This window comes from Geomonas diazotrophica (genome assembly GCF_018919385.1).
Lineage (GTDB): Bacteria > Desulfobacterota > Desulfuromonadia > Geobacterales > Geobacteraceae > Geomonas > Geomonas diazotrophica.
In genome coordinates this window covers 114118-171788 of the sequence record NZ_JAHLMF010000011.1, presented here as the reverse complement: position 1 = coordinate 171788, position 57671 = coordinate 114118, and the positions used below count along the sequence as shown (strand labels likewise).

The window sequence follows — 57671 nt, the reverse complement described above, 5'->3', positions numbered from 1 at the left end:
GAAGCAGAGCCTCTTTTTGTCGGAAGAGTTCACCAGGACGGGGAAGGACCTCCTGACCCAGCAGAAGACGGCCCAGGAGCGCCTGGAGGAACTGCTGCGCCGGGTGCAGAGGGAGCCGCAGAATGCCCTCGCCGTCGAAGACCTGAAGAAGGAGTGGGCGCAGTTCGAGGACCTGTTAAACCGGCTCATGGACTTCGTGCGCAACGAATTCCGCAGGCGCAACCCGGTGAGCAGCGTCATGATGAAGTGGCTCAACGAAGGTCCCGCCCCCGGGGAGGCGAAGGGCCCCTCCTAGCCATCCTTCTTGTCCAGCGCTTCGGGCTTGCAGAGGTGTTCCTCTTTCTTGGCCGCGCGGCCGCATTTCTTGCAGACGTAGCGCGGTTCGGCGACGATCTTCTTAAGTTCCTTCAGGTTGTCCTTTATCTCGTCCTTGTCCCACTTGCATAGGGTCTTGCTGTCCTTTCCCATCTGTTAACTCCTGTGGCACCGACAGGTCTTACCCTGCCATGCCCGCTCTTCCTTCCGGCTCAGAGAAAGTCTGCCTTGCCTGTTAGCTCGATTTAATTCGAATTTCGGGCCGGCCGTTGTTGAAATGGAAAACATTCCAGATATAGTAAATCAGTTTTCGAAATTTCCTAGTGACTTCAATAGAAAAGGGGGAATCCATATGTCGATGTTTTGCCGCCAATGTGAGCAGGCCGCCAAGGGAACCGGGTGCGAGGTAGTAGGGGTATGCGGCAAGAATCCTGAGGTCGCCGCCTTGCTGGATCTTATGATGTACGGTCTCAAGGGGCTGGCCATTTACGCTGACAAGGCAAGGGAGCTGGACGCGCGCAACACCGTCGCGGACATGTTCCTTATCGAGGGCCTTTTCACCACCGTGACCAACGTGGACTTCGATCCGGTGCAGTTGGCGGGCAAACTGAGGAAGTGCTACGACCTCAAGGAGCAGGTGAAGGCGATGTACGAGAGCGCCTACCGCGAGAAGAACGGCGCGGAGGCCCCCGCCATCACTGACGGCCCTGCCGCCTGGGTGATCGCCGACAACCTGGAAGGGCTGGTCGCACAGGGACAGGCCCACGGGGTGAAGAGCCAGCACAGCGACCCCGACATCCTTTCCGCCATCGAGATCATCATCTACGGCCTGAAGGGGATGGCGGCCTACGCGGAACACGCCATCATCCTGGGCAAGACCGACGAGGAGGTCTTCGCCTTCTTCCACAAGGCGCTCGCCGCCACCACCGACACCACCAAGGGGCTCATGGACTTCGTGGGGATCGCCATGGAGTGCGGCAAGTTGAACATCAAGGTCATGGAGATGCTCAACACCGGGCACGTGGAGCACTACGGGCATCCGGTCCCGACCAAGGTCCAGCTCGGCACCCGCAAGAACAAGGGGATCCTGGTTTCCGGTCACGACCTGCGCATGCTCGAAGAGCTCTTGAAGCAGACCGAAGGGAAGGGGATCGACGTCTACACCCACGGCGAGATGCTCCCGGCTCACGGCTACCCGGGGCTCAAGAAGTACCCGCACCTCTACGGCAACTTCGGCGGCGCGTGGCAGGACCAGGCCAAGGAGTTCCCGAACTTCCCCGGCGCCATCATCTTCAACACCAACTGCATCCAGCGCCCGGCGGAGAGCTACAAGGACCGGTTGTTCACCTGGGGCGAAGTGGGCTGGCCCGGCGCCAAGCACCTCACCGGCTGGAAGTTCGACGAGGTGATCAACAAGGCCCTGGAGTGCCCGGACCTCCCCGACGCACCGGGGCAGGAGATCCTGACCGGCTTCGGTCACAACGCGGTGCTCGGTGTGGCGGACAAGGTGATCGAGGCGGTGAAGGCGGGTGCGGTCAAGCACTTCTTCCTGATCGGCGGCTGCGACGGCGCGAAGAGCGGGCGTAACTACTACACCGAGTTCGCCGAGAAGGTGCCCAAGGACTGCGTCATCCTGACCCTCGCCTGCGGCAAGTACCGCTTCAACAAGCTGGAGTTCGGCGACATCGGCGGCATCCCGCGTCTTCTGGACGTGGGGCAGTGCAACGACGCCTATTCCGCGGTGCAGATCGCCTCGGCCTTGGCCGGTGCCTTCAACTGCGGGCTGAACGACCTGCCGCTTTCCTTCATCCTCTCCTGGTACGAGCAGAAGGCCCACGTCATCCTGCTGTCCCTGCTCTTCCTCGGCGTCAAGAACATCAAGCTGGGACCCGCGCTTCCCGCCTACCTGTCGCCCAACGTGTTGCAGTTCCTGGTCGACAACTTCAACATCGGCCAGATCGGCAGCGTTGACGCGGACCTCAAGGCGAGCCTCGGGCAGTAATAGCGGGCCTCGGACAATAATCTAAGGGGACCGGCCTTAGCCGGTCCCTGCAGTAGCAGCACGCAGCACCAGAGCAGATGTAGCTCCTTTAGCGCCAGGTCCGGGCAGACCTGGCGCCTTTTTTTCATCCTGTAATTCGGGTCCATCGAGTAAATTCCCGCGATGCGTAGCACTCACTCCCAAGCTACACCACACCTGTTTAATAATAATCAACGCGTTCAACCTCCGGCCCCGGCGATAAATTGTCCGCGCTGCCGATTCAATCTTCGGCGTCGGCGATAAATCGCCCGCGCTGCCGATTCAATTTTCGGCGTCGACGATAAATTGCCCGCGCTGGTGATTCAATCTTTGGCGTCGGCGATAAATCGCCAACGCTACCGATTCAATCCGTGCGCTCGAAGAGAAATTGATGCTGGACTTGCAATGCGAGGTCCATCATTTCGGCGGGCTTTTCTATTATTTGGGTGGGAGAGGTTGCCTTCGAGGGGGGGACGTGATCAGGGTGATCAAATGACGCCAGCCTAAGCAGCAGTTCAGGCTGGTGCCATAGGGCAGACGGATGTCAGGGAAGGGACCATACAAAGGTGTATGGTCCCTTCTTTATTTCGCCTGGGGTCAGATGTTTGCGGCCGGCGTTACCACCGGTTCGGGCGCGGGGAGGTTGGACTGCTTGATGGTGAAGAGATGGTACACGGTGATGATGACGCCGGCGAGGAAGACGAGACCCACGCCGAAGGCGACCCGGAACCAGAACATCATGGTGAGGTGCGCGGTGCTGTAACCGATGTCCAGGAACCGCTCCAGGTAGGTCTGCAGGATCCCCGCGATTCCGAAGACGAGCCCCAGGAGGAACATGGCGATGGTCATGATCCAGAAGCCCCACCTGCCCAGCCGGTCATTGTACTTGTTGATCCCCTTCAGCCGCGGCATGGCGAAGTAGAAGATGGTGAGGTTCAGCAGGGCGTAGGCGCCGAAGAAGGCTAAGTGACCGTGAGAGACGGTGATCTGGCTGCCGTGGGTGTAGTAGTTGATCGGCGGCAGCGTGTGCATGAAGCCCCAAAGCCCGGCGCCGACCAGGTGATAGATGGCGAGCCCGACGATGTAGTACCAGGTGAGCGGGTTCACGATGGGGTTTTTGCGCTCGCGCACGTGCATCCAGGTGTCCACCACCATGAGCACGATGGGGAGCGGTTCGAGTGCGCTGAACACGCCCCCCCACCAGAGCCAGTAGTCGGGGGCGCCGATCCAGTAGTAGTGATGGCCGGTGCCGACGATGCCGGTGAAGAGGAAGAGCCCGGTCTCCACGTAGAGCCATTTCTCCACCACCTTGCGGTCCACCCCGGTCACCCTCATGATGATGTAGGCGACGATGGACGCCGTCACCACCTCCCAGGCCCCCTCCACCCAGAGATGAATCACCCACCACCAATAGTAGTAATCCGTGTTCAGGTTCTTGTAGAAGGGCATCCCGAAGAGATACATGACCGCAAGGAAGGTGACGCCCCCCAGCAGCATCCACTGCAGGGCCGATTTCTCCTTGGACTGGATGATGGTCATGGCGACGTTGGCGATGAAGAGAAGCGCTGCAACCACGATCAGGGCGTTGAGTGGAAAGGGGATCTCCAAAAGCGGCTTGCCGCGGGTCCAGCCGAACAGGAAGCCGACGACCGCGGTGACCGCGGCGGCGACGAAGATGATGAGCTGGGCGTAGGCGATCTTCGGGCTGTAGAGCTCACGGCCGCACTCCGGGGGGAGGATATAATAGGTTCCTCCCATGAACCCCAAGAGCATCCAGGCCACCAGCGTGTTGGTGTGGATCTCGCGGGCGGTGGAGAAGGGGAAGACGTTGACCAGTTCCTGCGGCAGAGTGAAGGCGTAGTTGATGGAGAGCCACAGCCCTATGATCACCTGCAGTATGAAAAGAACCAGGGCGAGACGGAAGTACCACAGCGACACCCGCTGGCTTTGGTATTCGATCAGCATCATTTGCTCACCTCCTTGTTCGACTTAAGGCTCAGCACGAAATCGGCGATGATCCCGGCGGTCTGCGGGCTGACATCCTGCGGCGGCATGGTCACACCGGGGCGCACCGACTGCGGGTTGATCATGTAGTTGATGAGGGTTTGCCGGTCGTAGGTGATGCGGTTGGCGATGGCGGTGAGGTCTCCGCCCACATTGCGTCCCTGGTTCTCGAAGGTGTGGCAGCCGCCGCAGGCCTGCAGGACCAAATGCACCTTGTCGAGCTTTTGCGGCTGGGACTCGCGCAGCTTGTATGCCTCCACGAACTTCTCGTCCTGCGGGGGCCAGTGCCGGTTCTCGATCTCGCCGACCCAGCGCAGGAAGGTGACCAACTGCGTGGTTTCCGTCTCGCTGACGCCAAGGTGGGGCATCTTCCGGAAGGAGTTTTTGTACATCACTTCCGGGTGCTGCACGATTGAGGCGATGTTGTTTTCCCCCAGCCGGTAGAAGGCCTTGGTCATGTCCGGCGCGTAGTAGCCGCCGAAGCCGAGGATGGTGTGGCAGTCGTTGCAGTTGTACTTGTGCCAGACCTTCTTGCCGGCAACTACCTGTTCGGTGAGCTTGTCCGTGTGGGTGAACTTGGGGGTCTGCATGTGGAAGTCATAGGTTTGCCAGAGGAAAATCGCTGCCGAGGTGAGGGTTCCCACCCAGAAGATCAGCCGGGCTGTTTTTCCGGTCATACCGCCCTCCTTTTGCCGTGGTTGATGATATGGTTAGATTGTTCTAATTATTGACAGCAGGAAGGATACCGTGAGGAGGACGGATGTCAACCCGGCGGTACAAATAAGGCCCCGAAAGGATTGTAGGGATCCTTTTTCGGGGCCTTGCGATACGGTGGCGGTTTGGGCGGAGGGGCTAATGTGGGGGTGGCGGCGGCCTGCTAATCTTTGCGCTGCCTCAGGGGGCAAAGAGAAAGGGCTGCCAGCGCCAGCCACGATAAAGCGAACATTGCTACTATGAGGGTCATCGCTGCTCCTTGTTATTTGTTTTGGGTTTCCCCTCCCGCAAGGGGAGAGGGGGCCGGTAGGGGGGCTTACAGCTTGCCTGCTTTGGGGAACAGTATGTTGTTCTCCAAATGGACGTGCTTGTGCAGGTCGTCCTCGAACTCCTCCAGCTTCTGGTAGGTGACCGTGAAGGTATTGCAGGCGTCGCCGGGGACCGAGTAGTTCTTGGACAGCCGGCGGATCTCGTGCACCGCGGCCCCTACCTCGTCATGCTCGTGTCCCAGTTCCGCCAGGACCGCCTTCAGCCTCTTGATCTCTTCCGGGTCCGGTGCGGCCCCCTCCTTCTTCAGTTCGGTCAGCTTCCTGATGGCCGGAAAGAGTTGTTCCTCTTCGCTTTTCAAGTGTTGCGCCATGTCGGCTGCGACCTTGGCGAAGATCCCCGCGATCTGCACCACCTCGGGGTGGTTGGGTCCGTGTACCTGCGCGATCTTGTTGGCGTAGGCCTCGATGGTGGGGATGTTTTCCTTCAAGTAGCTGTGGTGTGCGTTGACGATGTAGTCGGCCAGGAAGGGAAGCTCCCAGGCGTCGTAGTTCTGGCTGCGCTCCAGCGGGCGGGCCGCTACCTGCTCCAGGTCGCGCAGCAGCGCCGCGAGGTCGATCCCTTTTTCCCGGCAGGCCTGTGCCAGCGGCATGTTGCCACCGCAGCAGAAGTCGATGCCGTATTTTTCAAAGACTTCGGCGGCGCGAAAATCCCTGGCGACCACCGAGCCTACGGTTTCAGTGTTGGTTGCTGCAGCCGGTTCCTGATTTGTTTTTTCCATGGTGTCGCTCCCTTGGCGCTCTTGATGGAAGAGCGGCCGGTTCAGACAGACGTTGCGGGGCGTTTGCGTGCCCCCTTGAGACCCATGGTAACACTATATGCAATTCAGAGTATGATCCAGATCAAAAAGTGAGAGGTCGTGCGGGGAGGGGGCGACGATCAGGGCAGGGGGGTGAGGGGGGAATTGTTGACGAAGCGGCCGATGGCGCGGTCCATGGTGGAGATGTGCTCGATGAGCCAACTGGTGATGAAGCCGGTCATGGTGCTGACCATGTTTTGCGTGATCCCCTCCACCTTCAGGCGCTCTTTCAGCCGGTTGATCTGGTCGATGAAGGCGAGGTGCTTTTCACGGTGCCCCACGAAGTCCGGGTACCGGACCTGCTGCATCAGCTTTTCCTCTTCCTTGAAGTGGGTGACGGCGTAGGCTTCGAGGAACCAGAACATGCGCATGATCTCGTCCTGGTCCTGGTTGGACTGGTAGGCGCTGACGAACGCGTTGAACTTGTCGAAAAGAAGCTTGTGCTGGATATCGATTTCCAGCATCCCGATGTTCAGGTCGTCTCGCCACTCCACCAACATAGATTCCTCCGTAACTGTCTTCGGTGTTTATACCTTAGTCGCCTCCGTTTTATCAATATCTTTAATGTTTGCCTTTTCCTTTCTCGAGTCTCCCTTTGCAAATCATTTGCAATGGCACCGTGCCTCATGCTATCTCACATTAAAATGATGTCCCGGGGCGGGCTCCGCAACTCCTTGTTGCTGTGCACGTCCCAGCGGAGGTGTGTGTGGCAAAGAAGGGTAAGGCGGTAAACAGACGTAAACCTGCACCGGGCGGCGGGCGCAAGCCGCTCATGGCGCTTTTGATAGTCGCGATACTCATAGCCGCGGCTTTTTTCCTGCTGGAGCACTTTAAAAAGCCCTCTCCGCCGCCTCAACCTCCCGCAAAGCCCGCGGTCAGCGCGTCGAAGCATCAGCCGATCCCGGAGCGGCCGGCCCCGGTGCAGCAGAAACTTTCCACCGCCCAGGCGCCGGCAGCCAAACCGCATCCGGCCGCACTCCCCAAGGCCGCTGGTCCCGGGCGTCTCGCCATCATCATCGATGACATGGGAACCAGCATGCAGGAGCTGAAGACGCTGCAGTCGATCGGGCAGCCGCTTACCTACTCGGTCATCCCGAGCCTCGCCCACGCCAGGCAGGTGGCCGAGGGCGCGCATGCCGCGGGCGCCGAGGTGATGGTGCACATGCCGATGGAGCCCGAGGGGTATCCCAAGCAGAAGATGGAGTCGGTAGGCGTTTTGGTCGCCATGGACGATGCGGAGATTGCCGGGCGGATCAAGAGCTATTTCGCCACGGTGCCCCACGCCGTGGGTGCCAACAACCACATGGGATCGCGCTTCACCCAGGATCCGGCAAAGATGAAGGTCGTGCTGCAGATACTGAAGGAGAAAGGGTTGTTCTTCGTGGACAGCAAGACCTCGCCGGCCTCGGTCGGGTACCGGGAGGCGAAGGCGCTGGGGATGAGGTGTGCGGCGCGCCAGGTGTTTTTGGACAACGTGCAGGACGAGAGTGCGATCGGCAAGCAGTTGGCGCAGGCTGCCGCCATAGCAAGAAAAAAGGGTGCGGCGATAGCAATCTGTCATCCGCACCCTGCAACCATGCGAGCCCTGAAGCTCTATATGCCCGAACTGGCCAAAAGCGGCATCACCTTTGTCCATGCGTCGGAGCTGACCAACTAGAAGCCGTTCTATGTTCTAAGTTCTATGTTAAAACCCACCAGCCTTGGGAGTGTTACAGCTTCGGGATGTTAAAGTAAAATTCACCCAACCTTTGAGTTACAGGTTGGGGCTGTTAACGTAGAACATAGAACGTAGAACGTAGAACTTGTTTTGGCTGAACGTGTTTAGAGCTGTGCCGCGATCCTCTTCTTGAGCTTCGACACTTCGCGGTACTTGTCGTCCACCAGGATGGAGGCGGGGTTGTCGCCGTTCACCGGGTGAACTATCAGGAAGGCGTCCCGCAATTCCCCCTCGTACCCGGCCAGCGTTTCCGACATGATCCCGGAGAAGCCATCGCGCTCCGGCGCGCGGGCCAAGGGGTACTTCTTCTTCAACAGCTCGCTGCCGCTCAAATCGAAACGGTGGAAGTCGATGCTCCCCGCCTCGTCACCAACCCCGGGATTCAGCACGAACACCGATTCCAGCGCGGTCTGGTGGATCATCTGCCTGGTCGGATCGTCATGCGGCAACTGGCGCTCGATCTTGAAGATGGTCGAGACCAGGAAGCCGGTGAAGCAGTCGGCTTCCATGTAGCCGCTGGCGGCGCCGTCGGAACTCTCGCAGTAGTAGGAAACCTGCGATTCCTGGCTCAACTCCTTGCCGCAGACCAGGCACTGGCTCTTCAGCCCGGACAGCCTGCCGAAGTACTCCTCTTTCTTTCTCTTGTTCTCCTCGTGCTGCCACTTGTCGTAGAGCATGGCGCGCGGCTCTTCGGTCTCGTAGAACTCGTTGAGACAGGTCTGCCCCAGCGCCGCGAACTGGCCATAGACGTCGGTGCCGCGCCCGTGGGTGAGGATCGGGTAGATCTTCCCTTCGGGGTTGGTGTTGAGGCTCTCGACCTTGGGGCTCTTGGATATGAATATGTCGGAGCAGCGGAAGCCGCGGTTGATGGCGAAGGCCTTCAGGAGCGTCTTCTGGTCCTTGAACATCCCTTCGAACTTGATCCTCTCGTCGATGAGACAGGGGATAAGCGACAGGCTCTTTCTGTCCAGCCCCCTCTTGTCGAAGAGCTCGAAGATGTTGCGGCAGTTGTCCATGCTGGCCATGTCCTTGATCGGGACCAGCACCCGGTCCGCTGCGTAGAGCGCGTTCTGGGTCAACACGTCGAGGTCCGGGCGGGTGTCGACGATCAGGATGCCGGGGATCTCGGACATCGCCAGGAGCCGCGCCAGCACCATCGGTCCCTTGAGCGAGCCGCGCAGCTCGGGAAGGGTGGTGGAGGAGGGGATGTAATTCACCCCGTACTGGCCGGTGTGCAATAGGTCGCGCCCGCGGGTCTCCAGCAGGAGATCGGCCACGCTCCCGTTCTGCTTCTGCCCCTTGATCGAAAACATCTTGTCGATGGTGAAGTGGTTGTCGAAGGAGAAGATCGACACCGGGAGGTTTTCGTCCAGGGCCTTCAGGAAGATCGCGAGGTTGGTCGCCAAGGTCGTCTTGCCGACGCCCCCCTTTTCCGAGGAAACGGTTATTACATAAGGGTAATTTTTCATGGCGCGCATACTAACATCGACACGCCCGGACGGTCAACCCGTTTGACAGTGGCGCTGGGTGCGTGCTAGAAAACGGCTGCAGATGTCGTTTGGATGGACCGCTTCTTCCCCGCCCCGGAGGGGGAGGAGGCGCGCAGCGTCGTGCACCGGCTTCCCCCCTCCGGGCGGAGGGGCGTTACTGCAGGCGCGCTATCCTTTTTCACTTTGTCGTCTCACCCTGTCTCAGCAGAGTTTTTCCCCTCGCCCTCCGGGAGAGGGTGGCCGAAGGCCGGGTGAGGGCGATGGCGGCGGCACGATTTTGCCATCAGGCAGCGCCCTCACCCCTGCCCCTCTCCCGGAGGGCGAGGGGTATGAGATGGGCAGCGCCCTCACCCCTGCCCCTCTCCCGGAGGGCGAGGGGGGATGCGATGGGCAGCGCCCTCACCCCGACCCTCTCCCACGGGGAGAGGGGGATCAGCAAGCAAGGAGGGTACGTGCAACTTTTCAAGGAACGGCGGGTCCTCACGGTAAGCGCTTTGACTGCGCTGGTGCGCGGCCTGTTGGAGGAGAACTTCGACCAGGTATGGGTCGAGGGGGAGATCTCCAACCTCGCCTGCCCGCAGTCGGGGCACTGCTACTTCACCCTCAAGGACCCCGGCGCACAGATCCGCTGCGTCATGTTCCGCGGCGCCTTCCGCACCCTCAAATTCACACCGCGCGACGGGATGCGGGTGCTCGTGCGCGCCCGGATGACCCTGTTCGAGCCGCGCGGGGAGTACCAGCTCTCGGTCGACACCATGGAACCGCAGGGGATCGGCGGACTCCAGCTCGCCTTCATCCAGCTGAAGGAGCGTCTCGCCAAGGAGGGGCTCTTCTCGGAGCTCCACAAGCGCGAGATCCCGAAACTCCCCCGCAGGATCGGCGTGGTCACCTCTCCCACCGGCGCCGCCATCCGCGACATCCTCACCGTGCTCTCCCGCCGCTTCGCCAACGTGGAACTCCTGATCGCGCCGGTCCGGGTCCAGGGGGAGGGGGCGGCCCAGGAGATCGCGGCGGCCATCGCCGACCTGAACCGGGCGGGCAACGTGGATGTCATGATCGTAGGGCGCGGGGGAGGATCGCTTGAGGATCTCTGGGCCTTCAACGAGGAGGTGGTGGCGCGCGCCATTCATAAGTCCGCCGTTCCCGTCATCTCGGCGGTGGGGCACGAGATCGACTTCACCATCGCCGACTTCGTGGCGGACCTGCGGGCCGCCACGCCTTCGGCCGCGGCGGAGCTCGTGGTGCAGAGCAAGCAGGAGCTGACCGCGGCGGTGGAGGCGCTCAACCACCGGCTCCAGGTCGCGCAACTGCGCCGGCTTGAGCGCTCGCGCGCGCTGGTGACGGCCTTGAGCCGCGCCGTCACCGACCCGAGCCGCATCCTCGGTCACCTGGCGCAGCGGGTCGACTCGCTGGACGCCCGCCTGGTGCGGGAGGCGGGGCTGATCCTCGACGACGCCTCGGAGCGGATTGTCACCCTGTCGGCGCGCCTGGCACGCCAGAGCCCCGCGCTGGTGCTGAGGCAGAACGCGGAGCGGCTCTCGACGCTCACGCTGCGCCTGGACCACGCCGTCACCCGGCGCCTGGCCTGCGCCGCCGAGAGCGTCGGCCGTGCCACGGGAACCTTGAACGCGGTCTCTCCCCTGGCCACCCTGTCGCGCGGCTATAGCATCGCCCGCAAGCTCCCCGGCCGCTCCGTCATCACCTCCTTTAGGCAACTGGCCCCCGGGGACCGGCTAGAACTCTCCTTCGCCGCCGGTTCCGCCCTTTGCACCGTGGATGAGACCCGCGGGCAGAGTGAATCCTTGACGGCTCCAGAGCGATCGGTATAATAGGCGATCACTTTTTAATAATTAAACGCGACGGCGCTCCTAATCTGCCGCCGCGGCAGTAACCGGACACGAGGTTGGCATGGCCGTTGAAAAGTTCGAGACCGCACTGAAGAAGCTCGAGGACGTCGTGAAGAAGCTGGAGGGGGGGGAGCTTTCCCTGGAGGATTCCCTGAAGGCGTTCGAGGAGGGGGTGAAGCATTCCGCCTTCTGCTCCAAGAAGCTCAACGAGGCCGAGCGGCGGGTCGAACTCCTCATCAAGCAGCGCGACGGAAGTCTCTCCACCAGGCCTTTCGAAGAGGAGGAGTAACACCCGCGTCCGCGTTCGTCACGGCTGCCACGCATCTCAAAGCAGGACGCCTCCCCCCCTCCCGCAAGGGGAGGGGGATCTCGATTACAAGGGAATCTCGCATGGATCTTAAGGAATACCTGAAGCAGAAGTGCCAGCTGGTCGACCAGGCGCTGGAGCGCTACCTTCCCGATGCCAAGGAGCTCCCGGCATCCCTGCACGGCGCCATGCGCTACTCGGTTTTCGCCGGCGGCAAGCGCGTTCGCCCTGTGCTCATGCTGGCGGCCTGCGAGGCCGTGGGCGGCTCCGCGGATGCGGTCATGCCGGCGGCCTGCGCCATGGAGATGATCCACACCTACTCGCTGATCCATGACGACCTTCCCGCCATGGACAACGACGACTTCCGCAGGGGAAACCCCACCAACCATAAAGTATATGGCGAGGCGACCGCCATCCTGGCCGGCGACGCCCTGTTGACCGAGGCCTTCATCCTGCTCTCCAACGGCGCCGGGGGAGACCCCGCTGCGCGGCTCAGGGTGATCCAGGAGATCGCCGTCGCCTCCGGCTCGCGCGGCATGGTAGGCGGGCAGGTGGTCGACATGGAAAGCGAGGGGCGCCACGACGTCGACCTCGCCACGCTCTCCTACATCCACACCCACAAGACCGGCGCCCTGATCCGGGCCTCGGTCCGCTGCGGCACCATCCTGGGCGGGGCGAGCGAGGAGCAGTTCAAGTCCCTCACCCGTTACGCTGACGCCATCGGCCTCGCCTTCCAGATCGCCGACGACATCCTCGACGTCGAGGGGACCACCGAGGAGCTGGGAAAGGACGCCGGCAGCGACCAGGCCCGCGGCAAGGCGACCTACCCCGCTCTGATGGGTCTGGAGGCGTCCAAGGCGCGCGCCCAGGAGCTGGTGCAGATCGCCCTCGACGCGCTCGCCTCCTTCGACGAACGGGCGGAGCCGCTGCGCGCCATCGCCTCCTACATCGTGAAAAGGAAATCTTAAATGCCCAGTATCCTTGACGGCATCACCGACCCGAGTCAATTGAAGGCGCTCTCGCTGCGCGAGCTCGAGACGCTCGCCGAAGAGCTGCGCGCGCGCATCATCGAGACCTGTGCCGCCAACGGCGGACACGTGGCCCCGAGCCTGGGTGTCGTCGAGCTCACCATCGCGCTGCACCGGGTCTTTGATTCCCCCAAGGACAAGATCGTCTGGGACGTCGGGCACCAGGCCTACGCCCACAAGCTTTTGACCGGCAGGAAGGAGCGCTTCGGCACCCTGCGCACCCGCGGGGGGATCAGCGGCTTCCCCAAGCGGGCCGAGTCGGCCCACGACTGCTTCGACGTCGGGCACTCCTCCACCTCCATCTCCGCCGGGGTCGGCTTCGCCGTGGCGCGCGACCTGAAAAAGGGGCGCAACAAGGTGCTGGCGGTGATCGGCGACGGCGCCATGACCGGCGGCCTCGCCTTCGAGGGGCTGAACCATGCGGGTGAGCTTAACAAGGACCTGGTGGTGATCCTGAACGACAACGAGATGTCCATCTCGGAGAACGTCGGCGCCCTCTCCAACCTCCTCTCGCGCACCATCACCAGCGAGTACGTGCACCGCGCCAAGAAGGACCTGGAGGCCTTCCTGGAGGGGGTCCCCATGTTCGGGAAGTCGGTGCTGAAGATCGCCAAGCGGGCGGAGGAGTCGCTCAAAACCCTGTTCACGCCCGGGATGCTCTTCGAGGCGTTCGGCTTCGAGTACATCGGCCCCATCGACGGTCACGACATACCGAAACTTCTGGAGACGCTGGAGAACGTGAAGCGCTTCGACGACGCGGTGCTGATCCACGTGCTGACCAGGAAGGGGAAGGGGTATCCCCCCGCCGAGGCGAACCCGTCGCTGTTCCACGGCGTCGGTCCGTTCGACATCAAGACCGGGAAGGTGCACAAGGGAAAGGGGGGCGCCGCCTCCTACACCGGCGTCTTCGGCGAGACCGTGAAACGACTGGCCCAGGAGGACGAGCGCATCGTCGCCATCACCGCCGCCATGCCCGACGGCACCGGCCTCACCCCGTTCGCCAAGGAATTCCCCGAGCGCTTCTTCGACGTGGGGATCGCGGAGCAGCACGCGATCACCTTCGCCGCCGGGCTTGCCGCCGAAGGATTCAAGCCGGTGGTCGCCCTCTACTCCTCCTTCCTGCAGCGCGGTTTCGACCAGCTCTGCCATGACGTCTGCCTGCAAGAACTCCCGGTGGTGTTCGCCATCGACCGCGCCGGCGTGGTCGGCAGCGACGGCCCCACCCACCACGGCGTCTTCGACCTCTCCTACCTGCGCGCGCTCCCCGGCCTCACGGTGATGGCCCCCAAGGACGAGAACGAGCTGCAGCACATGCTGATGACGGCCCTCTCCCTGGAAGGTCCGGCGGCGCTGCGCTACCCGCGCGGCAACGGCCTGGGGGTCCCGATGGACCAACTCCTCGCACCGCTTCCCATCGGGAAAGGGGAGCGGTTGAAGGACGGCAGGGACGGCGCCATCATCGCGGTCGGCACCATGGTCGAGCCGGCACGCGAGGCAGCGGCGGCCCTCTCCGGCGAGGGGATCGAGGTCGCCGTGATGAACGCCCGCTTCGTGAAGCCGCTCGACGCCGAGCTCATCCTGGAGCTGGCCCGGACCGGCCTCTTGATCACGGTGGAAGACAACGTGGTGCAGGGCGGCTTCGGCACCGCCATCCTGGAACTCCTCGAACAGTACGAGATGACCGGGGTACGGGTGGTGCGCCTTGGCTATCCGGACTCTTTCGTGGAACAGGGGGAGCAGGCCGACCTGAAGGCCGCCTACGGCCTCGACGCCGCCGGTATCGCCCGTTCCGTCCGCGAGGTCTGCCAAGGGCTCCGGGCTCCCGCGCCGGCCAAGCGGTCGGAACAGCCGGCCGTCCCGGAACAGCCGCATGCCTGATCCCCGCGCGCTGCTTCTCGCCCTGCTTCTTTGCGCCGGCACCGCTCTCGCCGCCGATCCTCTCACCTATGGCACCAAAGCGCAGCAACTGATCACCAAGGGGGACTTCGTCCAGGCGCTCGAAGAGCTGAAGGCGGCGACCTCGCGATTCCCCTACGACGAGGGGTTGCGGCGCCAGCTCGCCTTCACCTACACGGAGCTCGCCAAGCGCGACCTGCAGTCGGGCCGTTTCGCACAGGCGGCGGAAAACTTCGGGCAGGCCAGCGAGCTCTTGCCCGACAGCAAGGAGCTCGTTCTCATGCGCGGCATCGCCTTGTACCTCAACAAGGATTACGCGGCGGCGCGGGACGAGCTGCTCCAGGCGGGTGAGGGGAGCGAGCCGCTCGTCTATCTCGGCAAGATCAGCTACGACACCGGCGACCTCCCCGGCGCCTTGGACCTCTGGCGCCGCGCGAAGGAGCAGGATCCCGCCAACAAGGCGCTGGCGGGCTTGATAGAGAAGGCCGAGCGCGAGCTGCCCGTGGAGTCCAGGATGGACAAGGGGTACAGCTCCATGTTCGACCTGAGCTTCGACGCCGAGCTTCCCCCGGGGCTCTCCGCGGAGGTGCTGGACGCCCTGGAGAGCGCCTACAACACGGTCGGCTCCGATCTCGGGCTGTTTCCGACCAGCCGCATCCCGGTGCTCCTCTACACCAAGAAGGATTACAGCAGCGTGACCGCCGGGCCGGACTGGTCCGGCGGGCTCTACGACGGCAAGATCCGCCTCCCGGTCGGGGGGATCACCAAGCTGACCCCGCAACTGCGCGCCATCGTCTTCCACGAGTTCACCCACGTCCTGGTGGTGGAGCTCACCCGCGGCAACGTCCCCACCTGGCTCAACGAGGGGCTGGCCGAGATCGAGGGACGCCGGGAGTACACCCCGCGCGTCCCCGAACTGCGCGGCAACCACCTGCTCTCCGTGGCCACGCTCTCCAAGGGGTTCACGGGGATGGCGGGGAGCGAGGCGGGGCTTGCCTACCAGCAGAGCTACCTGATGACCCGTTTCATGGTCGACCGCTACGGCTGGTACGCGATGCAGCAGGTCCTTAAGTATCTCGGTGAGCGTAACAGCATGGAGTCTGCGGTCGCCAAGGCTTTATCCGATTACTCGCTGGACCTGAACGCCGTGGTGCGCGAGTGGCGCGAGTCGCTGCCGGGTGCCGGCACGGGCGACTCCGTCCAGTGAGTGGTATAGTATCAGTGGGGGCGGCCTGATCTGACTGATCCGGCCGAGCTCCAGCAACAAAAGGGGAGTCTTTCTTGATTTACGGAACCGGCGTTGACATCGTGGAGATCGCTCGCTTCGAGAAGTTCCTGAAACAGGGGAACGACGCCCTGTTTCAGCGTATCTTCACCCGCGGCGAGATAGATTACTGCTCCACGAAGAAGTTTTCGGCCCAGCATTATGCCTTGCGCTTTGCCGCCAAGGAGGCCTTTTTGAAGGCGCTGGGGACTGGGCTGCGTGACGGCCTTTCCTGGCAAGACATGGAAGTGGTCAACGACTCCCTGGGGAAACCGGCGTTGAGGCTTGGCGGGCGGGCGGAAGTACTGTTCCGGGAAGCGGAGCTGTGCGCCTGTTTTCTGTCGCTGTCGCACGACGCCGGTTGCGCCGTGGCGATGGTGGTACTGGAGCGTTAGATGAAGGTCGTGAGCGGGCAGGTCATGCAGCTTATGGATCGCCGGGCCATCGGCGAGTTTGCTGTGCCGGGGGTGGAGCTCATGGAGCGCGCCGGGCGCGGCTGCGCCGACGCGATCCTGGAGGCCTTCGGGGAAGGAACCGGGCGCCGCGCGGTCATCGTGGCGGGCAAGGGGAACAACGGCGGCGACGGCTTCGTGATCGCGAGGCTTCTGTCGGAGCGTGGCTGGGAGGCGCCGGTGCTGCTTCTGGCTGCGCCGGAGGCGGTGGCGGGGGATGCGGCTGCCAACCTTGCGCGCCTGGACCCCGCGACGGTGAAGAGCGTGCCGCAGGGGCTTTCCGGGGAAGAGGTGCTGCTTGAAGGCGCCACGGTCATCGTGGACGCGCTGCTCGGCACCGGCATGAACAGCGAGGTCACCGGGGTCTACGGCGAGGCCATCGATCTCATCAACGCGGCCGGGGCACCGGTCGTTTCCGTCGACATCCCTTCCGGCGTCGACGCCGCCACCGGGAAGGTGCTGGGGCGGGCGGTGCGCGCCGACATCACGGTCACCTTCGCACTGGCCAAGCTGGGAAACGTCCTCTACCCGGGCGCCGGGCTCTGCGGGCGGCTGGTCGTGGCCGATATCGGCATGCCCGACGCGGTGGTTGCCGAGGCCGAGGGGGTGGAATTCGTCGACCTCGCCTGCGCTGCCGGGCTGTTCCGTCCCCGCTGCGCCACCGCCCACAAGGGAAGTGGCGGCCACTGCCTCATCGTCGCCGGGAGCACCGGGAAGACCGGCGCCGCGGCCATGGCGGCCAACAGCGCGCAGCGCAGCGGCGCGGGGCTCGTCACCCTCGCCGTGCCCGCCGCTCTGAACCCGATACTGGAACAGAAGACGACCGAGGCCATGACCATCCCGATGGGGCCGGACCAGGCCGGGCATCTGAAGGCCGGAGCCCTCGCCGCCCTCGTTGCCGCCGCGGCGGCCCGCGATGTGGTCGCCCTGGGACCGGGCATCGGCACCGCCCCCTCCACGGTCTACCTGGTGCATTCGCTGCTTGCCGTGCTCGCCAGGCCGCTGGTGCTGGATGCAGACGGCCTGAACGCCGTGGCGCTTAAGCCCGAACTCCTGCTGGCCAGGAAGGACCACGTCACCGTGCTCACCCCGCACCCGGGGGAGATGGCGCGCCTGGCGGGGTGCTCGGTACCGGAGGTGGAGGCCGACCGCATCGGCTGCGCCCGCGCCTTCGCCATGCAGTACGGGGTGCACCTGATCCTCAAAGGGGCACGCAGCGTCATCGCCGCGCCAGACGGAACCATCGCCATCAACGGCAGCGGCAATCCGGGTATGGCCAGCGGCGGTATGGGCGATGTCCTGACCGGGGTGGTCGCCGCCTTCCTGGGGCAGGGGTACCATCCCTTCACCGCCTGCCGGCTGGGCGCCTTCGTGCATGGCCACGCCGCCGACCTGCTGGCGGAAAGGCTCGGCACCCAGGGGATGAGCGCCACCGACGTGCAGGAGAAGCTCCCCGCGGCACTTGCCAGCCTGGCCGCGTCCCGAACCACCGCAACGAACAACCAACAGGGAGAATGACCATGATGAAAGCAAAAGAGATCATGACCACAGACGTCATCACCGTGCGCCGCGACACCACCGTCAGGGATCTCGCCAAGCTCTTCGCCGAACGCCGCATCTCCAGCGTCCCCGTCGTGGACGACGAGGGGCTCCTGATCGGCATCGTCTCGGAAAGCGACCTGATCGAGCGGGACAAGCCGCTGCACATCCCGACCGTCATCTCCATCTTCGACTGGGTCATCTACCTCGAGAGCGACAAGCGCTTCGAGAAGGAACTGCAGAAGATGACCGGCCAGACCGTCCGCGACATCTACTCAGAGGAGGTTGCCAGCGTGGGGCCGGATGCGCCGGTCTCCGAGGTGGCCGAGATCATGACCGAGAGGAAGGTCCAGGCCGTTCCCGTGGTGGAAGGGCGCCGCGTGGTCGGCATCATCGGGCGCATCGACATGGTGCGCACCATGATAGCCTAGGCGGCCCGATGTCCTGCGTGCGGACCAATAGCCAGGAAGAGACGGTGCAACTAGGAGCGAGGCTTGGGCGCCTTTTGCGGCCGGGGGACTTCGTCGCCCTGGTGGGGGAGCTTGGGGCAGGCAAGACCCAGTTCGCCAAGGGAATCGCCCTCGGGCTGGAGGTGGACCCGGAGACCCCGGTCACGAGCCCGACCTACACCATCCTCAACATCTACGAGGGACGCATCCCGCTGTACCATTTCGACCTGTACCGGCTGGAGGGGGCGCAGGACGTTGAGGCGTTGGGGTTCGAGGAGTACTTCTCCGGAGACGGCGCCTGCGTCGTGGAGTGGGCCGAGCGCCTCGAGGATGAGCTTCCCGCCGACCTCCTCACTGTTACCCTCAACCACGCCGGGGTCGACGAGCGCTCCGTCTGTTTCGAGGCCGCCGGGCCGAGGGCGCGGTCCCTCGCCGATGCCCTTCTGGCACAGCGACCGGCATAGTGCCGGCGCCATATCAAACAGCGGGTTGCCGGCTCCCCCCGATGGCGACCCTGCAAGTACCAAACGCCCCTCTCACTGCATGAGAAGGGGCGTTTTTTTATACTGTAAACAGGTCGGGCCGGAAAAATGAAGGAATAGGCAGTCTTGGCCGTGATTACTTAAAAAAATGTTTTGACCGTACACGCTAATGTGCTAATAAAGTGGTTCCTACCGCCCGGATCGCGGTTCGGGTGGATCAATCAGTAGAGTACAAGGAGGACTGACATGGCTTTGGTGGTCCAAAAGTACGGCGGCACCTCGATGGGGTCCGTCGAACGAATTCGCAACGTCGCCAAGAGGGTGGCAAAAACCTATGACGCCGGCAACGACATGGTGGTGGTTGTCTCCGCCATGGCAGGCGAAACCAACAAGCTGGTCGCGCTTGCCAACGAGGTGTGCGAGTTCCCGGACAACCGTGAATATGACGTGCTTGTTGCGGCTGGGGAGCAGGTCTCCATCGCACTGCTGGCCATGTGCCTGAAAGCCATGGGGTACAAGGCCAAGTCCTACCTCGGCTTCCAGGTGCCCATCCTCACCGATACCTCCTATAGCAAGGCCAGGATCGAGAGCATCGACGACAAGAAGATGCGCGCCGACCTGAAGGAAGGGACCATCCTGATCGTGGCCGGTTTCCAGGGCGTCGACGAGTTCGGCAGCGTCACCACCTTGGGGCGCGGCGGCTCCGACACCTCGGCGGTTGCCCTCGCCGCGGCGCTTAAGGCAGACGTCTGCGAGATCTTTACCGACGTGGACGGCGTCTACACCACCGACCCCAACATCTGCAAGGACGCCAAGAAGATCGAGCGCATCTCCTACGAGGAGATGCTGGAGTTGGCCAGCCTCGGAGCCAAGGTGCTGCAGATTCGCTCCGTGGAGTTCGCCAGCAAGTACAACGTGGACGTCCACGTCCGCTCGAGTTTCAACGAAAATCTCGGAACCATGGTTACCAAGGAGGATAAAGAAATGGAAGCAGTGCTCGTCTCGGGTATCGCCTACGCCAAGGATGAAGTGAAAATCGCCGTCATGCAGGTGCCGGACAAGCCCGGGATCGCAGCCCAGATCCTGTCGCCGCTTTCCGACGCCAACATCTCCGTCGACATGATCGTCCAGAACGTGAGCGAAGCCGGTTCCACCGACTTCACCTTCACCGTGCCGCAGGCCGACTTCAAGAAGGCGCTCTCCATCACCAAGGAGACCGCCGAGGCGATCCACGCCAAGGAAGTCCTCTCCGACGAGAACGTCACCAAGGTCTCCATCGTCGGTCTCGGGATGAGGAGCCACGCCGGCGTGGCGACCACCATGTTCCAGGCCCTCGCCAAGGAGGGTATCAACATCCAGATGATCTCCACCTCCGAGATCAAGATCTCCGTCGTGGTCGATGCCAAGTACACCGAGCTCGCCGTCCGCGTGCTGCACGACGCCTTCGGGCTGGCCGGGAAATAAGGGACACGTTCTATCTACGTTCTATGTCCTACGTTGAAACCTTTGGGGGTTGCGTGGGGCGTGGAACGTGGAACGGAGCGACTGGCGGTTGACTGCAGGCAGTTCTGGTTAGCTTTTGCAGTTAACGTAGAACCTAGAACATAGAACGTAGAACAGCCTTTAAGGTGGTGATATGAGCCTGGTCAAACTTTACGATACGACGCTTAGGGACGGAACGCAGGCGGAGGACATCTCTTTCCTGGTCGAGGACAAGATCCGCATCGCGCACAAGCTGGACGAGTGCGGCATTCACTACATCGAGGGGGGATGGCCCGGCTCCAACCCCAAGGACGTCGCCTTCTTCAAGGATATCAAGAAGGAGACGCTCTCCCAGGCGAAGATCGCCGCCTTCGGCTCCACCCGCCGCGCCAAGATCACCCCGGACAAGGACCAGAACCTGCGTACCCTGGTCGACTCCAAGGCCGACGCCGCCACCATCTTCGGCAAGAGCTGGGACTTTCAGGTGCACGAGGCGCTCAGGATCCCGCTCGAAGAGAACCTCGAGATGATCTTCGACTCGCTGGAATTCCTCAAGAAGAACATGCCCGAGGTGTTCTACGACGCCGAGCACTTCTTCGACGGCTACAAGTCCAACCCCGAGTACGCTATCAAGACGCTGCAGGCCGCCCAGCAGGCCGGTGCCGACTGCATCATCCTATGCGACACCAACGGCGGGTCCATGCCCTACGAGATCGCCGCGATCGTGGACGAGGTGAAGAAATCGATCACTACCCCGCTCGGCATCCACGCCCACAACGACGGTGAGTGCGCCGTGGCCAACTCCATCATCTCGGTGCAGCAGGGGATCGTGCACGTACAGGGGACCATCAACGGCTTCGGCGAGCGCTGCGGCAACGCGAACCTCTGCTCCATCATCCCGGCCCTCAAGGCGAAGATGAAGCGCGACTGCATCTCGGACGCGCAGATGCGGACGCTGAGGGAACTCTCCCGCTACGTCTACGAGCTTGCGAACCTCGCTCCCAACAAGCACCAGCCTTACGTCGGCAACTCCGCCTTCGCCCACAAGGGGGGGGTGCACGTCTCGGCGATCCAGCGCCACCCGGAGACCTACGAGCACATGAGGCCGGAACTGGTGGGCAACACCACCCGCGTGCTGGTCTCCGACCTCTCCGGGCGGGCCAACATCCTGGCCAAGGCGACCGAGTTCAACATCAACCTGGACAGCAAGGACCCGGTCACCCTCGAGATCCTGGAAGACATCAAGTCGATGGAGAACCGCGGCTACCAGTTCGAGGGGGCGGAGGCTTCCTTCGAGCTCCTCATGAAGCGCGCCCTGGGCACGCACCGCAAGTTCTTCTCGGTGATCGGCTTCCGCGTCATCGACGAGAAGCGCACCGAGGACGATCAGCCCATCTCCGAGGCGACCATCAAGGTCAAGGTGGGGGGGAAGATCGAGCACACCGCGTCCGAGGGGCACGGCCCGGTAAACGCCCTGGACAACGCCCTCAGAAAGGCACTGGAGAAGTTCTACCCGAAGCTCAAGGACGTCAAGCTGCACGACTACAAGGTCCGCGTGCTCCCGGCAGGGCAGGGGACCGCTTCCTCCATCCGCGTTCTCATTGAAAGCGGCGACAAGGAAGCACGCTGGGGCACCGTCGGGGTCTCCAGCAACGTCATCGAGGCCTCCTACCAGGCCCTGGTCGACGCCATCGAGTTCAAGCTGCACAAGGATGAGGAGACGGCGGCACCCAAGAAATGATCCCCAGGAGCCAGCGACTCGCCCTCTGGTGTCTCGCCCTGCTCCTCACCCTCTCGCTGTACATGAAAGGCCGCACTCCCGCTGAAAAAGGCGGGGGGGCGGCCTTTTCCAATTTCACGGGGCGGGGGATCACCGTGCGGGTGACCGGAAAGGTGCGCTATCCCGGCGTTTACCGCCTGCCGGAGGGGGCCGTGGCCGGCGCCGCCATTAAAATGACGCTCCCTGGCGTGGGGGGCACGTCGAGTGTCAGGGGACCCGACACTCGACGACTGGCCAGCGGCGACGTGGTCTGCGTGACCAAGGATGCTAACGGCAACGCATTGATTTCTATCACTAAGATGACTGCCAAGGAGCGGATGCTCCTGAAGATACCGCTGCATCCCGACCTGCTCGATGAGGCCGAGTGGAGCCTCCTCCCAGGCATCGGAGCCGCACTTTCCCGACGCATCGTTGCTGACCGTCAGGAAAATGGCGCTTTTGGATCGGTGGAGGGACTGCTGCGGGTGCCGGGCATCGGCGAGGGGAAACTTGCCGTGATTCGCAAATTTTTCTAATGGTCGCTAAGGGGGCTTTTTTGCGAAGGTTGCTTCGAAAAGGAGCGTGTGTGAGATTACAACTTCCTCATGTTGTCCCCGTTGGCATGTTCGGTGAATTATACGATCCCACATGAAGTTCTTTAATCAACTTTTTGTTGGGAGGTACGGCTTATGAAATGCCCTAAATGCAAAGGCAGGATGTTTGCGGAAAAATATTACGACTTCGTGAGATCGTTCGACGCCTGGAAATGCACCTGCTGCGGCGAGGTGCTCGATCCCACCATCCTCGCCAACAGAGCAAGGAACTTCAACAGCCTCCTAGGTTGATCCAAATCACAGACCGATTCGAAGGGGGGGGCGTCTCCGGCCCCCCCTTTTATGTCCCCTGCTTACCCATTCCTTGTACTGCCCGCCCGTCCTGCGCACGCCCAGCGGTCTGCCCAAGCGGTCTGCCCAGCGGTCTGCCCAGCGGTCTGCCCAGCGGTCTGCCCAGCGGTCTGCCCAGCGGTCTGCCCAGCGGTCTGCCCAGCGGTCTGCCCAGCGGTCTGCCCAGCGGTCTGCCCAGCGGTCTGCCCAGCGGTCTGACTCGAACCTCGAACTGCCACCGCCTCTACAGAAAGTTGTGGATATCAGATTTTGTCTTGACACCATCCGGGGGGTCGGTTATAAAGGGGATCAAATTGGTCCTAAAGGTGTTTTTATGATGGAACTGACCCGCAAGGGCGAATACGCAATCCGTGGCATCATCTACCTGGCCCAGCAACCACCGGGACGTGTTTCGCTTATCAGCGAGATCGCCGCTGCTGCCGAGGTGCCGCAGACCTTCCTGGCCAAGATCTTCCAAAGCTTCGCCAAGCTGGGCCTGGTCACCTCCTCCCGCGGTACCGGCGGGGGCTTCGTCCTGGCGCGCCCTGCGTCCGCCATCACCTTGCGTGAGGTGGTCGAGGCCGTCGAGGGACCGATTCTCCCCAACCGCTGCCTGCTGGGCAGCGCCTGCGACAGGGGAGGCCCCTGCCGCGTGCACGCTGTCTGGAAACAGGTACAGACCGAGGTGGTCCATATCCTCGACGGCGTCACTATCGACACACTGGCCCGCAACCAGGATTCCTGACCCAGCAAAAAAAATTTGCCCATAATTAAGATAAAGAAGGTCCTGTTAGTCTTTTGTGATCGCTAATATCAAGTACCGTCGAGAAGGGCCCGGGAGGGCCAACTGTTCAATTCTATTCAAGGAGCGAAACAATGGATGTACTAACCCTGAGCAGGCTGCAGTTTGCCATCACCAGCATGTTCCACTTCATCTTCGTCCCGCTGACCCTGGGGCTGTCGGTCCTGGTGGCCATGATGGAGACCCGCTACGTGCTGAGCGGCAACGAGATGTACAAGAGGATGGCGAAGTTCTGGGGCAAGCTGTTCCTGATCAACTTCGCCCTCGGCGTGGTGACCGGTATCACCATGGAGTTCCAGTTCGGCATGAACTGGGCCGAGTACTCGCGCTACGTCGGCGACATCTTCGGAGCGCCTCTTGCCATCGAGGCAACCGTGGCCTTCTTCATGGAGTCCGTGTTCATCGGGGTCTGGGCCTTTGGCTGGGACAAGGTCAGCAAACGGTTCCACGCCGTCTCCATCTGGCTGGTGGCGCTGGCGACCAACCTCTCGGGGCTTTGGATTCTGTTGGCCAACGGCTGGATGCAGCACCCTGTGGGGTACGTGCTTCGCAACGGGCGCGCCGAGATGGTGGACTTCATGGCGCTGGTCACTAACCCCTTCGGGCTCCTGAAATTCGGGCACCAGATCGTCTCCGGCTACACGGTGGCCGGCTTCTTCGTGATGGGGATCTCCGCCTACCACCTGCTCAAGGCGCGTAACCGCGAATTCTTCAGGGCCTCCTTCGGCATGGCCGCCGTCTTCGCGCTGGTTGCCTCCATCATGGTCGGCGTCATCGGCGACTTCCATGCAGCCGACGTGGCGAAGACCCAGCCCGCCAAGTTCGCCGCCATGGAGGCGGTCTGGAACTCCTGCAACAACGCTCCCATGCACCTGATCGCCTTCCCCGACGAGAAAAACGAGTGCAACCTGGTTTCCGCGCTCCCGGTACCCGGCCTTTTAAGCTTCCTTGCTTTCCACGACACCAACGCCCAGATCCGCGGCATCACCTCCTTCCCGAAGGACGAGCGTCCGCCGGTGCTCCCGGTCTTTTTGAGCTTCCGCCTGATGGTCGGGCTGGGCACCCTGTTCATCATCCTCTCGGCGGCCGGCCTCTTTCTCTCCAAGAACGGCCTGCTTGAGAAGTACCCCATGTTCCTGAAGCTGCTGGTACTCTGCATTCCGCTCCCCTACATCGCCAACCAACTTGGCTGGCTGGTCTCCGAAGTGGGCCGCCAGCCCTGGATCGTCTACGGCATCATGAAGACCTCGGACGCCGTCTCCAAATCCCTGGAACTGTCCCAGGTAATCGGTTCGCTGCTCGGCTTCACGCTTCTCTACGGCCTGCTGGGCTTCGTGGACATCTACCTGTTGGCCAAATTTGCCCGCAAAGGGCCTGAAGAATCTCACGTCGGCGCTACCAACGCCTTCAGAAACTAGGGGGGGACAATGGATCTGCATATCGTATGGTTTGTACTTTGGGGTGTTCTCTGGGCGGTCTATTTCATGCTGGACGGTTTCGTCCTCGGGGCGGGGATGCTGCACCGCGTGCTGGGCAAAAACGACCTCGACCGGCGCGTTGTCATCAACAGCTTCGGCCCGGTCTGGGACGGTAACGAGGTCTGGCTGATCACCGCCGGGGGCGCCACGTTCGCCGCCTTCCCGACCACCTACGCCCTCATGTTCAGCTACCTGTACACGCCGCTTCTCCTCCTTCTCTTCGCGCTGATCGTGCGCGGGGTCTCCTTCGAGTTCCGCAGCAAGGAGGAGGGGGCCACCTGGCGCGGCTGCTGGGACTGGGCCATCGTGATCTCGAGCTTTGTGCCGGCGCTTCTCTTCGGCGTCGCCTTCGGCAACATCTTCTCCGGTCTCCCCATGGACCAGGCGGGGTACCACGGCTCACTCATCGCCCTGTTGAACCCTTACGGCATCGTGAGCGGCCTGCTCTTCGTGATGCTCTTCCTGGAGCACGGAGCCCTCTACGTGGCGGTGAAGAGTACCGGCGACCTGAGCCGGCGCGCCGAATCCCTGGCCCGCACCCTGTGGATCCCGCTCCTCGTGGTGGCTGTGGTCTTCCTGGGCTACACGAACTTCGCGACCAAGCTCTACGACAACTACCTGAAGGCTCCGGTATTCCTGGTGGTGCCGCTTCTGGCCGTGGCGGCCCTGGTCGGTGTGCGCACGCTTTTGGGCATGGGCAACACCCTCGCCGCCTTTGCCTCCTCCTGCGTCACCATCCTGGGCGTGGTGGGGACCGGCGTGATCGGGCTGTTCCCCAACCTGATCCCCTCGAATATGGACTCCCTGTACAGCCTCACCATCTACAACAGCTCCTCCTCGGAGTACACCCTGCAGATCATGACCGGGGTCGCCTTCACCTTCGTGCCGGTCGTGATCCTGTACAAGATCTGGGTGTACCGGCTCTTCAGGGGGAGGATTACCGCCGAGGCGGTGGCCGCCGACCACGAGGCGTACTAGTCTGCCCTTGCCTGCCGCCGCCCCCCACCCGGGGGGCGGCTTTTTCGTTTCCGGGCGCCGCTGCCGACCGGCCGCCGCGGCCGTAAGCGATTAAAGCGAAACCAATTCTATATTGACAAGTTCCCTTCCTCTTTGCTACTTTACCCTCTTGTCGCGCGCCCTAAGCGAACAGCGCCGGTGCCATAGCCCTTCCCGGGAGGCAGCTTTTACTAGCGGATGCCCCGACAGACCCGTCACCACAACCCCCGCCCAGACAATCATGCACGAGGCATTACGGCAGAGAGCCTGCCATATAAAGTGAACAAAGAGAGGACTTTCCATGCAGATTAGTGTTGAATCGGTCAACAGCATCAAGAAGAAGTTGAACTTCGAAATTCCGGCAGACAAAGTTTCCGCTGAAGTTGACAAGGCCTATGCCGAAATAAGGAAGCATGCCGCCATAAAAGGGTTCCGCAAGGGCAAGGTCCCGATGAGCCTGATCGAGAAGCACTACGGCGAGAAGATGGCCGAGGATGTGACCAAGAGCCTCGTTAACGATACCTACTTCAAGGCCGTCACCGAGCAGGGCCTCAACCCGGTATCCTACCCGATGATCGAAAGCGAGCTGCTCAAGAAGGGGGAGCCGTTCAAGTACTCGGCGACCATCGAAGTCTTCCCCGAAGTCGAACTGAAGGAATACCTCGGTCTCGAGGTGACCAAGGAACAGCTGGTGCTCGACCCTGCAGCGGTCGACGCCCGCCTCAAGGAGATGCAGGAGCGCATGGCGCAGCTCGCGCCGGCTCCGGAAGGGCATGCCGCGGCACTGGGCGATTTCGTCACCTTCGACTTCAAGGGCTCCATCGACGGCGTTCCGTTCGAGGGGGGTGCCGCCGAGGACTTCCAGCTCGAACTCGGCTCCGGTCGCTTCATCCCGGGCTTCGAGGACCAGATGGTCGGCATGACCGTGGGGACCAGCGGCACCATCAAGGTGACCTTCCCTGAGAACTACGGTTCCGCGGAGCTGGCCGGCAAGCCCGCCGACTTCGAGATCACCGTCAAGGAGATCAAGATCAAGGAGCTCCCCGAGCTGAACGACGAGTTCGCCAAGGAGTTCGGCGAGGAGTTCGAGACCCTCGACCTGCTGAAGGCGAAACTGGCCGAGATCAACCAGGCCCAGGAAGAGTCCCGCATCAACAACGACCTGCGCGCGAACGTCTTCAAGGCGCTGATCGAGAAGAACCCGGTCGAGGTCCCCGAGGCCCTGGTCGACCGCCAGGTCACCATGATGCTGGAGAACACCAAGCAGCGTCTCGCCTCCCAGCGGATGTCCCTTGAGATGATGGGGATGACCGACGACAGCTACAAGGCCCAGTTCCGCGACGTGGCCCGCGACCAGGTAAAAGGGTCCGTGATCGTGGACGCCGTGGCCGAGAAGGAATCCATCGAGGTGACCGAGGAGGAGTTCCAGGGGCAGATCGCCCAGATCTCCGGCCAGACCGGTCAGCCGCTGGAGAAGGTGGCGCAGCTGTACAAGACCAACGAGCGCGCCAAGGACAGCCTGATGGCCCAGATGCGGGAAGACAAGGCGGTGCAGTTCATCATCGATCGCGCCAAGGTGACCGAGGTTCCCAAGGCGGAAAGCTAAATAGGAGATTCCATGCTGGTACCGATAGTAGTGGAGCAGACTGGCAGGGGCGAGAGGTCGTACGACATCTACTCGCGCCTTCTGAAGGACAGGATCATCTTCCTGGGGGGGGGCATCGACGACAACGTCGCCAACCTGGTGATCGCGCAGCTCCTCTTCCTGGAGGCCGAGGATCCCGACAAGGATATCCATCTCTACATCAACTCTCCCGGCGGTGTGGTCACCGCCGGGATGGCGATCTACGACACCATGCGCTACATCAAGGCCCCGGTGTCGACCATCTGCATCGGGCAGGCGGCCTCCATGGGCGCCTTCCTGCTGTCGGGCGGGGAGAAGGGAAAGCGCTTTTCCCTTGCCAACTCGCGCATCATGATCCACCAGCCGCTGGGAGGGTTCCAGGGGCAGGCGACGGATATCCATATCCACGCCAAGGAGATCCTGCGCATGAAGGACCAGCTGAACGAACTTTTGGCCGAGCACACCGGTCAGAATGTCGAGAAAGTGGCTGCCGATACTGAGCGCGACTATTTTATGTCGGGCGAAGAGGCGAAGACATATGGTATTATAGATGCCATTGTGACTAGAAACGTCGTCACCGGAGGTGCCAATTGAGCAGAAGAGATGACCGTTCCGATACGCTGATCTGTTCCTTTTGCGGGAAGAGCCAGGAAGAGGTGAAGAAGCTTATTGCGGGGCCTACGGTCTACATCTGCGACGAGTGCATCGAACTTTGCAACGACATCATCGCGGAGGAGTCCAAACTCGAGGACACCTCCGGACCGGACGTCCGCAAGCTCCCCAAGCCGCAAGAGATCAAGGAGGTCCTTGACGAGTACGTCATCGGGCAGTCCCGCGCCAAGAAGGTCCTGGCCGTTGCGGTGTACAACCACTACAAGCGCGTCGAGGCGCCCGCCAAGCCCGGCGACGTCGAGATGCAGAAGAGCAACATCCTGCTACTCGGCCCCACCGGCTCGGGGAAGACGCTCCTGGCCCAGACCCTGGCCCGCATCCTCAAGGTTCCCTTCGCCATGGCGGACGCCACCAACCTCACCGAGGCGGGCTACGTCGGCGAGGACGTCGAGAACATCATCCTGACCCTGCTGCAGGCGGCCGACTACGACGTGGAGAAGGCGCAAAAGGGTATCATCTACATCGACGAGATCGACAAGATCGCCAGGAAGTCCGATTCCCCCTCCATCACCCGGGACGTTTCCGGTGAAGGGGTGCAGCAGGCCCTTCTGAAGATCATCGAGGGGACCATCGCGAGCGTTCCTCCCAAGGGGGGGCGCAAGCACCCGCAGCAGGAGTTCCTGAAGGTCGACACCACCAACATCCTCTTCATCTGCGGCGGTGCCTTCCCGGGGCTGGACAACATCATCCAGCAGAGGATCGGGGTGAAGACCCTGGGCTTCGGCGCCGACGTCAAGAAGAAGGTGGAGAAGAGGGCCGGGGAGCTCCTGGCCGGCGTCACCCCCGAAGACCTCTTGAAGTTCGGCTTCATCCCCGAGTTCGTCGGGCGTCTCCCCATGCTGGCCTCGCTTTCCGAGCTGGACGAGGAGGCCATGGTGCAGATCCTCAAGGAACCCAAGAACGCGCTGATCAAGCAGTACCAGAAGCTGTTCGAGATGGAGCACGTGAAGCTCAAGTTCACCGACGGCTCCCTGATCGCCATCGCCCGCGAGGCGCTGAAGAGAAAGACCGGCGCCCGCGGCCTGCGCTCCATCCTGGAAAACGCGATGCTCGACATCATGTACGAGATCCCGTCCCAGAGCATGGTCAAAGAAGTGGTGATCAGCGAAGAGGTGATCTACAGCAAGGAAAAACCGATCATCGTCTACGAGAACGTGGCCGAAAGCGCCTAACAGGGACATATGACTGAAGAAACCAGCAGCAGACGCAAAAAGAGAGGGAATCCGGAAAGGTTCCCTCTCTTTCCTTTACGGGACATAGTGATCTTCCCGCACATGGTGATACCTCTGTTCGTGGGGCGCGAGAAGTCGGTGCTCGCCCTGGAGGCCGCCATGGCCCAGAACGACAAGCTGATCCTGCTCGCCACCCAGAAAAACGCCAAGACCGAGGATCCCGAGCCTGCCGACATCTACACGGTCGGTACGCTCTGCCAGGTGATCCAGCTCCTCAAGCTCCCTGACGGCACGGTCAAGGTGCTGGTGGAGGGGAAAAGGCGCGGCTCCATCGTCGCCTTCAGCGACCGGACCGATTACTTCGAGGTCGAGGTGGAGACCCTCGCCGAGAAGAGCTCCAACGTGACCGAGGTAGAGGCCCTGAAGCGCGGCGTGCTCGCCTCCTTCGAGAGCTACGTCGAGCTGAACAGCTCGGTGCCGGCCGAGATCCTGCAGTCGGTGCAGGTGATCGCCGATGCCTCCCGCATGGCCGACACCATCGCTCCGCACCTGAACCTGAAGGTGGCCCAGAAGCAGGAGCTTCTGGCGGCGGTGCAGCCGGCCCGGCGCATGGAGCGCCTGCTGTCGCTGATGGGGGCCGAGATCGAGATCCTGCAGATCGAGAAGAAGATCCACGCCCGGGTCAAGAAGCAGATGGAGAAGACCCAGAAGGATTACTACCTGAACGAGCAGATCCGCGCCATACAGAAGGAACTGGGGGGCAAGGACGAGTTCAAGCAGGAGCTGAGGAACCTGGAGGCGAAGGCCGCCAAGCTGCCGCTGTCGGCCGAGGCCAAGCAGAAGGTCCAGGGCGAGATCAAGAAGCTGAAGTTTATGTCACCCATGTCCGCCGAGGCGGCTGTGGTGAGAAACTACGTGGACTGGCTCCTGGCGCTCCCCTGGGGCGCCTACGCCGAGGAAAACCGCGACATCCGGCAGGCGCGCGCCCGCCTGGACGGCGACCACTACGGCCTTGAGAAGGTGAAGCAGAGGATCCTGGAGTTCCTGGCGGTGAATGCCCTCGTGCCGGGCATGAAGGGGCCCATCCTCTGCCTGGTCGGCCCTCCCGGCGTCGGCAAGACCTCGCTGGCGCGCTCGGTGGCCAAGGCGACCGGACGCGACTTCGTGAAGATCTCGCTGGGGGGGGTGCGCGATGAGGCCGAGATTCGCGGGCACAGGCGCACCTACGTCGGTGCCATGCCGGGACGCATCATCCAGTCGCTCAAGAAGTGCGGCTCGTCCAACCCCGTATTCCTTTTGGACGAGATCGACAAGATGAGTTCCGATTTCCGTGGGGATCCCGCCTCTGCGCTCCTCGAGGTGCTCGACCCGGAGCAGAACGCCTGCTTCAACGACCATTTTCTCGACCTCGACTACGACCTCTCCAAGGTCATGTTCATCACCACGGCCAACTCCAGCCACTCCATCCCGCGGCCGCTTCTGGACCGCATGGAGGTGGTGCGGCTGGACGGCTACACCGAGCACGAGAAGCTCGCCATCGCCCGCGAGTACCTGATCCCGAAACAGGCCGAGGCCAACGGCTTGGCCGGCAAGGGGGTCACCTTCACCGACCAGTCCCTCCTGGAACTGGTGCGCCGTTACACCCGCGAGGCGGGGGTGAGGAACCTGGAGCGCGAGATCGGCTCGGTCTGCCGCAAGATCGCCTTCGCACTGGCCGAAGGGGGGAAGCTGCGCCGTACCGTGCAGCCCAAGCAGATCGCCGGCTACCTCGGGCCTCCCCGCTACAAGTACGGGGAGATCGCGCAGGAGGACGCCATCGGCCTCGTGACCGGCCTGGCCTGGACCGAGGTGGGGGGGGAACTCCTCAATATCGAGGTGGTCTCGCTGCCGGGCAAGGGTAAGCTCACCGTGACCGGCAAGCTGGGCGAGGTGATGCAAGAGTCGGCCCAGGCCGCCATGACCTATGTCCGCTCGCGCGGGGAGCTCCTGGGGTTCGCCAAGGACTTCTACCAGCACCTCGACATCCACATCCACGTCCCGGAAGGGGCGATCCCGAAGGACGGCCCCTCGGCCGGTATCGCCATGGCCTGCGCGCTCACCTCTGCGCTCACCAGGAGGCCGGTGCGGCGCGACATCGCCATGACCGGCGAGGTCACCCTGCGCGGCACCGTGCTCCCCATAGGGGGGCTGAAGGAGAAGCTCCTCGCAGCGGGGCGGGGCGGTATCCGCACCGTGCTGATACCGAAGGAGAACGAAAAGGACCTGGCCGAGGTTCCCAAGGAGATCCTGGCCGGGCTCACCGTGCACCCGGTTGCCCACATGGACGAGGTGCTCGGCCACGCACTGCTGGCCCCGGTCGGCATCCCTGCCGCCGCTCTCTACGCCGATGCGGCGCAAAAAGGAACCGAGGCGTCTGTGGTTCCGCACTAGAAAAAAAATTAGAAAAAAGGTTGACACCCCGAACGATGCTCTGGTATATAGTGTCTTCACTTTTGCGATGCATACCTAGGAGGAGCTAATGAACAAGGCAGAATTGGTAAGCGCCATTGCCGAAGAAGCACAGTTGACGAAGGTTGATGCTGACAAGGCTCTCACTGGGATTCTTGATGCACTCACCAACTGCCTCGCCGCCGGCGACAAGCTCACCCTGGTCGGCTTCGGCACCTTCAGCGTCGCCGAGCGCGCCGCCCGCACCGGTCAGAACCCGCAGACCGGTAAGAAGATCGAGATCGCGGCTTCCACCGCTCCGAAATTCAAGCCGGGCAACACCCTGAAGGAACTGATCAACGCTTAACAAGGTCCCGGTCTCCGGGATCAGTAGATGCGGGGTTGTAGCTCAGTTGGTTAGAGTGCCAGCCTGTCACGCTGGAAGTCGCGGGTTCGAGCCCCGTCAACCCCGCCATATAAAATTTAATGGGTGAATAGCTCAGCTGGGAGAGCGCCAGCCTTACAAGCTGGATGTCGGGGGTTCGATCCCCTCTTCACCCACCACAAGACAAGTTCTACGTTCTAGGTTCTAAGTTCTACGTCTTAGTGCTGGTTTAAACGTAGAACTTAGAACGTAGAACCGATTCTCAACCGGTTTATAAGTTGGGGGTTGTAGCTCAGTTGGTTAGAGTGCCAGCCTGTCACGCTGGAAGTCGCGGGTTCGAGCCCCGTCAACCCCGCCATCAAAAGGAAAGGCCGCCAAGTCAGGCGGCCTTTCCTTTTTTCATTCCGCGCCCTTGGTCGGGGGGGGCTCCCGCCGCACCTCCCGCCTTTGCCGCGATCCCTTTAGCTTGACTTGCCCGATGAAAATCATTTATCCTCTGCGAGGTCCACTTTCGGGACGTTCAACTCCCCAAGCGGCCCTGATTTTGCGGTTTTAGCCGTTCAATGTAAACGGAAAGCGAGCCCCCCTTGAAACCCATCAAGCCTATCGTGGTGATCCCCACCTACAACGAAAGAGACAACCTGGAAAAACTGGTCGGGCAGGTTCTGGCCCTGAACCCCGCGCTGGAGCTCTTGGTGGTGGACGACAACTCCCCCGACGGCACCGGCGAGCTCGCCGAGCGCCTGGCCGCGGAAACGGGGCGGGTCTCCGTTTTGCACCGCAGCGGCAAGCTCGGCCTTGGCTCCGCTTATCGCCAGGGGTTCGCCAAGGCGCTTGCCATGGGGGCCGACCTCGTGGTGCAGATGGACGCGGATTTCTCCCACGACCCGGCCATGATCCCCTACTTCTTCGAGGAAACCCGCAATGCCGACCTGGTGATCGGTTCGCGCTACCTGAACGGGGTGAGCGTGGTGAACTGGCCGCTGCGCCGGCTCATGCTGAGCTACTTCGCCAGCGTCTATACCAGGGTGATCACCGGGCTCACCATCTCCGACTGCACCAGCGGTTTCAAGTGCTTCCGCGCCGAGACGCTCAAGGCCATCGACCTCACCAACATCCGCTCGGACGGCTACTCCTTCCAGATCGAGATGAACTACCGCTGCAAGGAGAAGGGGTTCCGCATCAGCGAGGTCCCCATCATCTTCATCGACCGTCATGCCGGCACCTCGAAGATGTCCAAAAAGATCGTGCGCGAGGCGGTGCTCATGGTCTGGAAACTCAAGCTGGGGTCGCTGCTGCGCGCGGTGCTCCCCAAGGGGAGGGACTGATGGCCTCGACGCTATGGTCGATCGTCTGCGTAAGCGGGATCTGGGGCTTCGTGATCTGCACCGTTTTCTTCATCCTGCGCGCCTTTCCGGCCCGGGACCGTTTCGAGGGGAAAGCGGCCCTCAGGTGGGGGGCAGGGGTGCTTCTGTTCTTCGTCGTCTGGATCCTCGGCATGATGCAGGCCTGACGCCGTCGTAGACAGTATCTGCTCCCCTTTTAGAGTTTTAATTCTCTCATATTTGTGGTACTCATAGTGTCTTATGCCCCTTTATACCTGTAAAATAGGATCTTCCGACGGCCGAATCCTCACCAAGGAACTGGATTCTGTCAGTGAGGCTCTGCTGCGTCAGAGTCTGGAGGAACAGGGGTATGCGGTATTCGAGGTCCGCAAGAAGCCGTTCCAGTTCCTGCTGGAGTCCGGTATCGGCCGGAAGAAGATCGGCAACAAGGAACTGCTGCTCTTCAACCAGGAACTCCTGGTGCTCCTGAAGGCGGGTCTTCCCATCATCCAGGCCCTCGACACCATCCTCGAGTCCGGGACCGGGAAGCTGAACGAGATCCTTAACGCCGTCAGGGAGGACATCAAGGGAGGACTCGCGCTGTCAGCCGCCCTCGAGAAGTACCCGAGGGTCTTCCCGCAGCTCTACATCGCCTCGATCCGTGCCGGCGAGCGTACCGGCGATCTGCCGCAGACCATCAGGCGCTACATCGCCTTCCTGAAGAGGACCGAGGGGTTCCGCGGCAAGATCATCGGCGCCATGTTCTACCCGGCCATTCTCGTTTCGGTCGCCTTCGTGGCCATCACCGTGCTCCTGATCTACGTTGTGCCGACCTTCAGCACGATCTACGCCGATTCCGGCAACGCACTGCCGGTGCCGACCCAGATGCTGATCAACTTCACCGTGTTCCTGCGCCATTACCTGCTCGTTTTCGTGGCGCTCATCTTCGGTGCGGTGACCATCTTCAAACGTTGGAAGGAGAGCGAGTCCGGGCGCTACACCGTGGACGGCATGAAAATCAAAACCCCTTTGGTCGGGACTGTGGTCGTTCGCTACGCGCTGGCCGGCTTCACCCGGACCCTCGCCACGGTCCTCGGCTCCGGTATCCCGATCGTGGAGGCGATGCGGATGTCGGTTGGGACCTTGAACAACAAGGTGCTGGAGCGCGGCCTGCTCATGGCCGTGCACCGGGTCGAGGAGGGGAGCAAGCTTTCCACGGCGCTGGAGAACATGAAGCTCCTCCCCCCCCTGGCGCTGCGCATGCTCTCGGTGGGCGAGACCACCGGCGCCCTCGAGGAGATGCTCGGGGACATCTCGGACTACTTCGAGGACGAGATCGAGAGGAGTCTCCAGGTGCTGACCACCGCGATCGAACCCGCCATCATGATCGTCATGGGGGTGGTCATCGGCACCATCATCATCACCATGTACCTGCCGATCTTCAAGATCGCCAGCACCGTTACCTAGAGGGAACATGCTGAAGCCGTTCAAAAGACAAAGGCTGGGCGACATCCTCCTGGAGCAGGGTGAACTTACCAACGACCAGCTCGCCTATGCTCTGGACAAGCAGCAGAGCACCAAGGAGCGCCTGGGCGTCATCTGCCTCGCCGACGGGCTGATCACTGACGTCGCCCTGGCGCAGGCCCTGGCGCAGCAGTTCGGGCTGGAATTCGTCGACCTGAAAGGGGTGCGCCCGGACGAGTCGCTGTTCAACATCGTCCCGCCCGAGGTGATGTTCCGCTACCACTTCGTCCCCCTGGAACTGCAGGGAGACCTCCTGGTGGTGGCCATTTCCGACCCGACCGCCGTGCTGCAGCTGGACGAGATGGCCCTGCTCCTGGAGCGGCCGCTTACATACAAGGTGGCGGCGGACTCGGAGATCGCCCAGCATCTGAAGCGGGGCGAGGGGACCAGCCGGGTGCTCAAAGAGGTCTCCGAAGACTTCATGCTGCAGCTGGTGACCGAGACCGAGAAGGGGGAGGAGGTCCTCTCCGTCGAGAACGTCTCCGCCGACACCAGCCCGATCATCAAGCTGGTCAACTCCACCATCCTCGACGCCCTGACCCGGCGCGCCTCCGATATCCACATCGAGACCGCCCAGGAAGGGGTCGTCATCAAGTACCGCATCGACGGCGTGCTCTACAAGGCAACCGACCCGATCGACAACCATTTCCAGGGTCCACTCATCTCCAGGCTCAAGGTCATGAGCGAACTGGACATCTCGGAGCGGCGCATCCCGCAGGACGGCAGGTTCAAGGTCAGGATCGGCGCCAAGTCCATCGACTTCCGCGTCTCGATCATGCCCAGCGCCTTCGGCGAGGATGCCGTCATCCGTATCCTCGACAAGGAGAGCATCGCCAGCGACCTCAGGGGGCTCACCCTGGAGACGCTCGGCATGGCGTCCCACGAGATCAAGCGCTTCCGCAAGATGATCAAGGAACCCTACGGCATGGTGCTGGTGACCGGCCCCACCGGTTCCGGCAAGACCACCACGCTCTACGGCGCGCTCACCGAGATCCACACCGGCCTCGAGAAGATCATCACCATCGAGGACCCGGTCGAGTACGTCCTCTCCGGCATCACGCAGATCCCGGTCAACGAGAAGAAGGGGCTCACCTTCGCCCGCGGCCTGCGCTCGATCCTGCGCCACGACCCGGACAAGATCATGGTCGGCGAGATCCGCGACTCGGAAACCGCCCAGATCGCCGTGCAGTCTGCTCTCACCGGTCACCTGGTGTTCACGACCGTGCACGCCAACAACGTCTTCGACGTGATCGGGCGCTTCACGCACATGGGGATCGACCCGTACAACTTCGTCGCCTGCCTCAACTGCGTCATGGCGCAGCGCCTGGTCCGCAAGATCTGCCCCTCCTGCAAGAAGGCGGTTGCCGTCTCCGACGACGAGCTGCGCGAGTGCGCCATCGACCCGGAGCGCGCCCGCGGCCTGACCCTGTACGAGGCCCGCGGCTGCGACGACTGCAACGGTACCGGCTACCGGGGGCGTTCCGCCATCGTGGAACTCCTCGATCTCAACGACGAGATACGGGAGCTGATCATCTCCAAGGCCCCGATCGCCGCCCTCAAGAAGGCCGCCAAGGCGGCGGGGACCATGTTCCTCAGGGAATCGGCCGTGGCCAAGGTGCTGGCCGGCGAGACGACGCTTAAGGAAATCAACCGTGTCACCTTTGTGGAGTAGGTGCCAGATATGCTAATGTCCAGGAAAAGTCTCGGGCTGGAACTCTCCGCCGCCGGGTTCAGTTTCGCCCTGGTCGGCGGCGGCAAGACCCCCCTGGTCGAGGCGGGGCTGTCGCTGCCGTTTGCGCCGGGGCTTTTGGCCCTCTCGCGCCGCGACCCCAACGTCACCGATGCGAAGGCCTTCGTGGCCGCGCTCAGGGAGGCGCACCTGCGCCTATTGACCAAGGAGCGCAGCGTCTGCGTTTCCCTGCCGGACGCGGTGGGGCGCGTGGTGCTCCTCGACCTGGAGGCGCGCTTCAAGAACCGCGAAGAGGGGCTGGACGTGATCCGCTGGAAGCTCAAGAAAAGCCTCCCCTTCGAGATCGGCGCGGTTCATCTGGACTACCAGACCCTGGAGGAGAAGGAAAACGGCGCCGTGTCGCTTCTGGTGTCGCTGATCTCCCGTCCGGTGGTGCAACAGTACGAGGACCTCATCAACGAGGCGGGGCTGGAGCCCAAGCTGATCGATTTCACCTCCTTCAACCTGTACCGCCTGTTCGCCCCCAGGCTCGAACTCTCCGAGGACGGCGCCTTCGTCACCTTCTACCAGGGGGCGATGACGGTGCTGATCTTCAACGGCGGCGTGCTCGGCTTCTACCGCACCAAGGAGGGTGTGGCGGACGTGCAGAACCTGTTCCGCGAGGTGAACAGCTCCTTCCTGGTCTACCGGGACCAGAACCCCGGCCAGAACGTGGGCGAGGTCTTCTGTGCCGCCTCTCCCGGCGATGCCGAGTCCTTCCGCGCCTTGGTGGCGGAGGCGAGCGGTCTGGAGCCGGTGCTGCTCGACCCGGAGCGCCTGCTCCGGCAGGGCTCCACGCTGGGACTGGACCGGCCTGGGCTGCACGCGTTGGCCGGCGCCGTCGGCGCCGCGCTGAGGAGCCTGTGATATGAAACTGACCATCAACCTGGCCACCAAGCGCTACGTAAACCTGCGCCAGCTCAACACCGTGCTGACCGCATGTTTCGCGATCATGGCGCTGTTCCTTGTGTACCTGGTGCGCGAGGTGGCCAACAACCAGGTCGAGATCAACAAGATCAAGAGCCAGAGCGCCGCGGCGAGCCGCGGTCCCGCCGGCGCCCCTCCCGTCCCGGCGGAGCAGATGCGGGAGCTGGACGGCAAGATCGCCTTCGCCAACGCCCTGATCGACCGCAAGACCGTCAACTGGATCTCCCTGCTGGACAAGCTCGAACAGGTGGTGCCGGCAGGTGTGGCGCTGAACCAGGTCGAACCGACGGCGCAGGACCCCCAGGTGATCAAGCTTACCGGCATGGCCCTCAACTTCGACAACCTGCGCGTCCTGCTGGAGAACATGGAGAGGTCCCCCAGCTTCTCGGAGGTGTACCTCTTGAGCCAGAGCGATCGCAAGGTGGGCACCACCCAGCAGGGGTACAGCTTCACCCTCTCGTGCAAGGTGAGCTATCGATGAACTTCCAGACGCTACTCGACATGTTCGCCGCCAGGCGCAAATCGTTCACCTTCCTGGGGTTCCTGGCGCTGCTTGCCCTGGGGATCCAACTCTACCTCTCCGGGTACCAGCGGCCCCAACTGGAGCAGGTCCAGACGGAGTGGTTCGCCAAGCGCGGCGCCATGGCCAGGGGGGAGACGGAGGCCGACGCCACCAGGTACCAGCGCGGTGTGCGCGACCTGGACGAATTCAAGAAGCGCTTCATCCCCAAGAAGGACTTCGCCAGGGTGCTGAGCCGGCTGTACGATACCGCCAAGAGCAATTCCCTGGCCCTGCAGGGGATCACCTACAAGCCGGGCAAGAAGAACAAGGCAACCCAGATCATGACCTACGACGTCTCCTTCACCGTGGCGGGCAAGTACTCGGCGGTGAAGAGCTTTCTGGCCGACCTCGTGCGCTACCCGGATATGGTGACCGTCGACAGCATCTCCCTCAGTAACCAGAGCATGACCCAGGAGAGCGTGAACCTGAAGATTCAGACCACGGTCTACCTGCTTACGGAGGGGGCATGAACCGCCAGAAACTTGCACTTTTTCTGCTGCTGGTCGTGCTGACAGGGGCCATCGTCTACGCGGTGGTACGCTCCCCCAGGCAGCAGCAGGTGGTCACCCTGAAGAACCAGCCGGGTGCCAGGGCGACCGTGCTCCGGAAACAGAGCCCCGCTGCACCCAAGGCGGCCGCTCCGTCCGCCACGGGCGTGGTGCACCTCGACCAGCTGCAGCGCGAAATGCCGGCGTCCGGCGGCTTCAGGCGCAACATCTTCTCGCCGCTTTACAAAGACGAGAGCAAGCAGATGGCTCTCAAGCTGCCGCCGCCGCCACCGCCACCCAAGAAACTGCCCCCCCTCCCGCAACCGCTGCCGACGGCGCAGGTAACTCCTCCCCCTCCTCCTCCGCCGACCCAGGAGCAGTTGGATGATGCCGAACTCGGCAAGTTCGTGTTCCTGGGCTTCCTCAAGAAGGGGGCCGAGAGGACCGTGTTCCTCTCCAAGGGAGGCGAGATCTTCCTCGCCAAGAAGGGAGGCCAGGTGGGCCCGAGGTTCCAGGTCTCAAACGTGACCGATGATGCCATCACCATCAAGTCGATCCAGACCGACCGGCAGCTGGTGATTCCGCTGGTAGAAAACAGGTCGCTCAGCATGCGCCGCACCAGTACCAGTCCCAGGCCTTAAGGAGCAACTTCATGCATAGACTAAGATCGATCTCAACCCTGATGCTGCTGACCCTGGCCCTTTCCGGCTGCGCGGCCGGGCGCACCGCTTTTAGTAAGGCAGAGCAGCTCGAGCGCGAGGGGAACCTGGACGCCGCGCTGGTGAAGTATGCCGAGGTCGCGGCCAAGCACCCCGAGGTAGGGGAATACCGGGTGAAGCTTCTGAACATCACCCAGGCGGCCGGCAAGGTGCATTTCAAGAAGGGTGAGGCGTTCTTCGAGAAGAAGAATTACGACGAGGCCTTAAGGGAGTTCCAGACCGCCTACGCCATGGACCCGACCTACGTCGAGGCGAAGAGCCGTGCGGACCAGACGCTCAAGCTGAGAAACGCCCAGACCTACCTCCAGGAGGGGGCGGACTTCGAGAGGGACCACAAGCTGCGCGAGGCGATGACCTCCTACCAGCACGTGCTCCAGTTCGAGCCCTCCAACAAGACGGCCAAGGAGGGGCTGGACCGCATCCTGGCCGGCAAGAAGCAGAAGCTGGACGGCTTCGAGCTGAACCTGAAGTCGACCAAGCCGATCACGCTGAAGTTCAAGGACGCCAAGCTCAAGGACATCTTCAACATCCTGACCCAGCTTTCCGGGATCAACTTCGTCTTCGATGACGGGGTAAAGGACGTCAACGTCTCGCTGCACCTGGAAAACGGGAGCTTCCAGCAGGCCATGGAACTCCTGACCGGGATGCAGAAGCTGGACAAGAAGGTGCTGAACGAGAGCACCATCATCATCTATCCCAAGACCCCGGACAAGATCAAGCAGTACGAGGAACTCTTCGTCCAGACCTTCTACCTGAACAAGCTCGATGCCAAGAAGGCGGTGAACCTGGTGCGCACCATGCTCCAGGTGAAGAAGATCTACGTGAACGAGGAAGCCAACGCCCTGGTGATCCGCGACACCCCCGAAGTGGTGGAGGTCGCGCGCAAGATCCTGGAGGCCAATGACGTTCCCGACGCCGAGGTGCTCCTCGATGTCGAGGTCTTCGAGCTTTCCAAGGCGGGTACCGAGACCTTCGGCCTTGCCCTCTCCAGCTATGCCGCCTCCCTCGGGGTGACCGGGCCCCAGGGTAAGTTCCTCTCCGATGCCCTGAGCACCACCACGACAACGTCGACCACCTCTGGCACCACCACTACGGCCGCCGACGTCAGCAACCTGCTCAACGTTTTCAAGATGAGGGGGTACAACGGCTACCTCACCGTGCCCAACGCCACCTTCAACTTCGGTAAGACGCTCTCCAACGGCGAGACGCTTTCCAATCCGAAGATCAGGGTGAAGAACCGCGAGAAGGCGAAGTTCAACGTCGGCACCAGGGTGCCGATCACGACCACCTCTTCCACCTCCACCGGCACGAGCGTCAACGTCCAGTACGTGGACGTCGGGGTGAAGGTGAACGCTGAGCCGACCATACAGTTGAACAACGAGGTCTCCATCAAGCTCGGCCTCGAGGTGAGCTCCATCCTCGGTCGGGAGAAGGTCGGCACCGACCAGGCCACCACGGTGGTCACCATCGGGACCAGAAACCTCGACACGGTTCTGTCCTTGAAGGACGGCGAGACCAGCATAATCGGCGGCTTGATGCAAAAGAACGACACCGACAGCAAGAAAAAGGTGTTCCTGCTGGGAGACATCCCCGTGCTCGGCAACCTCTTCTCCAACACCGGCAAGTCGAATGACAAAAGCGAACTGTTGCTGGCCATCACGCCGAGGATCGTGCGTGGCGTGACGGTGCCCGACAGCGATGTGGCGGCCTTCTGGTCCGGTCGCGAGGACGAGCCCTCCACCAACAAGCCGTACCAGTCCTTCATCGAGCCCGAGTTTGCCGACACCGCTGCTCCGGCCAAGGCAGCGCCCGCCAAGGCGGCTCCGGTTAAAAGGATCGCCCCGGCTCCGGTCGCCCCGGCTCCGGTCGCTGCCGCTCCGGTCGCTGCCGCTCCGGTCGCTGCCGCTCCTGGCGCAGAGGATGGGATCGCACCGGGTGCCCCGGCACCGGCAAGCGCCGCCGGGGGCGAAGCCGCTGTCGAAGTTCCCGCTGAACAAGGCGCGGAAGCTGCCGCAAACGCTGCCGCCGCTGCCGCCGCCGCTGCCGCGGCCAAGGAACCGCCCAAGCCCACCGTCTCGCCGGTCCCTCTGGAGAAGGCCCTGCTCGCCCTCAGCCTCCCTTCTTCGGTGAAGCTGAACGACCAGTTCGCGGTGCAGATAAACGTTTCCGGGATAATGGACCTTGAGAAGGCGGTGTTCGTGCTGAGTTACGATCCCAAGATCCTCGAGGTGGTGGCACAGACCGAAGGGCCGCTCCTCAAGGAGACCGGAAAGCCGTCGACCTTCCAAGCCTTCGCCGACAAGAAGAAGGGGGAGCTCTGGATGTCCGGCAGCAGGAGCGAGGGGGGACTCGGCAACGGCATGCTGGCCCAGGTCACCTTCAAGGCGATCGGGCAGGGGAGCACGCCCCTTTCCTTCTCCAACACCAGCTTCACGAAGAAAGGGGGCGAGCAGATCGCCGTGACCCCATTCAAGTCAGTAGTGGAGGTAAAGTAGCCCCTCCGGGCTGTCGCCGCGATGTGGAAGATCCTTAGAGATAAACGGGGGCTCAGCCTGATCGAGATGGTGGTGACCATGGTCATCCTCACCCTGCTCGCCTCGCTGATCGTCCCGTCGGCCCAGATGGCCGCCAAGCGGACCAAGGAACTCGAGCTCAGAAGGAACCTGCGCGAGATCAGGACCGCCATAGACGAGTACAAGAAAAACTACGACAAGGCGCTGTCGGACCAGAAAACGGTGCAGGTGCTCAACGCCACCGGTTACCCCAAGAAGCTGGGAGTGCTGGTGGAGGGGGACGATTTCGGCGGGCTGGTCAAGGAAAAGAAGAAGTTCCTGCGCCGCATTCCCAAGGACCCCTTCTTCAAGGGCGAAGGGGATGACAATACCGGGTGGGGGCTGCGTTCCCATGCCGACGAGTTCGACAGCACCAAGTGGGGAGGCGAGGACGTCTTCGACGTCCATTCCCTGAGCGACGGCGTCGCCATAGACGGTACGAAATACAAGGACTGGTGAACCTCATGTTGAAGAGGATAGTGAAGAGTCAGCGGGGATTTACGCTGATAGAGCTGATGATAGTGGTGACCATCATCGGCATTCTCGCGGCGATCAGCGCTCCCAATTACCAGTGGGGCATCATCAGGGCCCGCGAGGCGGTGTTGCGGGAAGACCTGTACACCATGCGCTCCACCATCGACCAGTACTACGCGGACCAGGGGAAGTACCCCGAGACACTGCAGGAACTCGTCGACAACAAGAACAGGTACCTCAGGGAGATACCCAAGGATCCCTTCACCAAGTCCAAGGACACCTGGGTAGTCACCGCGCCTCCCGCTACCGACACCCCCTCCGAGGGGGCGACCGGTGGGGTCTACGACGTGCACAGCGGTTCCGCGCTGGTCGGCAGCGACGGCAAGCCGTACAACGAATGGTAGTTACGAGGCTTACAAACCCATGATCCAAATGCATAACGTTTTCTTGTCGTACCAGCCGGAGTCGAGCGCGCTGTCCGACATAAACCTCAAGATCCCCAAAGGGGATTTTGTTTTTTTGACCGGGCAGTCGGGGGCGGGGAAGTCCACGCTCCTCAAACTGATCTACGCTGACCTGACCCCCACCCGGGGGCAGGTGCTGATCGACGGGGTCAACCTGACCCGGCTCTCCCGCTCGCAGGTTCCCCTGCTGCGTCGCTCCATCGGGGTGGTGTTCCAGGACTACAAGCTGCTCCCGAACCGGACCGTGCTGGAGAACGTGGCCATCACCCTGGAAGTGCTGGGATGGGGCAAGCGCGACATCGGCAAGAAGGTCTACCACATCCTGAAAAGAATGGGGATCGAGGACAAGATCAACGCGACGCCTCTGAGACTTTCCGGCGGCGAGCAGCAGCGAGTGGCGCTGGCGCGCGCCCTCGTGAACGATCCGAAGATCCTGGTGGCGGACGAGCCGACCGGCAACCTGGACGACGAGAACAAGGAGGCGATCCTCTCCATCTTCAAGGAGGCCAACAACCGCGGCACCACCGTGGTGGTGGCGACCCACGACCGCCGCGTGATCGAGAACTCACACCGCAGGGTGATCAGGCTCGACAAGGGGGCCATCGTCGATACGCCCGATCTTTTCGTGGGGCAGGCGGCAACCGAGGCCACCATGCTGGAGGTGCCCGATGTCCAAGAATAACAAGGGTGCGGTTCGCCCCAAGCTTGAGCAGGAAGGTTTCTTCGGCAGGCTCTCCTATTTCACCAGCCGCGCCTTCGCGAACCTGCGCCAGAACGTCTTCGTCAGCGCCGTTACGGTGGGAACCATCGCGCTGGCGCTTCTGATCGCCTCGCTTTTTCTCCTGGTCTACGTGAACCTGGATGGGATGGCGGAGGGGTGGAGCGACAAGGTGCAGGTGACCGCCTATTTCGACCAGGAACCGGCGCCGCTCGCGGTCGCCGCGCTGAAGGGGAGGGTGCAGGCGATTCCCGGCACTTCCAAGGTGCTCTTCGTGAGCCAGGCCGAGGCCGAGAAGAGGCTGAGAAGCCGCCTGAAGGGCCAGGAGTCTCTCCTCGAGGGGATCACGCCGGACGTCCTCCCCGCCTCGCTGGAGATCAGGCTGGACCGCGAACACCGCGACACCGACTCCGTGGCCGCCTACGTGAAGAAGCTGAAGCAGATCCAGGGGATCAGCGAGGTGCAGTACGGCGAGGAGTGGGTGAAGCGCTTCAACTCCTTCATGAACCTGTTCCGGCTCATGGGGGCGCTCCTCGGGAGCTTCCTGACCATCACCGTGCTCTTCATCGTCTCCAACACCATAAAGCTGACCATCTACGCCAGGAAGGACGAACTGGAACTCCTGGGGCTGGTCGGTGCGACCCGCTTCTTCATCAAGGCACCCTTCCTGATCGAGGGGGTCCTGCAGGGGGCCGCCGGGGCGGTGATTTCGCTTCTGGCGCTTTTGGGGTGCTACTTCGCCTTCCTGAAAAACGCCGGCGACTTCCTCGGCATCAACCCGGCTTCGGCGGGGCTCTCCTTCCTCCCCGCCACGCACCTGGCCGGGGTGGTCCTCGGGGGGGTGCTGCTCGGGTTCATCGGCAGCGCGACCTCGCTCAAGAGGTTCATAAACGTCTAGCATGCGCCATCTTACCGCCACAATCCTGCTCGTCCTCGCCCTCCTGGCACCCGCGCTTTGCCGCGCCGGCGCCAATGAGGAGCTGCAGAACATCAAGAAGCAGATCAAGGAGAAGAACCGGCTCATCTCCAAGACCCAGAAGGTGGAGACCAAGGTCTCGGGTGAGTTGGTGCAGATCCAGAAGTCGCTTGCCGAAAAGCAGTCGAACCTGGCCGCCCTGGGGCGCGACCTCGCCGGCGTCGAGAAGGGGATCGACCAGACCCACGACGACATCGAGCGCGAGCGGCAGGAGGCCGAGCGCAAGAAGGCGCAGATCAACCGCCGCGTGGCCGCGCTCTACAAGGGGGGCGACACCGGCAACCTGCGCGTCTTCTTCTCCTCGGAGTCCTTCCCGCAGATGAGCGAGAACCTGCGCTACATGCGCAGCATCCTCGCCAACGACAAGAAGCTGTTCCAGCAGTACAACGAAAACCTGGAGCGGCTGAACCGGCTCAAGGAACGCCTGGAGCAGGAGGCGGTCAAGAAGGAGGGGCTGCGGCGTTCCATCGAGGCGAAGAAGCGCGAGATCGAGCAGGAAAAGAGCCGCAAGGCGACCTACCTGGTCAAGGTGCGCCAGGACAAGCAAAGCTACCTCGCCTCGCTCAAAGAGCTGCAGGCCAACGCCAGCCGCCTGCAAAGCATGATTCAAAGGCTTGAAGCCAAAAGTAGAAAAGCGTATAGTTCCAAAGGTCGTCCCGGCAAGGGGAGCGAACCGGCCCGCCCCGGCGTGACCGCCAAGGCCACCCCGGTTCCCAACCAGGGGCTGGGTGCCCAGAAAGGGCGGCTCTCGCTGCCGGTACGCGGCAATGTCATCGACCGTTTCGGAAGGCATAAGCACCCAGAGTTTGATTCCTTTACTGTCAGTAACGGGATCTCAGTGGCAGCCCCCGCCGGTAGCGCCATCCATGCAATATATGACGGCGAAGTGATTTTTGCCGACTATTTCAAAGGCTATGGTAATATGATCATCGTCGATCATGGCGACGGGTTCTTCAGTCTCTACGCCCACGCTTCGTCCATAGCCAAAAGGGTCGGTTCGAAGGTGTCCAAAAACGACGTACTTGCCAGCGTGGGCGATGTCGACTCGACCAAGGGACCCATGCTCTATTTCGAGATCAGATACCAGGGGAAACCGGTAGATCCTTCCCCCTGGTTCAGATAAGCAGGGCATCGCAAGAAAAATCCAGGGAGGCAAAATGTTCAAGGGTAGCAAGTTCAAGAAGACAACCCTGTTTGTCACTACCGTTTCACTGCTGACGCTCGTCATAGCGTTCGGCGTGCAACGCAGATGTGCCGCCCAGGGGGGCGGCAGCGACTACCAGTCCATCGAGCTGTTCACCGACGTGCTCGCCATAGTGAAGAAGAGTTACGTCGAGGAAGTGGACACCAAGAAGCTCGTCTACGGCGCCATCAACGGCATGCTCACCTCGCTCGACCCGCACAGCTCCTTCATGCCCCCCGAGACCTACAAGGAGATGAAGATCGACACCAAGGGCGCCTTCGGCGGCCTCGGCATCGAGATCACCGTCAAGGAAGGGATCCTGACCGTCATCTCCCCGATCGAGGACACCCCGGCCTTCCGTGCGGGCATCAAGGCGGGCGACCAGATCCTGAAGATCGACGACAAGTTCACCAAGGACCTCACCATAACCGATGCGGTGAAGAGGATGCGCGGCGTGAAGGGGACCAAGGTCACCCTGACCATCATGCGCGAAGGGTTCGATAAGACCAAGGACTTCGTCCTGGAGCGCGACATCATCCAGGTCAAGAGCGTGAAGTTCAAGGTCCTCGACGACGGTTACGGTTACGTCCGGATCGCCCAGTTCCAGGAGAAGACCGATGACGACCTGGAGAAGGCGCTGCAGGCCCTGCAGGCCGACAAGAAGCAGCTCCGGGGGCTGGTGCTGGACCTCAGGAACGATCCCGGCGGGCTTCTCGATCAGGCGGTCCGCGTCTGCGAGCACTTCGTCCCCGAAGGGAAGCTGATCGTTTACACCGAGGGGCGCGAGAAGGACTCCCAGATGCGTTTCACCTCGAGGAAGAGCCACAAGCAGGGTGAATACCCCATCGTGGTGCTGATCAACAGCGGTTCGGCCTCCGCCTCCGAGATCGTGGCCGGCTGCCTGCAGGACCACAAGCGCGCGGTCATCATGGGCACCCAGAGCTTTGGCAAGGGTAGCGTGCAGACCATCATCCCGCTCTCCGACAACTCGGGCCTGAGGCTCACCACCGCCCGCTACTTCACCCCGAGCGGCCGCTCCATCCAGGCCAAGGGGATCACCCCGGACATCGTGGCCGAGCGCGTGGAGATCGCCGCGACAGGCGAGAAGCGCGAAGGGATGCACATCCGCGAGAAGGACCTCGAGAACCATTTCGAAGGGGACAAGAAGGACGAGCAGGACGAGAAGAAGGCTAAGCCGGCTCCCTACAAGACCGACGAGATGATCAAGAGCGACTCGCAGGTGCTGCGCGCCCTCGACCTCCTCAAGGGGTGGGACATCCTGAAGAGCATGGGAAAACTCCCCTCCTAAGGGAGGCGGGTTTTCGTGCGGAACAGTAAAGGCGAGGGGTGGCCGGGCGGCCACCCCTTTTCCTTTTACAGGTCGACCTTGTCACGAGGGGCTTGCTTGACAGCCCCCGGGGGGGTCAGTAAAGTAAACCGGTCCGTTCCTGCTGTTTTATCCCCCCAGGCATAGAGGTCATCATGATCAGGCAGAGTCACTGTCCCTGGTATAGGCTGCTTTTTTTCCTCTTGCTGGTCCTGCCGGCTACCGCCTTTGCCTTGCCCACCCTTTCCATATCCTCGCCCGGATCCGATGGCGTCTTCCTCCTACGCGGCGACCAGATGGACGGCGTCGCAGGTCTCGACCTCAGCATCGGCTACGATTCCGCCACGCTCTCCAACCCGCGGGTCACCATGGGGAATATGGTGCAGGGGATGATGAGCGCAGCCAACCCCGGAAACCCCATCAGGTTGGCCATCGTCGGCACGCGCGGGCTCACCGGCAGCGGCATCATCGCCAGCGTCGCCTTCGACCGGACCGGCAGCTCACCCGGCGTCATCACCCTGGTCGCCGGCACGCTTATCGATGCCGGCGGCAAGAAGGTCGCCATGGCGCAGCCCGTCATCGTCAACCCCTCGGCCGTGGTCGGCGCAGCCGACGGCGGCACCGGCGCAGCGCAGCCCGGGGAAGAGGCAAGAAGTGGCACCCCTTCGGGAGGTGCCGCGCTCCCGATCGCGGTGCAGCGCCCGTTGCCGGTCGGGGGGACCGTGACCATGCCCGGCCAGGAGACCGCAACCGGCCAGGCGGACGTGCCGGCCAAAGAGACGCCCGCGCGGATCGATGCTCCCTTGTCCCAAGAGGGGGCGCCGGCCGTGAAGAAGCGGCTGCGCACCAAAAATGCGCAACTGGAAGGGGAGGAGGCGCCGCTGGACCGGGGAGAGACCCCGCCTCCTCCAGAGCAGGAGACTCCGGCAGCCGAGGCCAGCGCGCCGCAGCCCCAGGTGACCCAGCCGGTTGCCGTCACCAGCGTCCTCGACCGTTTCAAGGCTTTCCAGGGGGAGCGCACCCCGGCAAACCTGATCGCCCTGTTTCGTCAGGACGCCCCCGTTCCCTTCCGGCAACTCCCGCCGGTCGCCCTTGCCGACGGCAAGGCAACGGTGACGCTGGTGATCGGCATGGTGACCGGCGAGGCGACTCCCAGCTTCACCTTCAGCGGATGCACCTACGTCGCGCACCGACGGACCGAGGCCGGCTGGGAGATTCAAGCCCGGCCGAAGCGTGATGTGGTAACGGCCGACATCACGATGCTCTACGGTGGGCTGCGGCAACAGATGCCGTTGGCGGTGGCCCCGAGGGCGTCATTGGTGTCCGGGATGACGCGGCCGGTGAAGGAGGCAGATTTCGAGCGTTTCCTGAAGGATCGGGGAACGCCGTCCCGCCCGCGCTTCGATCTCAACAAAGACGGCCGCCGCGATTACGTAGACGACTACATCTATGCCGTCAACTACCTGGTGCGGACCGGGCTGCAGGTGCCTTGAGCGCTGTACCATGATGGCCACTGTGAGCGGCGAGGTGCCCTCCTCGACGTACAGTCGGGGGGGCATTGTCATAGGTAGTTCCCTCCCGGGGCGCGGAGGGGGAGGGTGGGCAGGTTTCTGTTGCTGCAGAGGTGGCTATGGGGTATACACAACGTCTGCCGCGGATTGGATAACTTTTGACGGGAGGAGCAGATGCTGATTCTCAAGGACAAAAGTCTTTTCCAGCAGCTTTGCTTTATCAACGGCGCCTGGGGCGGGGCCGATAGCGGCGATACCGTCGACGTCATCAACCCGGCCACCGGAGAAAAGCTGGGCACCGTTCCCAAGATGGGAGGCGCCGAGACCCGCCGCGCCATCGAGGCGGCCCATGCCGCGTTGCCGGCCTGGCGCGCCAGGACTGCCCAGGAACGCTCTGTGATCGTAAGGCGGTGGTCCGAACTGCTTCTGGAGCATCAGGACGACCTCGCCGTGCTGATGACCGCGGAGCAGGGAAAGCCGCTTGCCGAGGCCCGCGGCGAGACGGTGTATGCCGCCTCGTTCCTGGAATGGTTCGCCGAGGAGGGGAAGAGGATCTACGGTGATGTCATCCCTTCGCATCAAAATGACAAGCGCATCGTGGTCCTCAAGGAGCCGGTTGGTGTCTGCGTCGCCATCACCCCCTGGAATTTCCCCTCCGCAATGATCACCAGGAAGGCTGCACCCGCGCTTGCCGCAGGCTGTACCATGGTGGTGAAGCCTGCCACCGCGACCCCATATTCGGCGCTGGCCCTGGCCGAGTTGGCGCGGCGAGCGGAAGTGCCGGCGGGGGTGTTCTCGGTGATCACCGGCTCCGCTGCCAGCATCGGCGGGGAGATGACCGCCAACCCGCTGGTCCGCAAACTCACCTTTACCGGCTCCACCGACGTCGGCAAGAAGCTGATGGCGCAGTGCGCGGGGACGGTCAAGAAGGTGTCTCTTGAACTCGGCGGCAACGCACCCTTCATCGTCTTCGACGACGCCGACCTGGATGCCGCCGTCGAGGGTGCGGTCATTTCCAAGTATCGCAACGCCGGTCAGACCTGTGTCTGCTCGAACCGGTTCCTGGTGCAGGACGGCATCCATGACCGCTTCGCCGAAAGGCTTACGCAGGCCGTCGCCGGGTTGAAGGTGGGGGACGGGCTGAAGGGTGAGACCCAGCAGGGGCCGCTCATCGACATGGCTGCGGTGGAGAAAGTCGAGGAGCACATCGCTGACGCCGTTGCCAAGGGGGCGCGGGTCGTTATCGGCGGCAAGCGGCATGCGCTGGGAGGTTCCTTCTTCGAGCCGACCGTGCTCACCGGCGTGACGCCCGACATGCTGCTCGCCAGGGAAGAGACCTTCGGTCCTGTGGCACCGCTGTTTCGGTTCCATACCGAGGAGGAGGCGATCCAACTGGCGAACGCCACGGAGTTCGGCCTGGCCGCCTACTTCTACAGCCGCGACATGGCGCGGGTCTGGAGGGTGGCCGAAGCGGTGGAGTACGGCATCGTCGGCATCAACACCGGCCTCATCTCCACCGCGGTTGCTCCCTTTGGCGGCATGAAGGAGTCCGGCGTCGGCCGGGAAGGTTCCAAGTACGGCATCGATGAGTTCCTGGAAGTGAAGTACCTTTGCATCGGCGGTATAACGTAGGGGCGAATAGTCATTCGCCCGCTTTTGACCGGGCAGGGGACCGATGATCGCTGGGCAGAGAGGATAAGCAGGTAGACCATGACAGAAGTCACCACCTACAACGACGGAAAGGTGCTGCGCGGCGAGGTCGACGTGGTGCGGGAATTCCCCCTGGTACTGCGGGTCAACGACCGGGAGATCGTGACCCTGGTCGCCTCGCCTCACGACCTGCGCTTTTTGGTGGCCGGTTTCCTGCGGCTCCAGGGGTTCGTCTCCCGTGCCGACGATTTCCTGGTGCTGAGCGTTTGCAACGATTACGGCATCGCCAACGTCCGCATCAAGGGAGAGGTGCCACAGGAACTGAAGCCGGTGCTCACCTCCGGATGCGGCACCGGCATCACGTTTTCCCTGCCGCAAGCCGGCGGCAAGCTGCCTGCTGCCGTGCGTGAGCAGGTTCCGGTCGCGGCGATCTTCGAGCTGATGAAGCAACTGGCGCTTTGCTCGACCAAGTATAAAAGCCACGGCGGCGTCCACTCCGCGGCCGTCGGCGATGCCGCTGGCAGGTTGCTCTTGCACGCTGAGGACATCGGCAGGCACAACACGGTCGATCGCCTGGCGGGAGAGGCCTTGCTCAGGGAGATGCCTCTCTCCGGCACCACCATGGCCACCTCGGGACGCGTTTCCGCAGAGATGGCCACAAAGGCGGCGCAGCTTGGCGTCGCTGTCATCGTTTCCCGCACCTCGCCCACCGATATGGCCATCCGCATCTGCGAGGAGGCCGGCATTACCCTGGTCGGTTACCTGCGCGGGACCAGGTTCACCGCCTACACTCACCAGGAATACATTTTATTTCCTTAATATCCCCCCCTTTGTCACAGTCGACCACCTCCACTGACTGCAGATAAAACGCCACAGTAACAGCTCTTTCCGGGAGAAACTGCCCCATTTTATTGGTGCTTTCAACAATTGACAAAACAGGGTAAAAATTGTATACAGTATCCGTTCAAATGAAGCACCGGCTGACAGAAGAATTTTGATAACTTCCGTAAATAGCTGCACATTATCTAGGAGGAATCATGATCGAAGCGTACTTGAAGCAAGAGGCAGAAAGAAAGGCACTTGGGATTCCTGCGAAGCCGCTCGACCCTGAGCAGACCGCGGATCTTTGCAAACTGTTGGAAGCGCCGCCGGCAGGCAAGGAGGAGTTCCTGCTCCACCTCCTGAAGGAAAGGGTTTCCCCGGGCGTCGACCCGGCCGCCGAGGTGAAGTCAGGCTTCCTGGCCGCCATCCTCTCCGGTGCGAAGAAGTCCCCGCTGGTCTCCAAGAAAGACGCGGTCCAGATCCTGGGCACCATGCTGGGCGGCTACAACGTGGCCCCGCTGGTGGCAGCCCTGAAGGACGCCGAAGTTGCCGACGAGGCCGTCAAGGCTCTCTGCGGCACCACCCTCGTGTACGACGCCTTCGATGACGTCCTCGCGCTCTCCAAGACTAACGCCGGCGCCAAGAAGGTCCTCGATTCCTGGGCCAACGCCGAGTGGTTCACCTCCAAGCCGGGCCTGCCGGAGACCGTGAAGGTTAAGGTCTACAAGGTCGAGGGCGAGATCAACACCGACGACTTCTCCCCGGCGGGCGACGCCTGGAGCCGTCCGGACATCCCGCTGCATGCGCTCGCCATGGGCAAGACCCGCTTCCCCGACGGCAACGCCACCATCGCCAAGTTCAGGGCCGAAGGGTTCCAGGTCGCTTTCGTGGGCGACGTCGTCGGTACCGGTTCCTCCCGTAAATCCGCCTGCAACAGCGTGCTCTGGCACATCGGCCAGGACATCCCGGCCGTTCCCAACAAGCGTCGCGACGGCATCATCATCGGCGGCGTCATCGCCCCGATCTTCTTCAACACCGCGCAGGACTCCGGCGCGTTCCCGATCAAGACCGACGTGACCAAGATGAAGACCGGCGACGTCATCGTGATCAACTCCAAGAAGGGCGAGGTCACCACCGAGGGGGGCGAGGTTCTCTCCACCTTCACCGTGGCCCCGAACACCCTGTTCGACGAGTTCCGCGCCGGCGGCCGCATCCCGCTGATCATCGGCCGCGCCCTCACCGACCGCGCCAGGAAGGCCCTCGGCCTCGCGCCGACCGACGTCTTCACCCTGCCGGTCAACCCGGTTGCCAAGCCGGGCCAGGGGTACTCCCTGGCACAGAAGATGGTCGGTCAGGCCTGCGGCGTCACCGGCGTCCTGCCGGGCACCGCGTGCGAGCCGAAGATGACCACCGTCGGTTCCCAGGACACCACCGGCCCCATGACCGCCGACGAACTGAAAGAACTCGCCTGCCTGAAGTTCCAGGCGCCGATGTTCATGCAGTCCTTCTGCCACACCGCAGCCTATCCGAAGCCGGCCGACGTCAAGATGCACAAGACCCTGCCGCAGTTCATCATCGAGCGCGGCGGCGTGCCCCTGAAGCCGGGCGACGGCGTCATCCACTCCTGGCTTAACCGTCTCCTCGTGCCGGACACCGTCGGTACCGGCGGCGACTCCCACACCCGTTTCCCGATCGGCATCTCCTTCCCGGCGGGTTCCGGCCTGGTCGCCTTCGCGGGCGCCCTCGGCTTCATGCCGCTGGACATGCCTGAGTCGGTACTGGTCCGCTTCAAGGGCAAGTTCAACCCGGGCATCACCCTGCGCGACGCGGTGAACGCGATCCCGTTCTGGGCCATCAAGCAGGGGCTCCTCACCGTGCCCAAGAAGAACAAGGTCAACATCTTCAACGGCCGCATCCTCGAGATGGAAGGCCTTCCGGAGCTCTCCGTCGAGCAGGCCTTCGAGCTGACCGACGCCGCCGCCGAGCGTAGTGCAGCAGCCGGCTGCATCAAGCTTTCCGAGCAGTCGGTAGCCACCTACCTCCGTTCCAATGTGGCCCTCATGAAGCAGATGATCGCCGACGGCTACCAGGACGCCCAGACCCTGCAGAACCGCATCGACGCGGTGAACGAGTGGCTGAAGGCTCCGAAGCTCCTCGAAGCAGACGCCAACGCCGAGTACGCCGCGGTCATCGAGATCGATCTCGCCGAGATCACCGAGCCGATCCTCGCCTGCCCGAACGATCCGGACGACGTCAAGCTCCTCTCCGAGGTTGCCGGCACCCCGATCCAGGACGTGTTCCTCGGTTCCTGCATGACCAACATCGGTCACTTCCGCGCTGCCGGCGAGATCTGGAGGGGGCAGAAGTTCAACCCCAACGTCCGCACCTGGATCTGCCCGCCGACCCGCATGGATCAGGCTAAGCTCAAAGACGAGGCTTACTTCTCCGTCTACAGCGCCATGGGCGCACGCGTCGAGATCGCCGGCTGCTCGCTCTGCATGGGTAATCAGGCACGCGTGCCCGACGGTGTGAACATGTTCTCCACCTCGACCCGTAACTTCGACGACAGGATCGGCAATGGCGCCAAGGTGTTCCTGGGCTCCGCAGAGCTCGGTGCCGTCACCGTGAACCTGGGCAAGCTCCCGACCCCGGCCGAGTACCTGGCCGTGTACAAGGAGAAGGTCGAGCCGAACAAGGCCAACGTGTACAAGTACCTCCAGTTCGACGAGATGTAATCGGACTGGCAGCATAAGGCAGCACGACAAAAAGGCCCGCCGGGAAACCGGCGGGCCTTTTTGCGGTTACATGTCAGACATGGTCTGAGTCGGACCTACAGCAGCGCCTTCAGCTCTGCGATCAGGTCGGCCAAGAGGTCGTACCCTCCCTGCCAGAAGCCGGGATCGCTGAAGACGATGCCGGCCGGTGCGAGTGTGTCGCCGGGGGACTTGGACCCGCCGTCGGCGAGGATGTCGCGGTAGATGGGGACGAAGCTCTCCCGCTCCTTCAGGTAGCGCTGGAACAGCGACAGCACCACCAATTCTGCGCAGGTGTAGGAGTAGCAGTAGAACCGGGCGTGGATGAAGTGCGAGATGTAGCTCCATCCGTAGCGGTAGGGCTCGATCATGTCGACCGAGTCTCCGTAGAGCTTCGCGTTCTCCTGCCACCAAAGCTCGGCGAGCTCGCTCGCCGTCAAAAGCCCCTTCACCCGCTCCAGGTGCATCCGCTCCTCGAACCTGGTCAGCACGTTCTGCCGGAAGGTGGTGGCGATGATGTCCTCGATCTTCGCGCACAGAAGCGACTTCTTCACCTCGACATCGGTCTCCCGCTCCAGGAGCTGGCGGGTCAACAGCATCTCGCCGAACACCGACGCGGTCTCCGCCAAGGGGAGCGGCGGGTGGTAGTTCAGCATGGTCTGGCGCTGGGCCAGCTGGTAATGGATGCCGTGGCCGACTTCGTGGGCGATGGTGGCGACGTCGCGCAGGTTGCCGGTGAAGTTGAGCAGCAGGTACGGCGGGAGCGTCGGGGTCATCCCCATGCAGAAGGCGCCGCCGCTCTTGCCGGGGCGAGGCATGACGTCGACGCGCTTGCCGGTGAAGAAGGAGTCGGCAAGCTCCGCGAACTCCTCAGAGAAGCCGCGGTAGGCCTCGACGGTCATGGCGCGCGCCTCTTCGAAACTATACTTGCGGTCGCTCTCGGTGAGCGGCGCGTACACGTCGGTGTTCTTCAACTTGGGGATGCCGAGCAGCTTGGCCTTGAGGCGGAAGTATTCCTGGGCCAGCGGGTAGTTCTTTTCGGAGACCTGCATCAGGCTCTCCACCACCTCGTTGGGAATCTCGTTCCCGAGGTTGGTCGGCTCCATCGGGTGGGCGTAGTTTCTCAGCTCCATTTCCTGGGAGTGATCCAGGGCCACGTTGTTGAACACCGCCGAGTAGAGGATGCTGTGCTCCTCGTGCTTTTTCAGGAAGGTGCCGAACGCCCGCTCCCTCAGCTCCGCGTCGGGGTGGTGCAGCAGGGACAGGAGTTCCTCTCCGGTCATCTCCCGGGTCTCGCCGTCCATCTTCAGTGTATAGCGCAGGGAGGCGGAGACCTCGTCGAACAGGCGGCAGAAGGCCTGGACACCGGTGAGGCTTTTCTGGGTGAGGAGGCTTTCCTCGCGCTCGGATAGCGTGTGCTTCTTGAATTTGCGCAGCACCGTCAGGAAGTGGCGGTAGTTGTCGAGGAGGCTGGCCTGCATCAGCTGCTGGAATGGCTCCTCATCCATCTGGATTATTTCGAGATCGAAGAAGAGCAGTTCGCGCCCCATGGCGTTGCCGAACTCCTGGGACTTCTGGGAGAGGCGCTTGTGCAGGTCGCTCTCGCTGTCGGCGGCGAAGAGAAGGTGGGAGTAAAGCTGTGGCACCGCCAGCTCCTCCTGCAATTTCTCATAGCTTTTCAGCGCCTCGAGTAGCTCTGCCGCGGAAAGTCCGGCGACCTTGCCGCGGTAGCGTTCCCTGAATTCGGCTACCTGCGTGGTGGCGTCCTCGAAGGCTTTGGTCAGTTCGGGAGCGGAAGGGGAAGGGTAAAGTGGTGTGGTGTCCCAATTGAGGTCGCTGCTCATTGCTCCTCCTCGAAGCTATGGATTATTCAATGATTTCATATGAATGGAACCGATAGTAATGCATGGGGTGCATGGTGTCAAGGAAGGGGGATGCCCGCAAGGCCTGGACCCGGCACAGATCGGCCTCTCAACTCGCCTTGACAACCAGAGGGGGTGCGATAGAACTAGCAAATGTTAAAAAAATATAATTATGCAAAGGGTTAGCCGCCGACTGTTCTTCCGGGTGGGAAGCGAATGCTCCGCTTCCGCGAGTGGTTCCTTGGTCAACCGCTAGCAGGCGAGGATGGACGTCATGAAAAAGCGTCGGGTAGTTGAAGATGCGGGTTGCCGGCTCCCTTCGGGGGGTGGCAACGAATCCCACCCTGTCGGGTGGCCGGGGGCTCAATGCGTGGTATTGCAGCGACTTTTCTCGTACCGAAACGACATGACCTTGTCCGGGGGGCAGCTCGCACCAGGCGGCGAGACGGTCTGCGGTATGGCGGGCTTCGTTTCCGGTCAACTGACGCTCAGGGAAGCCCGGGACAGGGTGGAGCGCCACATGGTGCACGATGCCATCGAGGCTTCGGGTGGGAACATGAGCAAGGCGGCCGAGGTGCTCGGCGTGAGCCGCCCCGCGCTCTACGATCTGGCCAAGAAATACGGACTGTGCCGGGTCAAATCCCGCGGCTAGGGGCGAGCTCGACGCTCATGCCCCCGTCGCGCGGGATCAGTTCACCGAAGTAATGTATGGAGTGGAAACTCTCCGATTGGGCCGGCGTCGCCGTCGAGCTGAAGCGTCCGACGTGGATCAGGTAGCGGATGCCGAAGCGGCGCGCGGTCTCGAGGTTGGTCTCGCTGTCCTCTCCCAGCATGGTCCGCTCCGGATCGTAGGGCACCTTCTGCTGCAGCTTCCCCCAGAAAAGCGGATCCTCCTTAGGCAGTCCCAGGTCGTGGGCTGAAATGATCCCGTCGAAGTAGCTCCCTATCCTGGTCAGGCGCAGCTTGATGTTAAGGGTCTTGCTGTGGGCGTTGGTCACCAGGTAGATCTTCTTGCCATGCTGGCGCAGGAAGAGGAGGAACTCGATCACGAAGGGGTGCACCGCGATCAGGTGGTTCACCTCTTCCTTGAGCACGGGGATGTCGAGACCGAGCTGTGCCGACCAGTAGTCGAGGTCGGTCCAGTTGAGGGTCTGCTCCTGGGAGCGGAACATGCGGTACAGCTTCTCCTGGGCGGCGTGCTCGCTGATGCCGTTCTTTTCCGCGTAGCGCCTGGGGACGTGTTCCAGCCAGAAGTGGTCGTCGAAGTGCCGGTCGAGCAGGGTGCCGTCCATGTCGAGGTGGACGGTGTCGATGAGGGTCCAGTCTACTTTCAGGGGGGGGAGAGGCATTGAAGGGGTCTCTTTTGGGGCGGACCTGCCCGACTAGTCTGACTAGCCCGACAGGTCCGACGTCGGACTAAGCCTTTGCTTTTGATATCACGAACTGCTTCACCTTGTCTTTGTCCGCGGCCATGATCTCGCAGCGGGTTTCTTTTCCCTGCAGGGCGGCCAGCTGGGGCGGCAGCGGCGCGGGAGCACCGATGGCGCGCTCGACCGCCTCGCCGAACTTGGCGGGGTGGGCGGTGGCCAGGCAGACCACGGCGGGATGCCCCTTGACGCACTCCAGGGCCCCGCGCACGCCTACCGCGGTGTGCGGATCGAGCAGGTAGCCGGTCTCCCTGTTGAAGGAGGCGATGGTCTCCAGGGTCATCTCTTCGTTGACGGTGCAGCTCAAAAACTCGCTCTGCACGCGCTGCACCTCTTCGGCAGTGAAG

Annotated in this window: 53 protein-coding genes and 3 tRNA genes (2 of these 56 only partly in view); 47 read left to right on the top strand and 9 right to left on the bottom strand. The window is 62.5% G+C overall.

Features of this window, described 5'->3' with window-relative positions:
• On the top strand, window positions 1–295 hold the 3' portion of the coding sequence (locus KOM00_RS13645; RefSeq protein ID WP_216499486.1) for a hypothetical protein. It extends 371 nt beyond the left edge of the window; 295 of the gene's 666 nt are visible here — the last part of the coding sequence; the start codon falls outside the window, past its left edge; it ends in the stop codon at window positions 293–295.
• Here the strand turns inward: KOM00_RS13645 and KOM00_RS13640 are convergent.
• Window positions 292–468: a hypothetical protein gene (locus tag KOM00_RS13640; protein ID WP_216499485.1), complete on the bottom strand. Its 177-nt coding sequence runs from the start codon at window positions 466–468 to the stop codon at window positions 292–294. The two genes, KOM00_RS13645 and KOM00_RS13640, sit on opposite strands and share 4 nt — an antisense overlap.
• 199 nt (window positions 469–667) lie before the next feature.
• On the opposite strand from KOM00_RS13640, the gene hcp reads away from it, so the two are divergent.
• A complete protein-coding gene (hcp, locus tag KOM00_RS13635) occupies window positions 668–2317 on the top strand; it encodes a hydroxylamine reductase (RefSeq protein ID WP_216499484.1) in 1650 nt (549 codons plus the stop codon).
• 615 nt (window positions 2318–2932) lie between these two features.
• On the opposite strand, the gene KOM00_RS13630 is transcribed toward hcp, so the two are convergent.
• From KOM00_RS13630 to KOM00_RS13615, 4 genes are all read right to left on the bottom strand, one after another.
• Window positions 2933–4303 carry a cbb3-type cytochrome c oxidase subunit I gene (locus tag KOM00_RS13630; protein ID WP_216499483.1) on the bottom strand — a complete coding sequence of 457 codons (1371 nt, stop codon included), beginning with the start codon at window positions 4301–4303 and terminating at the stop codon, window positions 2933–2935.
• Complete coding sequence (locus KOM00_RS13625; RefSeq protein WP_216499482.1) at window positions 4300–5016, bottom strand: c-type cytochrome; 717 nt, start codon at window positions 5014–5016, stop codon at window positions 4300–4302. The genes KOM00_RS13630 and KOM00_RS13625 overlap by 4 nt, the downstream gene beginning before the upstream one ends.
• Before the next feature lie 353 nt (window positions 5017–5369).
• Complete coding sequence (ric, locus tag KOM00_RS13620) at window positions 5370–6101, bottom strand: iron-sulfur cluster repair di-iron protein (RefSeq protein ID WP_216499481.1); 732 nt, start codon at window positions 6099–6101, stop codon at window positions 5370–5372.
• 158 nt (window positions 6102–6259) lie between these two features.
• Window positions 6260–6679 (bottom strand): bacteriohemerythrin, encoded by a 420-nt coding sequence (locus KOM00_RS13615; protein ID WP_216499480.1) that lies wholly within the window; start codon window positions 6677–6679, stop codon window positions 6260–6262.
• 206 nt (window positions 6680–6885) lie between these two features.
• Here KOM00_RS13615 and KOM00_RS13610 point away from each other — a divergent pair, with 206 nt between their 5' ends.
• On the top strand, window positions 6886–7836 hold the full coding sequence (locus tag KOM00_RS13610) for a divergent polysaccharide deacetylase family protein (protein WP_216499479.1): 951 nt from the start codon (window positions 6886–6888) through the stop codon (window positions 7834–7836).
• Between the two features lie 164 nt (window positions 7837–8000).
• Here KOM00_RS13610 and KOM00_RS13605 read toward each other — a convergent pair whose 3' ends face one another.
• Window positions 8001–9374, bottom strand: coding sequence for a ParA family protein (locus KOM00_RS13605; protein WP_216499478.1), 1374 nt, complete (start codon window positions 9372–9374; stop codon window positions 8001–8003).
• 464 nt (window positions 9375–9838) lie between these two features.
• Between KOM00_RS13605 and xseA the strand changes: the two genes are divergently transcribed.
• The 43 genes from xseA (at window position 9839) to acnB (ending at window position 54017) form a co-directional block, all read left to right on the top strand.
• On the top strand, window positions 9839–11215 hold the full coding sequence (gene xseA, locus KOM00_RS13600; RefSeq protein WP_216499555.1) for an exodeoxyribonuclease VII large subunit: 1377 nt from the start codon (window positions 9839–9841) through the stop codon (window positions 11213–11215).
• Window positions 11216–11294: 79 nt separating this feature from the next.
• The gene (locus tag KOM00_RS13595) at window positions 11295–11522 is read left to right on the top strand and encodes an exodeoxyribonuclease VII small subunit (protein WP_216499477.1); all 228 of its coding nucleotides are present in this window, start codon (window positions 11295–11297) and stop codon (window positions 11520–11522) included.
• Between the two features lie 101 nt (window positions 11523–11623).
• On the top strand, window positions 11624–12508 hold the full coding sequence (locus KOM00_RS13590) for a polyprenyl synthetase family protein (RefSeq protein WP_216499476.1): 885 nt from the start codon (window positions 11624–11626) through the stop codon (window positions 12506–12508).
• Window positions 12509–14446: a 1-deoxy-D-xylulose-5-phosphate synthase gene (gene dxs, locus KOM00_RS13585; protein ID WP_216499475.1), complete on the top strand. Its 1938-nt coding sequence runs from the start codon at window positions 12509–12511 to the stop codon at window positions 14444–14446.
• Window positions 14439–15671 carry a peptidase MA family metallohydrolase gene (locus KOM00_RS13580; RefSeq protein WP_216499474.1) on the top strand — a complete coding sequence of 411 codons (1233 nt, stop codon included), beginning with the start codon at window positions 14439–14441 and terminating at the stop codon, window positions 15669–15671. The genes dxs and KOM00_RS13580 overlap by 8 nt, the downstream gene beginning before the upstream one ends.
• Before the next feature lie 74 nt (window positions 15672–15745).
• Window positions 15746–16123 carry a holo-[acyl-carrier-protein] synthase gene (locus KOM00_RS13575; protein ID WP_216499473.1) on the top strand — a complete coding sequence of 126 codons (378 nt, stop codon included), beginning with the start codon at window positions 15746–15748 and terminating at the stop codon, window positions 16121–16123.
• Complete coding sequence (locus KOM00_RS13570; protein ID WP_216499472.1) at window positions 16124–17698, top strand: NAD(P)H-hydrate dehydratase; 1575 nt, start codon at window positions 16124–16126, stop codon at window positions 17696–17698. It abuts the gene before it with no gap.
• A gap of 2 nt (window positions 17699–17700) precedes the next feature.
• The gene (locus KOM00_RS13565) at window positions 17701–18150 is read left to right on the top strand and encodes a CBS domain-containing protein (protein ID WP_216499471.1); all 450 of its coding nucleotides are present in this window, start codon (window positions 17701–17703) and stop codon (window positions 18148–18150) included.
• A gap of 8 nt (window positions 18151–18158) precedes the next feature.
• A complete protein-coding gene (gene tsaE / locus KOM00_RS13560; protein ID WP_216499470.1) occupies window positions 18159–18632 on the top strand; it encodes a tRNA (adenosine(37)-N6)-threonylcarbamoyltransferase complex ATPase subunit type 1 TsaE in 474 nt (157 codons plus the stop codon).
• A 264-nt stretch (window positions 18633–18896) separates the two neighbouring features.
• Window positions 18897–20114: an aspartate kinase gene (locus KOM00_RS13555; protein ID WP_216499469.1), complete on the top strand. Its 1218-nt coding sequence runs from the start codon at window positions 18897–18899 to the stop codon at window positions 20112–20114.
• A 172-nt stretch (window positions 20115–20286) separates the two neighbouring features.
• Window positions 20287–21873 (top strand): citramalate synthase, encoded by a 1587-nt coding sequence (gene cimA / locus KOM00_RS13550; RefSeq protein ID WP_216499468.1) that lies wholly within the window; start codon window positions 20287–20289, stop codon window positions 21871–21873.
• Entirely contained in the window at window positions 21870–22427 is a 558-nt protein-coding gene (locus KOM00_RS13545; RefSeq protein WP_216499467.1) for a ComEA family DNA-binding protein, read from the top strand. Before cimA ends, KOM00_RS13545 begins: the two co-directional genes overlap by 4 nt.
• A 180-nt stretch (window positions 22428–22607) precedes the next feature.
• The gene (locus KOM00_RS20825) at window positions 22608–22736 is read left to right on the top strand and encodes a hypothetical protein (protein WP_268899001.1); all 129 of its coding nucleotides are present in this window, start codon (window positions 22608–22610) and stop codon (window positions 22734–22736) included.
• A 373-nt stretch (window positions 22737–23109) separates the two neighbouring features.
• Window positions 23110–23520, top strand: coding sequence for an RrF2 family transcriptional regulator (locus KOM00_RS13540; protein WP_216499466.1), 411 nt, complete (start codon window positions 23110–23112; stop codon window positions 23518–23520).
• Between the two features lie 131 nt (window positions 23521–23651).
• A complete protein-coding gene (locus tag KOM00_RS13535) occupies window positions 23652–24995 on the top strand; it encodes a cytochrome ubiquinol oxidase subunit I (RefSeq protein ID WP_216499465.1) in 1344 nt (447 codons plus the stop codon).
• Between the two features lie 9 nt (window positions 24996–25004).
• Window positions 25005–26033 carry a cytochrome d ubiquinol oxidase subunit II gene (cydB, locus tag KOM00_RS13530; RefSeq protein WP_216499464.1) on the top strand — a complete coding sequence of 343 codons (1029 nt, stop codon included), beginning with the start codon at window positions 25005–25007 and terminating at the stop codon, window positions 26031–26033.
• Between the two features lie 319 nt (window positions 26034–26352).
• The gene (gene tig, locus KOM00_RS13525) at window positions 26353–27657 is read left to right on the top strand and encodes a trigger factor (RefSeq protein WP_216499463.1); all 1305 of its coding nucleotides are present in this window, start codon (window positions 26353–26355) and stop codon (window positions 27655–27657) included.
• Window positions 27658–27669: 12 nt separating this feature from the next.
• Entirely contained in the window at window positions 27670–28269 is a 600-nt protein-coding gene (gene clpP / locus KOM00_RS13520; RefSeq protein WP_199387858.1) for an ATP-dependent Clp endopeptidase proteolytic subunit ClpP, read from the top strand.
• Window positions 28266–29519, top strand: a complete 1254-nt coding sequence (gene clpX / locus KOM00_RS13515) for an ATP-dependent Clp protease ATP-binding subunit ClpX (protein ID WP_216499462.1) — start codon at window positions 28266–28268, stop codon at window positions 29517–29519. The genes clpP and clpX overlap by 4 nt, the downstream gene beginning before the upstream one ends.
• Before the next feature lie 9 nt (window positions 29520–29528).
• Window positions 29529–31949, top strand: a complete 2421-nt coding sequence (lon, locus tag KOM00_RS13510; RefSeq protein ID WP_216499461.1) for an endopeptidase La — start codon at window positions 29529–29531, stop codon at window positions 31947–31949.
• Window positions 31950–32037: 88 nt separating this feature from the next.
• Window positions 32038–32313: an HU family DNA-binding protein gene (locus KOM00_RS13505; RefSeq protein ID WP_216499460.1), complete on the top strand. Its 276-nt coding sequence runs from the start codon at window positions 32038–32040 to the stop codon at window positions 32311–32313.
• Window positions 32314–32344: 31 nt separating this feature from the next.
• A tRNA-Asp gene (locus KOM00_RS13500) sits at window positions 32345–32421 on the top strand.
• Window positions 32422–32434: 13 nt separating this feature from the next.
• Window positions 32435–32510 (top strand) — tRNA-Val (locus KOM00_RS13495).
• Between the two features lie 102 nt (window positions 32511–32612).
• Window positions 32613–32689: transfer RNA gene (locus KOM00_RS13490), tRNA-Asp, on the top strand.
• A gap of 229 nt (window positions 32690–32918) precedes the next feature.
• Window positions 32919–33659: a polyprenol monophosphomannose synthase gene (locus KOM00_RS13485; protein ID WP_236026947.1), complete on the top strand. Its 741-nt coding sequence runs from the start codon at window positions 32919–32921 to the stop codon at window positions 33657–33659.
• Window positions 33659–33844, top strand: coding sequence for a hypothetical protein (locus KOM00_RS13480; protein WP_216499459.1), 186 nt, complete (start codon window positions 33659–33661; stop codon window positions 33842–33844). The genes KOM00_RS13485 and KOM00_RS13480 overlap by 1 nt, the downstream gene beginning before the upstream one ends.
• Before the next feature lie 73 nt (window positions 33845–33917).
• The gene (locus KOM00_RS13475; RefSeq protein ID WP_216499458.1) at window positions 33918–35123 is read left to right on the top strand and encodes a type II secretion system F family protein; all 1206 of its coding nucleotides are present in this window, start codon (window positions 33918–33920) and stop codon (window positions 35121–35123) included.
• A gap of 7 nt (window positions 35124–35130) precedes the next feature.
• Window positions 35131–36852: a GspE/PulE family protein gene (locus tag KOM00_RS13470; RefSeq protein ID WP_216499457.1), complete on the top strand. Its 1722-nt coding sequence runs from the start codon at window positions 35131–35133 to the stop codon at window positions 36850–36852.
• Between the two features lie 15 nt (window positions 36853–36867).
• On the top strand, window positions 36868–37776 hold the full coding sequence (gene pilM, locus KOM00_RS13465; protein WP_236026946.1) for a type IV pilus biogenesis protein PilM: 909 nt from the start codon (window positions 36868–36870) through the stop codon (window positions 37774–37776).
• A gap of 1 nt (window position 37777) precedes the next feature.
• Window positions 37778–38317, top strand: coding sequence for a PilN domain-containing protein (locus tag KOM00_RS13460; protein ID WP_216499455.1), 540 nt, complete (start codon window positions 37778–37780; stop codon window positions 38315–38317).
• A complete protein-coding gene (gene pilO / locus KOM00_RS13455) occupies window positions 38314–38868 on the top strand; it encodes a type 4a pilus biogenesis protein PilO (protein ID WP_216499454.1) in 555 nt (184 codons plus the stop codon). The genes KOM00_RS13460 and pilO overlap by 4 nt, the downstream gene beginning before the upstream one ends.
• The gene (locus tag KOM00_RS13450; protein WP_216499453.1) at window positions 38865–39527 is read left to right on the top strand and encodes a type II secretion system protein PulP; all 663 of its coding nucleotides are present in this window, start codon (window positions 38865–38867) and stop codon (window positions 39525–39527) included. The genes pilO and KOM00_RS13450 overlap by 4 nt, the downstream gene beginning before the upstream one ends.
• Window positions 39528–39538: 11 nt before the next feature.
• Window positions 39539–42100 carry a secretin N-terminal domain-containing protein gene (locus KOM00_RS13445; protein ID WP_216499452.1) on the top strand — a complete coding sequence of 854 codons (2562 nt, stop codon included), beginning with the start codon at window positions 39539–39541 and terminating at the stop codon, window positions 42098–42100.
• Window positions 42101–42121: 21 nt separating this feature from the next.
• Window positions 42122–42616, top strand: coding sequence for a type II secretion system protein (locus KOM00_RS13440; RefSeq protein WP_216499451.1), 495 nt, complete (start codon window positions 42122–42124; stop codon window positions 42614–42616).
• Window positions 42617–42621: 5 nt separating this feature from the next.
• Window positions 42622–43035: a type IV pilin protein gene (locus KOM00_RS13435; RefSeq protein ID WP_216499450.1), complete on the top strand. Its 414-nt coding sequence runs from the start codon at window positions 42622–42624 to the stop codon at window positions 43033–43035.
• Window positions 43036–43054: 19 nt separating this feature from the next.
• Complete coding sequence (gene ftsE, locus KOM00_RS13430; protein WP_216499449.1) at window positions 43055–43777, top strand: cell division ATP-binding protein FtsE; 723 nt, start codon at window positions 43055–43057, stop codon at window positions 43775–43777.
• Window positions 43764–44711, top strand: a complete 948-nt coding sequence (gene ftsX / locus KOM00_RS13425; RefSeq protein ID WP_216499448.1) for a permease-like cell division protein FtsX — start codon at window positions 43764–43766, stop codon at window positions 44709–44711. Before ftsE ends, ftsX begins: the two co-directional genes overlap by 14 nt.
• A 1-nt stretch (window position 44712) precedes the next feature.
• Window positions 44713–45912, top strand: a complete 1200-nt coding sequence (locus tag KOM00_RS13420; protein WP_216499447.1) for a murein hydrolase activator EnvC family protein — start codon at window positions 44713–44715, stop codon at window positions 45910–45912.
• A gap of 34 nt (window positions 45913–45946) precedes the next feature.
• Complete coding sequence (locus KOM00_RS13415) at window positions 45947–47281, top strand: S41 family peptidase (RefSeq protein WP_216499446.1); 1335 nt, start codon at window positions 45947–45949, stop codon at window positions 47279–47281.
• Window positions 47282–47454: 173 nt separating this feature from the next.
• Entirely contained in the window at window positions 47455–48792 is a 1338-nt protein-coding gene (locus KOM00_RS13410) for a cohesin domain-containing protein (RefSeq protein WP_216499445.1), read from the top strand.
• Between the two features lie 192 nt (window positions 48793–48984).
• The gene (gene gabD, locus KOM00_RS13405) at window positions 48985–50442 is read left to right on the top strand and encodes an NADP-dependent succinate-semialdehyde dehydrogenase (protein ID WP_268899000.1); all 1458 of its coding nucleotides are present in this window, start codon (window positions 48985–48987) and stop codon (window positions 50440–50442) included.
• A gap of 78 nt (window positions 50443–50520) precedes the next feature.
• The gene (gene fdhD, locus KOM00_RS13400; RefSeq protein ID WP_216499444.1) at window positions 50521–51279 is read left to right on the top strand and encodes a formate dehydrogenase accessory sulfurtransferase FdhD; all 759 of its coding nucleotides are present in this window, start codon (window positions 50521–50523) and stop codon (window positions 51277–51279) included.
• 218 nt (window positions 51280–51497) lie between these two features.
• Window positions 51498–54017: a bifunctional aconitate hydratase 2/2-methylisocitrate dehydratase gene (acnB, locus tag KOM00_RS13395; RefSeq protein WP_216499443.1), complete on the top strand. Its 2520-nt coding sequence runs from the start codon at window positions 51498–51500 to the stop codon at window positions 54015–54017.
• 95 nt (window positions 54018–54112) lie between these two features.
• Here acnB and KOM00_RS13390 read toward each other — a convergent pair whose 3' ends face one another.
• Window positions 54113–55879 (bottom strand): M3 family oligoendopeptidase, encoded by a 1767-nt coding sequence (locus KOM00_RS13390; protein ID WP_216499442.1) that lies wholly within the window; start codon window positions 55877–55879, stop codon window positions 54113–54115.
• A 388-nt stretch (window positions 55880–56267) separates the two neighbouring features.
• On the opposite strand from KOM00_RS13390, the gene KOM00_RS13385 reads away from it, so the two are divergent.
• Window positions 56268–56549 (top strand): helix-turn-helix domain-containing protein, encoded by a 282-nt coding sequence (locus tag KOM00_RS13385; protein WP_328758504.1) that lies wholly within the window; start codon window positions 56268–56270, stop codon window positions 56547–56549.
• Here the strand turns inward: KOM00_RS13385 and yrfG are convergent.
• Together yrfG and thrC are read right to left on the bottom strand one after the other, a co-directional pair.
• Complete coding sequence (yrfG, locus tag KOM00_RS13380; RefSeq protein ID WP_216499440.1) at window positions 56533–57246, bottom strand: GMP/IMP nucleotidase; 714 nt, start codon at window positions 57244–57246, stop codon at window positions 56533–56535. The genes KOM00_RS13385 and yrfG overlap by 17 nt on opposite strands.
• Window positions 57247–57313: 67 nt before the next feature.
• Window positions 57314–57671 carry the end of a threonine synthase gene (thrC, locus tag KOM00_RS13375; RefSeq protein WP_216499439.1) on the bottom strand. Its footprint extends 1025 nt past the window's final position, so only the last 358 of its 1383 coding nucleotides appear in the window; its start codon lies off the right edge, out of view; the stop codon is at window positions 57314–57316.

Coding starts and splice junctions, on each gene's coding strand:
- pilO (WP_216499454.1), top strand. CDS start 38,314: ATGAACTTCCAGACGCTACTCGACATGTTCGCCGCCAGGCGCAAATCG.
- KOM00_RS13580 (WP_216499474.1), top strand. CDS start 14,439: ATGCCTGATCCCCGCGCGCTGCTTCTCGCCCTGCTTCTTTGCGCCGGC.
- KOM00_RS13605 (WP_216499478.1), bottom strand. CDS start 9,374: ATGCGCGCCATGAAAAATTACCCTTATGTAATAACCGTTTCCTCGGAA.
- hcp (WP_216499484.1), top strand. CDS start 668: ATGTCGATGTTTTGCCGCCAATGTGAGCAGGCCGCCAAGGGAACCGGG.
- KOM00_RS13450 (WP_216499453.1), top strand. CDS start 38,865: ATGAACCGCCAGAAACTTGCACTTTTTCTGCTGCTGGTCGTGCTGACA.
- tig (WP_216499463.1), top strand. CDS start 26,353: ATGCAGATTAGTGTTGAATCGGTCAACAGCATCAAGAAGAAGTTGAAC.
- KOM00_RS13470 (WP_216499457.1), top strand. CDS start 35,131: ATGCTGAAGCCGTTCAAAAGACAAAGGCTGGGCGACATCCTCCTGGAG.
- KOM00_RS13420 (WP_216499447.1), top strand. CDS start 44,713: ATGCGCCATCTTACCGCCACAATCCTGCTCGTCCTCGCCCTCCTGGCA.
- ftsE (WP_216499449.1), top strand. CDS start 43,055: ATGATCCAAATGCATAACGTTTTCTTGTCGTACCAGCCGGAGTCGAGC.
- KOM00_RS13435 (WP_216499450.1), top strand. CDS start 42,622: ATGTTGAAGAGGATAGTGAAGAGTCAGCGGGGATTTACGCTGATAGAG.
- fdhD (WP_216499444.1), top strand. CDS start 50,521: ATGACAGAAGTCACCACCTACAACGACGGAAAGGTGCTGCGCGGCGAG.
- acnB (WP_216499443.1), top strand. CDS start 51,498: ATGATCGAAGCGTACTTGAAGCAAGAGGCAGAAAGAAAGGCACTTGGG.
- KOM00_RS13440 (WP_216499451.1), top strand. CDS start 42,122: ATGTGGAAGATCCTTAGAGATAAACGGGGGCTCAGCCTGATCGAGATG.
- KOM00_RS13410 (WP_216499445.1), top strand. CDS start 47,455: ATGATCAGGCAGAGTCACTGTCCCTGGTATAGGCTGCTTTTTTTCCTC.
- clpP (WP_199387858.1), top strand. CDS start 27,670: ATGCTGGTACCGATAGTAGTGGAGCAGACTGGCAGGGGCGAGAGGTCG.
- KOM00_RS13460 (WP_216499455.1), top strand. CDS start 37,778: ATGAAACTGACCATCAACCTGGCCACCAAGCGCTACGTAAACCTGCGC.
- KOM00_RS13475 (WP_216499458.1), top strand. CDS start 33,918: ATGCCCCTTTATACCTGTAAAATAGGATCTTCCGACGGCCGAATCCTC.
- ric (WP_216499481.1), bottom strand. CDS start 6,101: ATGGAAAAAACAAATCAGGAACCGGCTGCAGCAACCAACACTGAAACC.
- KOM00_RS13565 (WP_216499471.1), top strand. CDS start 17,701: ATGATGAAAGCAAAAGAGATCATGACCACAGACGTCATCACCGTGCGC.
- KOM00_RS13615 (WP_216499480.1), bottom strand. CDS start 6,679: ATGTTGGTGGAGTGGCGAGACGACCTGAACATCGGGATGCTGGAAATC.
- cimA (WP_216499468.1), top strand. CDS start 20,287: ATGAGCCTGGTCAAACTTTACGATACGACGCTTAGGGACGGAACGCAG.
- KOM00_RS13390 (WP_216499442.1), bottom strand. CDS start 55,879: ATGAGCAGCGACCTCAATTGGGACACCACACCACTTTACCCTTCCCCT.
- KOM00_RS13540 (WP_216499466.1), top strand. CDS start 23,110: ATGATGGAACTGACCCGCAAGGGCGAATACGCAATCCGTGGCATCATC.
- KOM00_RS13625 (WP_216499482.1), bottom strand. CDS start 5,016: ATGACCGGAAAAACAGCCCGGCTGATCTTCTGGGTGGGAACCCTCACC.
- KOM00_RS13535 (WP_216499465.1), top strand. CDS start 23,652: ATGGATGTACTAACCCTGAGCAGGCTGCAGTTTGCCATCACCAGCATG.
- KOM00_RS20825 (WP_268899001.1), top strand. CDS start 22,608: ATGTTTGCGGAAAAATATTACGACTTCGTGAGATCGTTCGACGCCTGG.
- KOM00_RS13415 (WP_216499446.1), top strand. CDS start 45,947: ATGTTCAAGGGTAGCAAGTTCAAGAAGACAACCCTGTTTGTCACTACC.
- KOM00_RS13570 (WP_216499472.1), top strand. CDS start 16,124: ATGAAGGTCGTGAGCGGGCAGGTCATGCAGCTTATGGATCGCCGGGCC.
- KOM00_RS13480 (WP_216499459.1), top strand. CDS start 33,659: ATGGCCTCGACGCTATGGTCGATCGTCTGCGTAAGCGGGATCTGGGGC.
- dxs (WP_216499475.1), top strand. CDS start 12,509: ATGCCCAGTATCCTTGACGGCATCACCGACCCGAGTCAATTGAAGGCG.
- KOM00_RS13590 (WP_216499476.1), top strand. CDS start 11,624: ATGGATCTTAAGGAATACCTGAAGCAGAAGTGCCAGCTGGTCGACCAG.
- ftsX (WP_216499448.1), top strand. CDS start 43,764: ATGTCCAAGAATAACAAGGGTGCGGTTCGCCCCAAGCTTGAGCAGGAA.
- gabD (WP_268899000.1), top strand. CDS start 48,985: ATGCTGATTCTCAAGGACAAAAGTCTTTTCCAGCAGCTTTGCTTTATC.
- KOM00_RS13630 (WP_216499483.1), bottom strand. CDS start 4,303: ATGATGCTGATCGAATACCAAAGCCAGCGGGTGTCGCTGTGGTACTTC.
- tsaE (WP_216499470.1), top strand. CDS start 18,159: ATGTCCTGCGTGCGGACCAATAGCCAGGAAGAGACGGTGCAACTAGGA.
- cydB (WP_216499464.1), top strand. CDS start 25,005: ATGGATCTGCATATCGTATGGTTTGTACTTTGGGGTGTTCTCTGGGCG.
- KOM00_RS13640 (WP_216499485.1), bottom strand. CDS start 468: ATGGGAAAGGACAGCAAGACCCTATGCAAGTGGGACAAGGACGAGATA.
- lon (WP_216499461.1), top strand. CDS start 29,529: ATGACTGAAGAAACCAGCAGCAGACGCAAAAAGAGAGGGAATCCGGAA.
- yrfG (WP_216499440.1), bottom strand. CDS start 57,246: ATGCCTCTCCCCCCCCTGAAAGTAGACTGGACCCTCATCGACACCGTC.
- KOM00_RS13555 (WP_216499469.1), top strand. CDS start 18,897: ATGGCTTTGGTGGTCCAAAAGTACGGCGGCACCTCGATGGGGTCCGTC.
- KOM00_RS13545 (WP_216499467.1), top strand. CDS start 21,870: ATGATCCCCAGGAGCCAGCGACTCGCCCTCTGGTGTCTCGCCCTGCTC.
- KOM00_RS13445 (WP_216499452.1), top strand. CDS start 39,539: ATGCATAGACTAAGATCGATCTCAACCCTGATGCTGCTGACCCTGGCC.
- KOM00_RS13595 (WP_216499477.1), top strand. CDS start 11,295: ATGGCCGTTGAAAAGTTCGAGACCGCACTGAAGAAGCTCGAGGACGTC.
- pilM (WP_236026946.1), top strand. CDS start 36,868: ATGTCCAGGAAAAGTCTCGGGCTGGAACTCTCCGCCGCCGGGTTCAGT.
- KOM00_RS13505 (WP_216499460.1), top strand. CDS start 32,038: ATGAACAAGGCAGAATTGGTAAGCGCCATTGCCGAAGAAGCACAGTTG.